Source organism: Haloarcula vallismortis ATCC 29715 (genome assembly GCF_000337775.1).
Taxonomy (GTDB): Archaea; Halobacteriota; Halobacteria; order Halobacteriales; family Haloarculaceae; genus Haloarcula; species Haloarcula vallismortis.
Genome location: NZ_AOLQ01000002.1, coordinates 1 through 49,842, shown reverse-complemented (window position 1 = coordinate 49,842; position 49,842 = coordinate 1). Strand labels below are relative to the sequence as shown.

Sequence of the window (49,842 nt, the reverse complement as noted above, 5' to 3'; positions counted from 1 at the left end):
GGATATCAACCTCAACCTCCGCCGAGTCCGGGAGGCCAGCTACGTCTACTATTACAATAACCGGATGGACTCGTTCCACTTCCTTGCTTACAGTCGCCAAACTCTCCTGCTGATTTTCTGTCAGCCTAACCCGATTCCCACTCGATACCGCTTTCACCTCCACCGCATAGTACGCCAACAGATCCGTCGTCGGGTCTACCACCTCACGCGAATGCGACGGGGCGGGCGTGCCCTCCACTGGGGTCAGTGCCTGCACCATGAGAATATCGTCAGGTATCCAGCCTTGCGAATACCCCCAGTCACCATCTTCCGGCAACGTAACACCCTCCAATATCCCGAGATGGACTTCCTCCGTTAGATTCCGACTTTTCGAATGAATCCGGATGTCGTCTCTGCTATACTCCTTCCCCTCAGTCTGGCCCATCACGTGTGTAGTAATCGCCTCCTCAAGCGGCTCTGGGAAACCCCCGTATCGCCCTGCAATCATCTCTGCAATCAAACCCACATCCATCCTCGACAAATCGTACGTAACCATCGGTCTCTACTTTCTCCGTCCTTCTACCAGCCGCTTTGTATTAGGTGATTCCGTGCCCAAACAGCTCCCAATTCTGAACTGCTAAGGTTCGACTCGTGTCTAAAAGGCCGATACACTCGTAAGAGCCCCTCTCAACGGAGTCTATGAATTCTGTAGGTTTGTCGTACCCACGAGGAGTGGAGTGAGAAACAAATGAAAGCGGTTCCATCATATACTGTCGATAGAGAGACTGCAGCGACGCTCCGCGAATGGCTGTTCGAAAATGCAGTTGAGAAACATGGGGAGTCCGAGATCTCCGAGCCACTCGCCGAACTGGCGGCCGCTATCGACGGTGCGCTCTACGAAGAGGCGGGGGCCGTCGAACTCGGAGCGTGGGCACAGATGAGTCCACCGGGTCACCGAGACACGTCCCACGTCGACGGGAGCCTAGTCGATGAATCCCGATCAGATGACGCACGCGACCCAGGCGAGCCTGCTCCCCTCGATACAGGCGTCAACGAGCCAGATCGCAGCTACGACACGTATCCCGATTCAGCTTGGCAGCCCGATCACGAGCAGTCCATGACGAACCAGGAGCGATCCCCGACAGCAGCGTCTCACGGCAGGGCGACACCGACAGCGACCTCTCGCACACGACGGCAACAGCACCGTCCATCAGTCCGGTATCGCACCGCGTACGAGTGTTCCGTGTGCGGGAGCGTTCGTGAGTTAGAAACCTCGCTTCAAGTCTGTGCGTTCGTCGATGAGTGTCCCAGCTGCGGAGCAGTCGCTCGCTTTACTGCGGGCGGGATTCCCACACCGTTCAGGAAGAGCTGAAGACGCCTATTACAGTCTCTTTCAGCCAGTTCCCTTGACTGTCGGAGATAGCTACGGGAACACCTGATAGAAGCCGGTCAAGCCGGTTTGACGGATTCGATCACAGGTATCGATGAACGTCGCTCCTTCATCGTCCTCTCTGCGTTGCTCGATGAAGTCCGGATAGCCGAGCAACTGGAGGTACGCATTAGCAAACTGGATTAGCGTCTTCACTGCGGCCTTCATGAAGTGGTATGGTTCGATGTAGCCCGCATCAGCCCAGTCTGCCTGATACAATCCCCACTCAGTGAGCGGATCATAGGGTAAGGGATCGTCATCTATCTCGCGGTAGTACCGCTCGAAGGCATCTCGATCTGCCTCATTGAACCGGTCAAGCGGGATGACTCCCGCTGTCCAACCCTGATCAGCATCCTCGAGGAGACTGTCCTGATATCCTCCGCGATGGACTACAAGCGGTCGGAGAACATAGATCAGATTGATGTACGCCATGTGGGCCGCGATGTGATCACGAAGATCGGTGTTTACCTCCCGTACTTCATTCAGAAAGTCCCGTCCCCGGTTGTTCGAGAGCGAGATGAACTCTTTTCGAATGTCGTCGATAGCATACTTCTCCGCGGTCTTGAGGGCAAGTGTATCGAAAACGCCGGTGATCAGGGAGATCGCATTGTCGAAATGGTACTGGACGTTGAGCTGCGTCCGGTTATCTGGTTCCTGGAAATACTGATAGCCGATCTCATCGACGGCGATAAGCAAGTTCTGAAATCGGATGCTAAATCCCCGTAGATAGTCGTCAACCGCGTCGGCCTCCACGTGATACCGCGGAACCAACGCCCGGAAGAGATGCCAGTACCAGCCGAACATTCCGACGGTGAGGTTCGGACTAGCGTAGAACTGCTCCCGATACCGGATATAGAGCCCGAGATACTCGACTGCCTCGCCGAGGCTCATGATATTCAACTGCCCACCGGGGAAGTGCGCCTCGAACCACCGTCGGTTGGTGAGGAGGACCGTTCGGTTCGTGATGAACAGGTGTCCCTCATCACGATGGTTGAGCGCGGCGTGGACGAACACCTGCCGGACTGTCGCCAGCTCTCGTTCGGTGACGTCCTCTACTTCGGTCGCATACGCGTCGACGTCATCGGAGAAGACTCGTGCTGTAGTCCGCCGAATCGCCCGTTCCTGATATCCGAACAGATACGAGAATGACGTGGTTCTTTGCTGCCCATCATCATCGCTCCGGACAACTCGAGCCCCGTTCTCTGCCGTCTCAAATGTATACGGTGGGATACACTCAAGCTCCTCATGCCGTGGCGTGTCTGGCGACCGAATGAATTCGAACTCGCGGTTCGCTGCATAGTCGAGTACCCGCTGGGCGGCATCGTTACCATCGGCGAGCTGCTCGTTCAGTGACGCGGTATCCACCAGTACGCGCAGCGGGTCCTCACCGTCACGTGAATCATGGTCTCGACGGATGATATCGCGTGGGTTCATACCTGTGTCTCGTCGTGCCAGCAAGTCAACGCTGTGGGCACGTCAACAAGCCCCTCTACCTTGTTTTTGAATACGATCGGGATTTGTATCGAACGACTAATTCGAACTCGAACCAAGGTCTATTCAATAGTTGGACCAGCCAGAAGACGGGGTTGGAAGATACTGCCGACAGAATCAGCCACATCCGATTTGTTTATCCACAGTCTCCACGGTTCTTAACCAACACATACCTATTGGATGATTTTGTGTTGGTTAAGGGAGCTAAGAAGAATGAGGCAAGGCTAAAGCAGGTCTGAGACTATATTCTATGTAAGAAACGCAGGTATGAGTATCATAGAACAATCGCAAAATATACGCCAGGGTCTCTCGACTCGAGAAAGTCGACTCCTTGCACAACTCGCTGGCGCGGGGCACCAGATCATCTCCGTTGACGATATCGAGACGACGCTGGAGGTTCCCCCAAACACCGCCCGCGAGATCGCCTCCCGGCTCACCGAGAAGGGCTGGCTCGACCGGCTCTTCCCGGGCACGTATCTCATCATTCCCCTCTCTGCCGGCGAGGACGCCGTATACACAACCCACGAGTACCTCATCGCTGCCCACGTCGCCGAGCCGATGTACATCGGCTACTACAGCGCCCTCAGTCACTACGGGCTGACCGAACAGGTCCCCCGGACGGTGTACGTCGTTACGCCGACCCGAGCGCAAAGCCGGGAGATCCACGGCGTCCCGTACCGCGTCACGACAATCACCGAGCGGAAATTCTTCGGCTTTGAGCCGACATCGATCGAGGGCACGACCGTGCAGGTCAGCGACATAGAGAAGACGCTGGTCGACTGTGCGGACCACCCCGAGTTCTGTGGTGGCCTTCGGGAACTCGCGACCGCGATGCGTACTGCCGACGAACGGGGTTGCGACTGGGACACTGTCGGCGAGTACCTCGAACGCCTCGACAACGGCGCTGCGACCAAGCGGATTGTCTACCTCGCCGACCAGCTCGGCATCGACCTCCCCGCCCGCGAAGAACTCGTTGCGTCGTTCACGAGTGGCTACTCGCTGCTGGATCCGACGCGGCCCGACACCGGGTCGACCGACAGTACGTATCGCCTCCGGATCAACGTCGAGCCAGCCATGCTGGAGCCCAAGGAGTCCTGACCTAGGTACGAAGGCGGTGTACCCTCTCTGCAGCGTCGAGAACGGTGCTGTTCGACGACGAACTATGGGTTTGTGCCACCATCGACGGCGTCGAGATCGGGCTCGTCGAACTCGAGGGCTTCCGCGACGGCATCCGGAAGCTCCGGGCGAGGGGCCGATTCGTGGCGCTCGATTTTCTCGGTCTTCCGCGTGTTTTCGTAGAGGGCACGTGCGACCGGAAGCCCACGGAGATACTTGTAGTCGTGGAGGACCTCGACCCCCCGCTCTGTGAATCCGTAGAACTGGGAGGGGAGATCACGTTTCCCCTCGCTTGGATCGTACGTGTAGCGTGCGAGGAGCCCGGCGTCGATCAACGTCTCCAACTGGTCTTTGATGGCCGCCTGGCTCTTCCCGGTCATATACTCGAGTTCGGCGAGCGACATTAGATGGGCGGGATGGCCCAGCAGCTCCTGGATGATGAGATGGCGCGTATCCTGGGACAGCAGCTTGAACAGCCGCTGCTGTTCCGCGAACGGACCTGCATCGGCCGCACCAGTGTCGGTTTCGCTCATACGTGCTGGTACGAGGTAGGACGCCATAACAGTTAGGGTCACCCAAGTTGGTTAATCCAGAAAAAACCAAAGTGATTCAGAAGGGATAAGATGGTGTGGTTTGAATCGGCAGCTAATGACCGACCCAAGCCCGCCGCCGGACGCTGGGGAGATTATGACCGTTGTTCACGAGGCCGTCGGGGACATCGAACTTGAGCCTGCAGAGAAACGGGAAATATGGCGGTTCACCCAGCGTGAATTGCCGTATCTCTGGAGTCAGCGGACATCGTATTTTATCTTGGGGAGCTATCGCGACCCCTATATCCGCCGGCTTCGCGCCGTCCAGAACGAACTCACGAAGCAGCTCGGTGCCTATCCGTTCATCATGGGAGATCTCCTCGAACTTCCGACTGACCGGCTCAATACGTTCGATATCATGTTTTCGTTGCTCGCGACATACAGCGACTACATTGTTGGGGTCTTCGAGAAGGAGAGTGGTGGGGAGGCGCCTGAATTGGGTGAGATCGATGACCCCCCGTATTTCGACAAGTCGTACGTGTTCCCACGTGATTACGCGTGGGTGACTGACGAGAACCTTGACTCGAAACAGCACGTCATTCAGGCCGCCCTTGAGATAGCGTTCACAGACGATTTGTCGGTGGATGAAGTCCAAGCAAACGTCGAGTCGCTCGTTGATCGCGCCCAAGAGAGCGGTCTCGACATCGACGAACAGGAGGTGTGGGATGTGATCGACGACCGGGCAGATGAGGGCGAAGATCCAGTAACGTACAGCTGGGTCCATCTCAACAAGTTCCGCAAATTCGAACTCCACGATCGGTGCTTCCCGTGGACGACAGAGGACGAACTTCGAACTGTGGTTGACGAACTCCCGTCACCGACACCCCGTCCGGAGTGGGAAGCGAGGGGGGAACAGTGAATTCTCCTGTCATACTCGCTTGGCGGTACAATCATCATAGTGAGTCGGCTCGGCAGTTTACTCTCAGGTAAACTACTTTACTACGCCAGGTCGAATACATCGTTATGGAGGCTGGTTCGGGTGTCGGTGACGACACGACACCACGGGAAGTCATCCACTTCATTACACAGCATACACGGTTTTCGCTTATCAGCGATATTCTCGCTCACCCCCAACAGCTCCCATCGATGTACGAACTCGAGGAGCTCAATCCCAGTGTGAGCGATGCGACCGTCTACAAGCACATCCAGAAGCTGATCGACGCCGGCATCGTCGAGGAGGTCGCCCTAGACGACAACCAGCGCCGGCAGGGCTACCCTTGGAAGTTCTATGGACTCACGGAGGAGGGGTGGGAGTTCCTCGAGGAGCACAACCTGCTCGCTGCAGAGGAGACCCTCCAGCAGATCTACGAGACCATCTCCGACAAGCCCGAGAAGATGGTCAAGTACGAGAACGCCCCCCGCCCGGATGACGTCTAACGGCTCGGTCTATTCCTGAATAGTTTGCTATTCGTACTCTTCAGCCCGTGACGAGACGGTATCTGATTAACCAACAAATCTATGCCGATACGCGCTCTGTTGGTTAACACGAAGTGACCGCTGATGTCCTACGAGCCACCGACGCCGCCGGCGGAACTCCCGACAGATATCGTCAACACCCTCAACGGCTACTCGCCGGACCAGCTCCAGCACGTCGCACGCTACGCTGAGGAACTGGCAGAACACAAAGCTCGCGAGGCCCGGCTCGAGGAGGAGTCGGAGGACGACGAAATCGACGAGCGGCCAGACGATCTTCCAGACGACGTCCCGTCGAAGGCCACGATCACGATCAAGGAGATCAACGACAACCGCTACTACTACTGGCAGTGGAGAGATGGTGAAAAGATCCGTTCTCAATATAAGGGTCCAGTCAACCCGGACGAGTAGCTCCGGACATTCATCAGTGATGACGGTTGCTAATGGTCGGCGAAAGGCCGAACCATGCCCGTCGAGATCGAGTGCGACTTCTGTGGGAAGTCAATTACAAAGCCCCCATCAGAGGTGGAAAGTGCAGAACACCATTTCTGTGATCGGGAGTGCTATGGGAACTGGCGTAGCGAAGGAGAAGATAGCAGACTCGTTCTCGAATGTGACTACTGCGGGACTGAATACAGACGGTATGAAGCATCACTCAGAGAGGACCAGACAAACACCTTCTGTAGCAAAGAGTGCAAGGGACGGTGGCAGATAGAAAATCGGCCGCAAACTGAGTGTACGTACTGTGGGGAGAGCATCAAACGAATCCAGTACGATATCGAATCAGCGGACCGGCATTTCTGTAGTCGTAAATGCAAGTGGGACTGGCAGCGGGAGACAGCTACCTACGACTGGAAATCAACCCCGAACTACGGACCGCTTTGGAAAGAACGGCGTGAGCAGGTCTTAGAGCGAGATAATCGAACCTGCCAGGGGTGTGGCCGTAGCGAAGACGATCTCGGATATACCCCACGAGTGCATCATATCCGGCCGTTCTCTGAGTTCGACGAGGATGAGGTCGAAGCAGCTCACGATTCATCGAATTTAGTCTCGCTCTGCGAGCCTTGTCACACCCGGTGGGAAGGTATCCCGCTCCGTCCGAAGCTAATCTGATGGACCCCCCATGTTCGAAGTGAAAATCCGCGTGCCATACGGCATGAGCCAGATACTGAACCGATTTTCACATCGATGACGGGGGGGAATGTTCGACCTTGTGTTTACACATCGATGACGGGGGGTGTCAGACGGGCGGCTTGCACTTCGATGACGGGGAGGGGGAACAGCTAGTTCCGAACACAGATACGCAAATTCACCTGATGGCCGCCGATTCTGCGTTACACATCGATGACGGGGGGTCCTCCATCGGATGTACTTCGGTGTCGGTTCCTACTAACGTGCCGTGAAACCCTCGAATTCAGGAGTGAAATTGGATACAGCGGGCGAATAAACATCGACGGGGGTTAATCTTTTTAATGCTCCGGTGTACAGCAGTCATATGGCCGGTAGTGATCAAGAAGGGGCGGACCAATCCACCCTTGATGAAGGAACTAGTTCTACATCGGATGGTCAGCAGCTAGAATCCGCCCGTGAGGATGCTGCCGGAGACTCAAGCCAACATCAGGAATCGACCGAAGAGAGCGCTCAACGGTCGATCCGTGATATGCTCGATGATGAGGGGGAAGCATCGGTTTTCGTCAACCGTGACCTCGTCGAGCCGGACACGATTATCGATGAGGAGCGAATCGTCGGCCGTGACGACCAGCTCGAGTCCGTCGTCTCATTTCTGAAGCCGACGCTCCAAGGAAATCGACCGCCGAATATGCTGTTGTACGGTCCCGCAGGGACCGGAAAGTCACTCATCATCGGAGCCGTCACGCAACAGATAATCGAGCTCTGTCAATCCAAAGGCGAACGGTTCGGCGTTGTCGATATCAATTGCCAACCAATCAATACGCTCGATCAGGCCGTCTACGAACTCGTCCAAACTGTCGCCCAGGACGTTGGTACGGAAGTCGGTGTTCCAGAGACCGGCGTATCAACGAAGCGCAAGTACCGACGTCTGTACGAACTTATCAACGAGCACTACGATTCGGTTATCTTCATTCTCGACGAGATCGACCTCTTGGTCGGCCGGCGCGAAAACGACGAACCCGCATACTCGAAGCTTCTCTATCAGCTATCGCGAGCAAGTAACACGAACGAGATCGAAGGTCGCGTGTCCGTCGCAGCGCTGACGAACGATCCAAAATTTATGGAAGACATCGACGGGCGTGCCGAGAGCTCATTCAATCCACGTGACGTCTACTTCCCTGACTACGACGCGACCCAGCTGCGCGAAATTCTCGAAAATCGACGCGATGCGTTCCGTCAAGATGCTCTCGAGGACGACGTGATTCCGCTCGTGGCGGCGTTCGCTGCACAGAGTCACGGTGACGCACGGAAGGCGATCGACCTGTTCCGCGGTGCCGGTGACCTCGCAGACGAGCGGGGAGATGAAGTGGTCACGGAGGACCACGTCCGGGAATCTCAGGAGGAGATCGACAAAGACCGTTCGCTGAAGCTCGTTGAGGGACTTACGACACAAAAGAAGATTTCACTATACGCAACTGCAGCTGTTGCGCATCACTCGAACCGGACGGGGAGCTCCGTCCCGAGCCCGGTTGGGTTCAAAGTCTATCAGTGGGTGACGAACGAACTCGATGCGGACCAGATGACCCGTGAGACGTACGTCAAATATGTCAAAGAACTTTCCACGTACGGGTTGATTTCGACATCCCGGAAAAGCCGCGGACGAGGCGGCGGGATGTATATGGAATTCACATTCACGGGCGATCCTGAAGCGATGATGACTCGGATTGTCGATGATACACGCCTAGAAGGAATAGCCCAGCAGGAAGAACTCCTCAGTTCAGTCGTGAATGCTCAACTGAAAGAATTCCACGAGGGGTGAGAATCCGATCGAGCATCCGATGTAGAACACACCCCCCGTGTTCGATGTGTAAAGTCAAGATAGGAGCGGGACACAGGTCGAGAGAAGCCTGAACTGGTGCCGGTGGGTCAGAGAACACGGAGTAGCCTCCCACCAACCTTCTAACGGACTGGAGATGAGATGGCGACACAGAGTCTCGTGACCCTCACCCCCCGTCATCGATGTGTAAACAGCAGAGCGTGGAAGGGGAAAACTCACGAGGACGAATCACGAAAGTCGGGTTTGACGCCACGAGACGGTCGATTTCAGGAGAGATCACGGATGTAGACGACGAATATAGTGAAGACATCCTTGCTCGGTTAGTCGAAGCTTCGCTTCTCCTAACCTTCGCATTTTAACCTAGTGCGGTTTCAGTTACAGCGCACTGTATATAAAACTTCGTCAGACAATATGCAGTGGTTACGAGAATATAATCTCGGAGGCTGAGTCACTCTTCTTCGTGTCTGTGGTATCATCGCCGGTTTTCGCCGTTCTCCTCTCGTCACCCCCCTCCCTCCTCTCATGGTTTTACACATCGATGACGGGGGGAGGGAGTGTAACCGCGGTTCTCTATTGAAACCATCCACTACTCGGTTACTGGAAATCGGTTAGCTCTGGTTCACGTGCCCCTGAGAGTTCTTGTTGAATGTCCGTGCGATCCCACCCAAGCGGAGAGAGGACACTCTCTGTCGCCCGGATGAGCTGAGTCTCATAGTACGACGCATCGTACGAGTCGATCTCCTCGTGAGCCAACGCGACCCGTTCCCGCGAGGTCTTCCCGTCGTCGACAACTACGTACTCGATGTCTTGTCCTGGGTGGACGGCGAGGTCCTGGTCGCGAGCCCGCTTCAGCGCCGCCACGTTCTGTGTGTTCTGCGTGTAGCCCTCCAGCGGCTTGGAGACACGATTCCGTTCGACGAGCTGCTCGACAGGAATCCTTCCAGCGTGGAGGCGCTTGATGGCGTCCTGGAGACAGTCGAGGACCGCGTCCCGAGATCGAGTCGCATCGAGCCGTTCGAGACAGCTTCGTTGGACGTCCTCGATGAACGGTGGGGTTGAGCGTTGCCGAGCTTCGATACCGCGTATCTTGAAGTCGTCGTCGCCGGCGACCTTCCCGAAGTACTTCGTCAACGCGCCGGCGTCGCTCTCGCGCTGCGGGACAAACGCGACCCAGTCGTAGTGGGCTTCGTGTTCGAGCCGAATCTCGACAGTCTCCGTGATCTCTGTCGCAAGCTCCTCGAGGTCCTCGCGGTCATCGTCGTTGACGTCGGGATCGGGCGTCACCCAGATGGAGTCGACGATACCGTGGACGACGCGCCAGCCACCGGCCTCCAAGCGTTGTTTTGCCGTCAGCAGAATCTCGCGAGCAAACGCGTTGATCGCCTCGTGGCACTCGATCCGCCCGAACTTCGCGTTGCTGAAACCCTGATACCCGAAGCAGGCGACGAGAATCCACTTTAGCGCTCCCGACCGCCCCTCGAGCTCTGCCAGTCGGTCCTCGTCGGGGTCGTCCTGTTCCTTCTCGCGACGGATGGCCGCCTTGATCTCGTCGCGCGCGTCGATGATCGGCTGCAGTACGTCGACGAGGTAGCCCCGGTCGTCACAGATCGAGTACCCGAGGCCGGGGACGTCGTCGCGGTCGCTGTGGCAGTCACACCGGATGACGTCCGGCGAGACGTTCCGGGTGCAGATGATGTTCGGATACAACGAGGAGAAGTCGAGTTCGTGGACGTTCTCGTGGACGCCGACCTCGGGCGCGAAGATGAAGCCGCCACGGTCGGCGTCGTGGAGCGTCCCCATCGGCTTGTAGAACTCGTGGCGCCAGGAGTTCCACGGGACGAGGACGCCGCGGTCGTGGGCCTCGCAGATCTGGATCGCCGTGAGGACGTTCCCGATCGACGCCCACGCGAGCTCCTGGACGGGCTTTTTCGAGCGCGACACGAGGTCGAGGACGCCGTCGAGGTTCGTCTCCCCGTAGAAGAACGTGTTCGACTCGTCGATGATCGCCCGGCCGGGCACGTTGTACCGCGCCGGGGAGTGACCGACGCGGCCGTAGCTCGAGTACGTCGACTGGTTCGCGAGCTGCTGGTAGTCGACGTCCGGCCACCGACTCAGCGAGAAGTCGTCGACGCCGGCGTCCGTCGCCATCTCGTACAGGGTCGGGACGATCTCGCTGGTTGAGCAGACTAGGACGTCCGGATCGTGGGCTTCGAGTGCCCCTTGGACGGCGGTCAGGATATCCGTCGGCGAGCCGGTGACGGTGTCGCCGGTGACGGACAGCTCCCCATAGACGTCGTTGCTCGTTTCGGTCACCGGGACGCTGAGCCGGAGCGTCGATAGCTCGCTTGCCGGCGTCGGATCGACGCCGGTCTCCAGACAGTACCGGAACTCTCGCGACAAGTCGATGTTGAAGCAGGCGATATCCCCGACTGGATAGGCCGACAGCTGGCGTGCCTGCCGGGCGAGTGGGGTGACGCGATTGATGTGGGCGACGTCGACGGCGAGAACGGCCTCCTCGTCTCGTCGAAAGCCGGGGCGTCGCGTAACCATCTCGGTCGCGACGACGTCCGGGTGCTGGTCGTACACTGACTGGAGTATCGTGAGGTCGAGGTCGGCATCAGGGTCGCGAGCGGCGACGTAGAAGCGTGGGGTGTAGTCATCGCGCTCGGTCGCGACGGCGCCGTCGGCGGTTGCCTCCCACTCCAGGACGCGGCCGTCGTCCAGAAAGTCGATACTGAACGGCATCGTCACGGGTTCGCGTCCGTTGGGGCGCTCTCTTGGTCATCGCGTGCTGCGACCGCGGCTTCGAGCTCCTCGAGGCGCTCTTCGTGGTCGTCGAGGCGGGACTCCTGTTCGAGATCGATGCTGAGCAGCGCCGGCAGCAGCGGATTCTGGTGGTTCAACAGCCCGCTCGCGTCGGCGTGCTCGCGGGCGTACTCGAACAGCCGGTCGAAGTGCGGCTGGTCGCGACGCCGCAGTGCCCGGCGGAACTCAGCCCAGCGCTCTTCGATTGCCCGCAGCGCATCTCGGTAGGTTGGGTTCGTACGCCCCATCGCTATCGTCCTCCTGCCCCGGTTGCGGTCCACGCATCGAGCAAGGGATCTGCGGTGGCCGCCACCGTCTCACCGTCAGCGGTGACGCCCGTCCCGACACCTTCCGGGGTCGGCGTCGACGGCGCCGGCGTCGTCGGCTCCACGCCGACCTGCGTGGCGCGTGCCGCGAGCAGCTGTCGCCAGTACGCGAACGTCGTTTGGTAGTACGCGCCGTCGTCGACGGGATAGACGAGCGTCTCGAAGCCCTCGCCGACGACCCGTGGGCCCATCCGCGTCTGCTCGCACTCTAGGTGGTGGTCGGCGACCCTCGCGACTGACTCGGTGAATTCGTTTCGTTCGTTTCGCGTAACGAGCACCGGGATGTCGTACCCATCGGCGTAGGTCGCCAACCGGGCGAGAGTTCGAGCCTGGAGGGTTTTCGCGTGGGTCTCGCTGAGGGTATCGTCGGCGCGGTACTGGGCGTCGACGGCCGGCGCGACGATGAGGGCGGGGGTGTGGGGCGACGTGTCCTCGTCACGACTTGGTTCCCCTCGACCGGCCGCCCCGGCGTCAGTGGTAGACATCTGGATCGACTTGTTCACTGCCGTCGGAAGATCATAGACGGCGCCGTAGTGCTGGTAGGCGGTAAATCCGCGAGCGACGTGAATTCGGTTGAGCAACCGTTGACTAGGGGCGATCTGCGTCAGCGTGGTCGTCGTCGCATGGCCGTTTGCGTCAATCCAGAAAGCGGGCCCGTCGTGCAAGAGGAGATGATCGAGTACCAATGACTGAAGGATCGGAACACCCCGATCACCGTCGACATCGAGGAGTGTGATACCGTCCTCAAGGGAGGGTAGCAGCATTCCGTCCGTCGCGGGATCGGCTTGATTAGCCAGATTCTGGTTGCGGTCAGCGCTCCGTGTTGGCTGGTCTACCGCCAATCGGTTCGACGTCGATGTGGAGCGGTCGGGCATACTCCAGTAGATGGCCACGTACCAGATAAGCCGCGGCGTGTCGCTTCCGCATTTTCAAGGAATGACTGAGTAATGCGGTAAATCGGAGTCAAGCGCTGGATTTTGGCGATCGTCCGAAGGTTTCCGAGAAGACTTCCAGAATGACCTTGGTTCGGATGGTTCGTAGCGAGAGGCCCCATCCTTTCAGGCTGGGTCTGAGCGACAGCACGGACCGACAATCCAGGTGCTACGGCTTGTCTGGATGTTCCACCGCCTCTAGACCGGCTTCGATAATCTCTTGATAGGCTTCTTCGAGGTCCTTGTCCTCTTGTTCGGCGTAGTCTTTCACCCGCCCATTCAGTGTGTGCGAGATGTCGATGTTCGGTCGCATCGTTTGTGTCCAAAAGACATTTAGACAATCAGGCACAAATGTCTGTTGTCGTGAGGCGAACCAATACGTTCGCGGTGCGACCGCTCTCCGAGCAGGATGAGCAGCTGCTCCGCGAGCTGTTGGACGCCTCCGCCAGCCTGTGGAACGAACTGAACTACGAGCGCCGCCAGAACTTCTTCGACGGCGACTCCGTATGGGATACTGCCGACTACCGCAAACAATACGTCGGTGTCCTCGGGTCCGCTACTGCCCAACAAGTCATTCGTAAGAACAGCGAGGCGTGGCGGTCGTTCTTCGCCGCCTGCGAAGATGGTGAGGACACAGCCCCTCCCGGTTACTGGGGCAACGAGGAGGCCGGTAGAGAGTTGCGGACGTACATCCGTAATGACTCCTACACCATCGAAACTGGTGAACGGAGTCGCCTGGAAATCCCGGTCGGCCAAGACCTGAAAGATGAGTACGGACTTGGCTACTACGACCGCCTGCGGCTCGAAATCTGCGGCGCTCCCAAGTGGGACGGCGAACAGGGGCGATTGGAACTGTACTTCGACGAGATCGACGACACGTTCAGAGCCATTCAGCCTGTCACTGTCCCGGATTCTCGACAGGATTCACCACTAGCCGACGAATCGGCTGCTCTGGATGTAGGCGCGAACAACCTCGTCGCTTGTACCACCACCACCGGCCAGCAGTATCTCTACGAGGGACGCGACCTGTTCGCCCGCTTCGGTGAAACCACCGAAGAAATCGCGAGGCTCCAATCGAAACTCCAAGAGGGCCGAAACAGCAGTCAGCGGATTCGATCCCTGTACCGCAAGCGAACGCGCCGCCGCGACCACGCCCAAGACGCTCTCGTGCGGAATTTGATCGAGCGACTATACGACGAAGGTGTCGATACGGTGTACGTCGGCGACCTTACGGACGTGCTGGTGGACTACTGGAGCGCGAAAGTGAACGAGAAAACCCACCAGTTCTGGGCGTATCGCTCGTTCATCGATCGTCTCGCCACGACCGCCGAGGAGTACGGTATCACGGTCGAAGTCCGCTCAGAAGCATACACGACGGCGGAGTGTCCAGTGTGTGGCGAACGAGAGAAGACGGAGCGGGACGGCGACGTGTTCCGCTGTTCGTGTGGCTACGAGGGGCACGCCGACCTCGACGCGTCACGGACATTCCTCGAACGACAGGCTGGCGTAAATCTGGACGTCGGGTCGATGGCACGGCCTGTGCGCCTCAAGTGGGACGACCATATCTGGTCGGAGTTATCACGCTCTCCCGAGAGGGCCAGTCCCAACGAGGAGCGCACAAACCGGAGTACCCGCACGGGGAAACTTGCCTCCGTGGGTGCGGCATAGCCAATATCCCCACCGGAGGAATCCCATTCCACTAAGGATGGGAGGATGTCAATGGGCGCGATCTGGGCGAGTGTACTAGTTGTCTACGTTCCCGATAAGCCGCGGCGTGGCGCTTCCGCGTTCCAGGAAAGCCACGAGATAGATGGTAGCCCGCCCTCGGTCGTCGTGTTTCTGCGGACGATTGACTATTTCCGAGAACGATTCCAGAATTAGGCGCTGCTGCTCAGTTAACCAACACACCGGATTTTCTGGGCCGTTTGTTGGTTAAGAACATCGGCGCTGACAAGGCTCCACGCGACCACGTTGAAGATGCTTCCCTCCGAACTCCTCGGTATGTGTGGCCGAAACTCGCTCTTCATCAATCAGACCGACCTTGAGGCCCGCTTTGATGCGGTAGTCGTCGCTGACGGCGGGTATACACCACGATACAATATCGCGCCTGGTGAGGACCTCTACATCATCACGAACGAGGCTTCCGACGAGATCGACGCCTACCACTGGGGGCTGATTCCGTTCTGGACGGATGAGCCCGAGGAGGGCATCATCAACGCTCGTTCCGAGACGGCCGACGAGAAACGCGTCTTCGAGCGGGCGTGGGAATCACGTCCCTGCCTTGTCCCCTCGTCAGGGTTCTACGAGTGGAAATCGCCGAACGGCGGGTCGAAACACCCCTACCGGATTCACCGGGAGGACGACCCCGCATTCGCGATGGCTGGGCTCTGGGATGTCTGGGAGGGCGACGACGAGACGATCTCGTGCGTCACGATTCTCACGACGGAGCCGAACGACTTGATGAACTCAATCCACGACCGGATGCCGGTCGTCCTCCCGCAGGACGCGGAATCTGACTGGCTCGCCGCAGATCCGGCCACCCGCAAGGAACTGTGCCAGCCGTATCCGAAGGACGATCTGGACGTCTACGAAATCTCGACGCGGGTCAACAACCCCGGCAACGACGATCCCCAGGTCATCGAGCCGCTGGACCACGAGCAATCGGGCCTCGGCGAGTTCAGTTCGGGATAGTTGACGGCGTAACGGTTACTGCATCGGCGACGCAGCTGCTGAATCGACGAGCGAGTACTCTCGATCCCGACTCGTCCCTTCCGCCTCGAGGAGGTTGTACTGCTCCATCTTCGAGAGGTACGTCCGAACAGTCCGTTTGGTCCGTGGATCATCGACGTCCTCGGAATAGCGCTCGTGGATCTCGCTCGGTCCGAGTGGGCCGTGCTCACGAACGATGTCGTAGACGACGCGCTGGTGCGGCGTGAGCGAGTCGAGGCTCTTCTGCTTGATTTGGGCTCGAGCATCCTCGGCGGCGTCCAGGAGGATGTCGTCGGTGATGCGTTCGTGGTTCTCGCGATCTGCCTTGCCGGCGGCCGTTCGGAGGATGCCGATTGCGAGGCGTGCGTCGCCGGCGGCCGCGTCGGCGATGCGGTAGAGTTGGTTGTCGGTGATGACGTCTTCCTCGAGTCCCCACTTTGCCCGCGCACTCAGGATGTCGTACAGCTGCTCGTCGTGGTACTTGCCCATCCGGACATGTTCGCTCGAACGGAGCCGACTCACGAGTCGGTCGTCGACGCGGCTGAACAGCTCCTCTTCTTTGTTTGCGATGCAGATGATCGCGAACTGCGGGAGGCTGTGGAGGTCGTAGATGACGCTGGGGTCTTCGAGTTGGTCGACCTCGTCGAGGATGATGACCGTTCGCGGGCCGTCGTGTTGCTGGAGGCGGTCGACGAGTTCGTCGTGCGGTGTCGACTGCCGGTGGATGTCGATGGTGGCGCCGAGGTCGTCGAGGATCTGGTAGAGCGTCCGGAATCGGGTGTAGTTGCGCCAGCAGTTGACGTAGGTGGCCTCGACGTCGAGGACCTCTTCTCGAAGTCGTTCCGTGACGAATTTCGAAATACACGTCTTCCCTGTCCCGCTGGGTCCGGTGACGATGGCTGTATCGGCTGGTTCTCCGTTCGTGATGGGTTCGAGGACGCTGGAGAGGTGGTTGACCTCGGCGTCGCGATGCTCAACTTCCTGAGGGACGAACCCGGCCCGGAGTACGCGAGCATCGCGAATCATCTGTCTCTGACAGACTGATTTCGGGTCAGGTTACAAAAGCCTGACCGGGTTGTTTCCGGAAAGGCGCAATTATGGCTTTCAAGGCCCGGTTCAACCGAGCGGAGTCATTTGATTTCTGTTCTCAGAGTCCACTACTTCCGGGAACACACCAGCTTTGCACCGCCTGTTCGTCGAAGGTTAAAAACGGCACTCTGTCGTCCCCTGGTCAGGATGTCTAAGAGGAGCGTAGATCGGGTGTAGTGCTACCCCCGGTGTATATGATTATTAAATTCAACACCACTCAGAAAAATCCGTCCGCTATCTGTCTGTTCTACAGTCTTCGTTCGACCTTCTTTAGTTGTTTGGACGAATCCTTCCGATTCTAGACTGTCAACGTGGCGAGCAACAGTACTTTTGGACTTCTCGAGCTCGGTAGCAATTTCACTGATAGACAACGGTGTATCTAGGGCTGTTAGATCCGCGAGTAGCGTTGTCTCAGCATTGGAGATATTCCCCCGAAGGTTCAATTGAGGGATCCGACGCACACTACTGTCAATATCACCGACTTGGAGTATGGTATCAATATAGTTCTCGTTGGAGAACGTGGCAACCGTTAGTGGAAGTAGGATCTCTCGCGCACCACCACCGAGGACGACTATCGTTTCACCTTCCGCCGCTTGTATAAGGTCTGTACAGAGAAGCGTCGTTTCTACAAAATCTGTATATGGAAGTTGCTCCGACTCCAACTTGAGGTCTGAGACCACCTGTGTCAACACATCTGCCACTTCTTCGAATGCGTCCTCGCTTTGATCGGAACTTTTCGCGGGTTGGAGGAGTACAACCCGATCCGACTCGTCTAAACCTTCGCTTAATACCGGTCGAACGACACGTCGACTGTCGAATCCTAGCGGCGCGAGGTACGTTCTCATATATGTAATATTCTGCCGAGACCCTGTTACTGTTCTGAAATAGTGCAACAGTAGTCATCAGATTAGGTTGAAAACGGAGTCCAAAATGCGTCTCACTCAGCAGTTCCTCGGACGGACCTCTTCACTGTCCCAGATTAATGCAATCGATGGAGAACTGTTTCATCGACGATAATTATTTGATGTCGGGCTAGCAACTGGTGGTCGTTCGCACACTATGTGCCGGTTTATGGTTACCACCGGCACAAGGAGAGACATCTCTATAATTATAATCTATCCGACATATTTATGGTATCGGGGGCATGACTGGTTCACGGAAGCAAATATCACGAGCAGGCCGGACGGGCCTGTATCCCGTAGCTACGGCTATGGGTAATTGATGCGAAGGAAAGGCGTCACCCCATCCCACACAGACGCCGCAAAAAACCCAAGCACCCCAGGTGAATGATGGACCCACCCGACTCAGAGACGCCAGCACTAGCGGACTTCATCGGAACACGAGATTCATTTCTCGTCATCCGAGACCCACAACTCGCAAAGACTGGTTCCCAGGCCCGCGCACAACTCAGGTCACTGCCGTTCCTCGCGCAGTTTGGCCTCCGGAACATCGCCCATCCCGGCATCTACGACAACGGACTACGACTCGTTGAATATGACCTCGTAGCGAACGAAACGCTACGAGAGAACGGTGTCGATGATGTCGAATTCCCGCTGGTTCACTACGTCAGTCAGGAAATGCTGACTGGTGAACTCCAGGATGAGGACAGTACCTTCGATGAGCAGGATGTCGTTCGGCGGCTACTTCGAGCGCGGCCAACCGATACGACGTACGTACTGGTCACCGATACGAGCACCCCGAAGATGCCACGACTCACGAAGAAACCCGGTAAGTCGTTCATCGACGAATTCGAGTGCTCGGTCGCGGATTACAAGGGGCTGCTGAAACGGTACCTCCAATACAACCTTGACTCCGCTCTCCCCTTGTCAACGACACAGAACCTGTACTTCCACCAAGTGTCAGCGCACCACAAGCGCGCCGGTATTGAGGCTGGTTCCATCCCAGACCTGTTCGATTACACGCGCATTCCCGCAGACAGTCCTGCATGGGATCCCCTCTACTACCTCATCCGCGAGGACGTTGACCAAGTCCTTGAGGATTACTCGGAACGTATTCGCGAAGCACTTCGGTCTTGGACCGAGCGCGGGCCGACTCAGAAGGTCGCCAACAGCATGCTCGACATGATCGAGCGGGTGGATTTCGAGGAGGACCGGCTCGATAACTACCGCTACCGTCATCAAAAGGACACATGAGCACGACGTACACACCGGCGAGTCACAAGCCGAAAAAATTACTCACCGGGTTTATCTCGGTGCGAGCACCGGAACTCAAGCACATCTGGGCTTCACTTCAGGGAACGACGAGCGCCTCAGAAGTCGCGAGTAAGTTCAGTCGCCCGTCCGGCAGCGGGCTCAAAACGAACCACGTCGAAGACTCGCTGCGCTTCCTGAACGCTGTCGACCTCGTGGAGAGTCCGACAGGGGATGTGCTCGACACAGTTGAACGAATCAACGATCGCCACTTCGATGGATTGCCTTTCGAGCCGCGCTTGCTGTATCACTGCAACCAGCAGGGCAGTCGTCAGAGTCATTTCGCAGATATCCACCGAGCGCTCTTGAGTGAGGGAAGTAGGACAGTAGAAGCTGGCCGGGACAACATTCGGACGATCCTGAAGCGGGAGACTGACTACGACTTCTCTTGGACGGACGAAAAAATCGATATGTGGGTGACGCTGACTGAGCAGCTGGGCCTCATCACCGAGACCGAAGACGGCCTCGTTTTGAGCCCCTGCCGTGCGTTGATGTACGACGCCCTTGCGCTCGCTCCGACCACCTCGACTGAGGACCCTGACTACGACGACCTCACTGTCGACGACGGCGAGGCTCAGCAGATGCTCAACTGGATTAACGACAACCTGTTCACCATCTACGAAGCTAGGACGGGAACCCCTAAGATCCACCCCGCTATCGCCGACGTACTTCGGAACATGGCCGAAGATGGCGTCGTCGACCTCTCAGCACCGGGAGATTCACAGAACGAAGTGAAGCTTCCACCCGAAAACCTCAACGACGACAGCCGCGGCAATCGGCAGGACGTGACGTACGTATCGGTTCACTCCAAACCGAACGAGACGGCTTACCAGTACCCCCTCGACCAACTCCTCACCCACTAATGAGCCAACAGACTTCGAAGTCCACGACGGGCAACGAGATGCCCAGTTACTGGGATGACCAGCAAGTCGATCACTTCATCACGTCAGAGGCGCACACGAAAAAGAAGACGCCAGAACAGTTCAGAGAGACACACGTCGACATCGACAGAATCCAAGCGGATTTCTTGACGCCACTCGGAATTTCGGACGAATTTGTTACTCAGGAGGACGTGCTCAACGCTATTACAGCGTCCCATCTTGAGGACCCGAACCGCATCTTCATCCTACGAGGCGAACCGGGATCAGGCAAGTCACAGCTCTGTGAGTGGGTTAAGTACCAGATCAACGGCTACGGTGAGGGCGATGAGGGAATGGAAGACCGTGTGGCGCTTCATGTTTCCCGAAGCCAAACCCAGATGGACCAGATTCTCGATGTACTCACCGAACCACTTGATGTTGATCCTGATGTTAGGAACATAGAGGGAAGCGACCCCTACGACTTGGCGAACCCAATTGTCGGTCTTCTCCGTGGGTACTGGTCAACCGAACTCCTTTCAGATGAGGAATTGGAGGAGCTCACGGCAGAGCGCGATGACGGTACTGATCTCCGGGACATCTTCGCAGAGAACATCAGCGACTATCAAGAGGCCCTATCCTCCCGTGATGAGAATCCCGAGTTCAATCTTATCACTAGAAGTGACTATAGAGAACTTCATCTCTCTCTTAGCTCCGGAAAGAAGTTGCGAGATAATAAAGAGATTATCTTCCCCGCGTTGAAGAAGCAAGCCCATGAATACCTTTCTAAGAACTTAGTAGGCGATTTCAAGGAGCAACTTCAGGAATATTCTGAACTTTACCAAGACAAAGATGTCCGTCCAACCCTAATCTGCGAGGACCTAACAACATTTAGTGTCCTGAAAGAACAACTCTTGGACCATATCTTCGAACTCAGTAGCAGTAGCTACGATATTGTTCTCGGTTGGACGATTGGTTGGGAGCAGGATAACATCAATGATGCATTGGCCCGACAAAACGCCGCTGAGTACATGGAGGGGCGTTCAGAGGGGAAACTCACGTTGACCGATGAAAAGGGCGAGGCGTTCTTCCTTGACGATGACGCGTCGGTTGCCCTCGCCCGGTCGTATCTTGACGCAATCAAGCGAAATTCCGACATTGAAAGTGCACCCGAAGAGGTCGAAGAAGCGTTTGACAACCTCTATCCGTTCAACGAGCGGTTCATCCATGTCGCATTCAGACAACTGAACGACGAGGGGAGTAGCCGAAAGACACCGAGGTTGTTACTCTTGCGGGTAGTCAAACACTGCCTGAAGTCGAGTTGGCCGCCTTATGAGGCGATGAAATCGAACTCGTTCGTCGATACTCCGATGTTGGAGATTGACGCGACCTATGATCAAATATATCGTGATATTAGTCGTTGGTATGGAGTAGAACTAGACAACGGTATCGGTGTTAAAACAGAGGTTCTTGACACGTTCGGCATTCCCTTCTCAGAATCAGACAATATCTCTGTTAAGAATGAGTACGCAATATTTGAGAAGGGTCAATGGAGTGGTCTCAACCCACGGGAGAAACCTCCTGTACCAGATCACCAAGTCGATGAAAAACCGGAAGAAGATGATAAAAACGAGGATGAAGACGTATCTGAAGAAGGAAAATCAGACGATGATGAGCAGGACTCTGAAGAGGATAAAAAGCAGGATGAGTTGACCGATGAACAACGAGAGCGACAGCGAAAAATTCAAGAATTCCAAGATTGGGTAACCAGTGGCGAATCATACCCAAGCTCTGATACACTCCATGACGGAGCTGTTGCCACACTCGAACGTTGGCACGAACCCACACGTCTCAGCAATCCAAATGCTTCAACTCGTTCCGTAGGGGGTATCTACTTCGCTCGGGGGGACAGCATCCCAGTTTCAATTCAAGGAGATCAGCAGCGGCAGGCGAGTATTGACATCGAACTTGAGTGGGGCTCTGATAATGCTGACCTCTACACTACCATCCTTAAATTTGGTCTCTATGAGGTATATGATCCTCAGACGGCAAATTTCGACCAGCTTCGCGCGTGGGCTGATACGAACGTCGCTCAGTTCAAATACGAGATGCGCGAGGAGATCGAGAACTGTCTTCCGTCGGAACTCGACATCGAGAAGACGCTGGTGCTTGCCCAGTGCTTCCTGATCAACTCGGCACGTGGCGTCGAGTTCGAAGACGGGGGGATTCCACCTGAACTCGTTTTTGAGGAGTACAACAGTAATCAGCCGTACGGGAAACCAGTTTCCGAGCACTTTGATAGAGATAGTGCGTTTGGACAGGCGTTCAGCGACCTGACAATGTCGTCCAGCGACATCAGTGACCTGATCGAGGGGCTTTTCCTCCTCAAAAAGAACGTCGTGGACTACGAGCGTCTTTCTGAAGCACGGCGTGAAATTTCGAATGACCCGCAAGCGCATGTCGACGCAGCGCTCATGATCGACACTGCTGACCTCGCGGACGCGTACAAGGTCGGCACGACACGCAACAAGGCGAACACGAAGCTGTCGAGCCTGCTCGACCGGATTTCCGACTACGCTGCCGAACTCGATCGCCTCACCGTCGAGGAGGACGCATCCCACATTCAGGAGGCACTCGAACCGGTGGAGCGCTGGTACGATAGCAGCCATACCGTCGACGACCTGGCCGAGTGGTTCGAGACCCTGTATGAATGCGCTGGAGCGGTGGACGTACCGATTAAACCGAGTTACGAAAACGCCTACGAGACGCTAACAGAATCGCCTGAGGAAGTGAAGCTATCGGCGTTCATCGACGACGTCGAGCAATTCCAGAACATGGAGGACACAACGGGCATGACGCTCATTGCCCGACTCCATGACTTCGCCCGTAGTCAGCACGAACAGGACGCTTGGGACATTTACGAGGCGTTCGACTCGCTCATCGAGGACCTCCAGGAAAAAGACCATGCGACCGGTGCGGATCTTGAACACCGTATCAAACAGCTCAGCGAGTACAGCGACTACGAGCAGAAGCGCCAGAAAATTCTCTCCGTGACGGAGGACCTGTGAGATGTCCGGAACACAATCACTACCCACCGCTGTCGACGCACTCGAGGACAAGGCTCGAAAGCACAAGCAAGCACAGAACACCCAGTATCACGTGTCGATTGCTCGCCATAATATCAGCGAGATCAACAGTGAACTCGACAACCTCGAAGAAGCGCTTCGAGACCTACGGTACTACAAGACGGTTCTCGAGGATGCGTTCGATGGTTCAGCACCAACGATGCTCGGTAGTGCCGTTCAGACGGCCGAGAACGTGGCCGACGTTACTCAGGACGATCTGCTGGGCAACGTCAAGAGCAGTGAGATGTCGAACGACGAGATCTCTCTCGACGAGGATGAGACTGAACCGAAAGTCGAACTCACGTCCGAGGTCGAGACTCATCTCAGTCAGATTCGCTCCGCAAAGGAGCAGGTCGAAAACGTCAGTGAGACTATTCAGAGTAAACTGAAGAGTAAGCGAGACACTTGGAGTACGCGAGTCAGCGCCGCTGAAGAACTTCAAAAAATCCTCGGCGGCCAGAATTCGGACTTCTCGCGTACGCTCAATCACATGCACCGCCTCCTCACCCGGGATCTGATGGATTCCAGCGGGAGCGCCTCCAAGTTCGTATCCGAGTGGGAGAACGCTACGGATAGTTGGGAGAAACACCAATCGCTCCAGAGCTTCGACGACTTCAAAGAGAAACACGGCCTGTCGGATTCGACCATCGAGGACGTGAAGACACTCAGCAAGTCCCAGCAGCTCACGCTGGCCGATGTCTCCATAGAGACCCTTGAGGAGATGAAGCGCGTCGACGAACTTGAGTCGGCCGTAGAACTCAGTCTCTGACAATGAAGGACCCCGCTGCCCGCGCGGAACAGATGCAAGGGGCCTACCGCGACTACTTCATCGGTCGCGGGGGACGTGCCGCTCGCAGCGTAGCGCATCGATTAGCCCACGGTGAGAGCGACGTCACAGGGATGCGTGGGCCGTTCCTGCAAGCGCTCGACATCCCGAACTGGAGTGACCGCTCGTGGGATACCTTCGCCAGGTCGGCACGCCTCGAACCCCATATCAGACAGGCGTTCTCGGAGATCGGCTTTGAGAGGCTCTACGACTTTCAGGAGCGGAGTATCGAGTCGATACTCGACGGTGACGACACGGTGATTACCGCCGCGACGGGGCGGGGGAAGACTGAGGCCTGGCTGATTCCGATTCTCAACCGGATCCTGGAAGTAAAACGCCGCGAAGAGGATGAGGGAGACGACACGAGCGTCAAGGCAACGCTCATCTACCCGACTAAGGCGCTTGCCCAAGACCAGTTGAAACGTCTCCTCCAGTATCTCTACCGCATCAACAAGCAGCTGAAGTCGTCACAACGCATCTCAGTCGGTATCTACGACGGTGACACGCCCCGCGACGTGAGCGAGTCCGGTGCAGAGGGGTACCTCAACTCCACGTTCAAGCACTTCGAGTGTCCCGGGTACAACCCCGAACTCGACAAGTGTCAGGACTGCGGTGGTGGTGTCCGCGTCAGAAACACCGGTGCCCGGTTCAAGCTCATCCCGGAGAAAGCTCAGTGTGAAGACGACGAACCGAACGACGTACCGCTGGACTTCCTCCGACTGACTCGGTACGACATCCTGGAAAACGGCGTCGACATCCTCCTTACGAATCCCGACACTATCAACTACCGGCTCATCAATACCAACGCAGAGGACGAGCACCAGCGGTTCATTTACGAACCCGAGTTCCTCGTTTTCGATGAAGTTCATACGTACGACGGGCTGTTCGGAAGTTACACGTCGACGTTGATGAAGCGCGTACAGGCGCTGCGAGAGAACCGAGATGTCGACGACTTGCAACTCATCGCGAGCAGCGCGACCGTCGAGAATGACGTCGAACTCTTCCAGAAAGTCAGCGGCGCCGTGGACGTCACACAGGTGAGTGAGTCGCCGCGTGAGCTCGACGTGACGGTGCCATCGGCCGTCCCGGAAGAGCTTACGTCGCACAGTCTGTCCGTCGACCGCATTCTGCGTGCGACGGGAACACCGGACGACGCTGTTCCGGGGCTGGACACGTTCGATTACACGCTCGAGGAGGCATCGAGCTACGACCGGGACCGTCGGGAGACACTGGTCGCCGGTGCCTTATTCGACCATTTGACCGGCGCTCACGATAATCACGGCGTGCAAGTTGTACAGTATGTCCACCAACTGCTCTACGACGATCCGCTGACACGCTCGGAACTGCACGACCAGTTGGCCGAGACCTTCGACCTCGATGAGACAGGTGTCGATACGCTGGTGGAGAACGTCCGCACACTCGGGGAGTTCTCCGGAATCTTGGAAAACCGCAGTCACATGTTCTCCTGGCCGATCGACGGGTTCTACGCGTGTGCAGCGTGCGAAGCCGTCTATCGCTCGCCACAGGATACCTGTCGGGAATGCGGATTCGAGTTCGTCACTCGTTCCACATACTGTCGACACTGTAGCGACGAACATCTCGTTGCCTGGTACTGTCCCGAGTGCGATCAGTTGGAACCGTACACGCCCACCGAACACGGATCAGTCGGGCAGGACGAGGACCACGTCTGTACTCGATGTGAGGGCGCTCGAGACGACCCCGTGCAGATGGTTCGTGCCACGTTCCAGCCATTCTTGGAGTGCCAGGAGTGTACCCATCGGGCAGAACGGACCACCATCGACCAGTGCTCCGACTGCGGATCCCGTACTGTCCGGACGGACCCCGAGACGGCGACCTGCATCAATCCACAGTGTGGCAGCACCCAAAGAGTCGAACTCACCTGTGAGCAATGTGAAGGCTCTGTGTTCGAAGTCGCTAGCGTCGAAGGACGATTCGATTGCACTGAATGCGGCGCTACGTACGAACGTCCTGAAGATGCCCCAGAGCTTTGCCGAGAGTGTAATTCCCCACTCGAAACGACTCGGCACCTACCGTGGGTCTGTACGAACGACAACTGTGATCGGATTCACTTCCGAGATACCCCCGACCAGTGTCAGTGTGGGTCGTCGTCGTTCGTGAAGCGAGGGTTATTCGAGATCCAGTACGACCAGCACTGCCGGTCGTGTGACACCGCGTTCGTCGGGGAAGAAGGATGTGGTTGTGACGATCCCGACATCCACGAGAGAACGGGCTCTCATCAGGCCTACAAAACGCTCGACGAACACGGTAGAGTGCACTCGATGAGTTCCCAGGGCTCGGCTGTTCCGTGTCCACACTCATACGCTCGCTACGAAATCGGAAGTCGGTTCGACGAGCTGATGCGCAGCCCGAACAACCTGGCGGCGACGACATCACAATACCTGATGCGTGCGGTCGCTGACGACGAGGGACAACAAGCTGCCAAACTCCTCTCGTTCGCTGACTCCCACCGCGACATGAAGGAGCTCAGCAGGGACTTCTCCGAGCCCGAGACCGAGACGCTACTGGACCAACTGCTCGTCCGTGGCGCAGTGAACGACGATTCGTCCTCGTGGGTATCATTCGACGATGTCCTCGAGTACGCCGACGAGTCCATCGATAGCCTCAACGAGTCGCTGGAACCGCCACGAGTGGCAAGGAACGTCGAATTCGATCTGAAATCGCGTCTCAAGGACCAACCTCGTAAGCGGTGGGACGACGATGATGCACTGTACGACCGGCTCACGCGGCGTGCACTACCGTACACTTACAGTCAGCGTCTCGGGGAACGTGACGAGCCCCTCTCGGAAGTCGGTCTACTCGACGTACGGTTCGCCCCCGGGCTGGATGCCCTTTCTGGTGACGAACGGGCAATTGTCCGCGAACTCGTTAACGAGGGGAACGATTACCGTGTGGCGAACTTCGAAAGTCCCAGACCGAGTAGAGAAGCCACCGAGGTGGTTGCCGATCTCGTCGAACGGGGTATTCTCACGTACGGCCACTCCGACGAGTACGTCTCGTTCGACCCGTCTGCGCTCGAAGTCACCGTTGCTGGTGTTGGGGACAGCATCGCTTTCGATCCCGAAACAGAGCGGTACTACACGACACTCGAGCACCAATTCGGCCTCGACAGTCAATCGGCAGTTCAGTCTAACGCGACCTTGTCGGAACTCGCTTCCGTGTCGCATCCGCGCTTCACACAGCGTGCTCACCGGGTAGAATACTCACAGACCCGTATTTTGGTTTCAGAGGAGTATCTTGGAACGACAGAGAAGCGAAAGCGCCGTGAACTCGAGTTCCTCTTCCGCGAAGAGAACTATCCGCACCACCTCTCCTCTGGGCCGACGATGGAACTCGGCGTCGACATCGGCTCGCTCGACGCGTTGTTACTGTACGGGACGCCCCCTAACATGAACGCGTATCTCCAGCGTGTGGGGCGTGCCGGACGCAGCTCTCACTCGTCGCTGGTGCATTCCGTGAGCCAGCGCAATCCGATCGATTACTACTACTACGACCATCCAGAGGACCTTATTTCGGCTGAACCGACGCCGGTACCTCTCAACGAGCATAACGAAGAGGTACTGCGGGTTTCGCTTTCGTGGGCTGTCTTCGACTTCGTAGCGTCCAACTTCTCGATTCCGTGGAACGTCAGCCGCCACGGTCGTTCGCGCTCGATCGACGGTGGCGATACCTATCACCAGCGCAGTACACTCGAGGAGAGTGAACGAGAGGACGCGAGCAAGTTGACTCACGTTATGTCGCTCGCCGCCGATACGCTATCGCTGGGGAGCGACGATTCACAACTTGCGGTACTGAGCGAAGTGGTATCCGATCACGAGTCAGAGATCAGGGACTACCTCGAGTCGCTGCTTGAGTACCAGTATTGCGAGGACTGCGAACGCCGGTACGCGGCCGACGACGACCGAACTACCTGTGAGCGGGAGGACTGCGACGGCCGAATCCGACACGCCGGAGAGCAGTTCGGAGACCTCGTCGAGGACGCGATCTCGAACTTCGACGACCGGTACATCACGCACTATCAGGAGTATCAGGAGTCGTTGGAGAGCGAACGCATGTCGCTCTCCGAACGAGACCGCGAGCTACGGCGCGACCAGCAACGTGCGAGTGCGGACGAGCGCGGTCGCATCATGCGTGAGCGCCGCGGGCTCCAGGAACGCATAGAAGTACTCAAAGAGCACCTTTCCGACTTGGGCCAGGAGAGTTACTTCGATTTCCTCCGGGAGTCCCGCGAGAGCAAGTACGATTTCTCGATGCGAAGTGTCGCAACCACGGCTGGTCTAACGCTGGTCGATGAAGGGTATGACCGACGCAACGTCGGTGACCAATCAAGTGGTAGGGCGATGCGGATGGCGCTGTCCGAGCTCCACCCGGGTGCGGCGTACCTCGACAATGGTGAGACCTACACTGTCGCCCGGATTCGTTTCGACGAAAAGGCGGGTTCTGACCTACGAGAATCCGTCACCGATGCGGACATCGACGACCACCTCGCGGATGAACTTGTCTGCCCGGCGTGCCATTCGACTCACGAGTTTGATGCGACCGACTGTGACTGTGAGAACGATGTACCGTTGAAACGACGCCAACTCGCAGTTCTCGATTCTGTCGACGCATATCACGACAACCTCCAACTGACTTCTGAGGGCGACGAGGCGCGTTACCTGCACAACGAACCCAATCAGGCAGTGCAGAACACCTACGCCGAACGCGAGACCTCGATCCTCTCGTTCGATACCAGACAGACGTACGAGCTACGAACAGACGAAGGAGACGTACTTGGAACGCTCGAATACGGTGATTACTCAGTCCTCTTGTACACAGATGGATATCGCACGAAGTACAAATCGGGCGAGGTCGACGCACAAGAGTCACATTTCGAAGTCTGCGGCGAGGAGAACTGCCACGGTGTAATCTATGAGGACGACGATGAGACACGTCGGTGTAGTGCAGACCCCGATCATTTCCCCGGAGGGAGAGGAGCGGACTCTGAATTCGTCAGACTCGGGTACCAATACGAGACGCAGGGTGTGCGCATCGAACTGGAGGACCGCGAACTGTCCCACACGCTCGCGCACGGTCTCCGGGTCGCTCTCCAGTACCTCGGCGGCGTCAACATCCGTGAGCTCTCCGAGTACGTTGGGGAAGATCACGTCGACATCTTCGAGTCACAAGAGGGTGGATCAGATGTCGCACGACTCCTCTTCGAGCAATCCGACGGCAACTTCCGCGCCTTCGCGCGAGCAGTCGGTCTTATGGATGACCAGTTCGATTGCGACTGTGAGAATGGCTGTCCGTCCTGTCTGTACCAGTACGGGTGCGACGTCCGGAACGACCAGCGGTCCTTCGACCGCGACCGTCTCCAGGTCAACTTGGACGGACAGGATTTGTCGATTCATCCACTCGACAATCGGGACGCGAACGAACAGTTGACTGACTAACTACATCCCACAGAAATCCCCACCGATGGAATTCGACCCACTAGAACTCGCCGACACGATGCGTGAATCGTACGCCGAACACTATGCCGGCTCGCAACCCTCGCCGGCGGTCAAGAGTCTTGTTTCCCGCTACCACGAGGGGGCTGGAGAGTCCCTAGAGGATGACCTTCCCGAATTCATCCGAACGAAGGGGCCCTACCTCCAGGTGCTTGACCTTCCCCGAATGAGTGACACGCCGTGGGAGACCTTCGCGGACAACCACGACCTGTATTCGGATGTCACGGAAACGTTCAGTGAGGCTGGATTCCGAAATCTCTTCGAATTCCAGGAGGACTCGATTGAGGCAGTCCGCGAAGACCACCATACGTTGTTGACCGCGGCGACCGGGAGGGGGAAGACAGAGGGTTGGCTGATTCCGATTCTCCAGTTCATCTGTGAGGCGAAAGCAGGCCAGCACGACGCGCATCCGCCGGACAGCGTCAAATGCGTTCTCACGTACCCGACAAAAGCTCTGGCACAAGACCAGCTGAAGCGCCTCATCGACTACCTGTTCACGCTCAATCGAGACCGATCGGCGGACGACCAGATTACTGTGGGGATCTACGACGGGGACACGAAACGCCGCGATCCCGACGAACTAGCGTACCTCCAGACGACGTTCCAGTATTTCGACTGTCCGTGTGGAGAGTGTGACTCTTCGTTGACTGTTCGGCGTCGCTCGGACGACTCGTTCGTCGTCGAACCGATGGCAGAACACGATGAGGATCTCACATTCGACTTCATCAAAGTCACTAGGGATGCCATCGTCGAGAGTCCAGCTGACATCCTGCTGACGAACCCGGATACGATCAACTACCGGCTGTTCAACGTTAATGCGGACGAAGCGCAGCAACGGTTCGTCGCCGAGCCGAAATACTTCGTCTTCGACGAGATTCACGAGTATTCCGAGCTTTTCGGTTCGTTCACTTCGACGCTGATGCGGCGGTACATCCGGGAGCGACAGGAACTCAACGACTACGACAGCGAGGGTGACGACGATCTCACCATCATTGGTGCGAGTGCCACCGTCGAGAACAAGCTCTCCGTCTTCCAGCGCATCAACCCGTTTGTCGACCCCGACATCGAGGTGGTTGAGGAAGAAGGACGCACAATCGACGCTCCCTTCCCCAGCTACGTCCCTGACGAATTCACTACCACCGAACTGGCAAGCGACGAGTTGCGTGCCGGAGAGACTGAGACTGCGAAACTCGTTCTAAAAGCAGCAGGTATCCACGATTCCAGCGAGGGGGTGGACGTAGAGAGCGACCTCTACGAACACCTCGTAGAAGGCGACAGCGAAGTGCTGGAGTTCGTTCGCGGCATCTACTCAGCTCTTCGGGAGAAACCGCTTCGACCTGACGGCCTACGCGATCGGCTCGTCGAATCAGCCGATCTAACCGAGGAACAGGCGGACACGGTGGTGTCGAATTTCATGACGATCGGTGACGTGTCCGGAATTCTGGAGCGCCGTGCCCATCTGTTCAGTTGGCCCCTCGACGGCTACTACTCCTGTATCAACTGTGGGACGGTCTACGATACCCCGCAGTCGTCTTGTGCCGAATGCGGGCACCACTACGTGACGAAACTCTCACTGTGTAACCAGTGCGGTGAGGAGTCACTCGAGTCGTGGTTCTGTCCGAACTGCGAACGGCTCGAGCCACATACTGTGACCTCAGAAGAGGGACGGTTCGATTACTTCTCGCGACGCGAGTGCCAGTGCGAAACGCCCGACGGCGAAACGCCCGAGATGGTCCGCGTCTACTGGCGGCCGTTCTACGAATGTTCCGAATGTGGTGAGCGCCAGAAGATCGACCACCAGCAGGACTGTTCGACGTGTGGTTCCTCGATGGTACTCGACGACTCGATGGAAACCCACATCTGCTCGAACCCAGACTGTGGCGAGGAAGTCACAGTCGAGGAGGCACGGGAGCCGACCTGCCATTCCTGTGACACTGAGGCGTTGGAACCCCTGACAGACGACAGCGTCCAGTACTGTACTGAGTGTGGGGAGATATACGAAGACCCCGACGTACAGGAGTGCACGGCCGAAGACTGTGATGGCAATCTCACACCGAAGCGTTTGCTTGGATGGACCTGCGGCGACCCGGATTGTGACGAAGTGTACTTTGGCCGATCCCCGAACACCTGCACCTGCGGAAATCGGCGGTTCGTCCGGACCGCGTTGTTCGACATCCAGATGGTCGACGAGTGCACGTCCTGCGAGCACGAGTTCCTCCCTGGTGGTCGACAGGACTGCAGTTGTGACGATCCAGAAATCGTGACGCGGGCAAAAGGATACAGCAACTTCCGGATGGTCGATGACGACGGCCGGATTCGGGAGTCGAGCCAGTTCCCCGGTGGTCTCCCCTGTTATCATCAGGACCAACGGGAAACCTACTCTAAGAGCGGCAGATACGACGCGATGCTGCGGGGCCCGGCTAACGCAGCGGTGACGACAGGACGGTACCTGCTGCGGTCGCTCGCTGACCGAGACAACCCGGAATCCTTCACCGAATCCAAGATGCTCTCGTTCGCGGATAGCCAGTCCGACATGAAAGAACTGGAGCGCAACTTCCGTGAACCCGAAGAGGCGTTCTTCTTCGACCAGTTATTCGTCAGGAGCGTTAGGAATGAGGCCGACGCTTCCGGATGGGGGACCCTCGCGGACATCGTCGACTGTGGCGTAGCTGAGGCAAAGCAGTACGAGGAGGACCTCGAAGGGGAAACCAACAACCCACCGAATGCGTTCGAATTCCTCACTAACTACGACCAGTCAGTCGACGAGTATCTGACGGAAGAACTGTTGTCCAGAATCTTCGCTGGACAGTACAGCGAACGCTACCGGAGTAAGCAACTCACTGACGAGGGGATCGTCGACGTCCGTCTAAATGCCGACACCGCCGATCTCGAACCAGGAGAACTGGAACTCCTCGCTGAGTGTATTGGACAGAACCACCGGTACGAACCTCACCTCATCGACGAAGTCGAGGACGGTCACAGCCACCTCGATTCACTGATCAACCGGGGTCTGGTACGTCGGGTCGAAGAAGACGGTAGCCGGTACGTGATGGTCGAGGAGGACACAATTGAATGTGCAGTCGTCGATGAAGCGACGCCAACGTACTATAGTCCAAGTCAAGAGGACTTCGTCACGAGCCTCGAGTCAACGCTGGCCGACGTTCCTGACGACATCGTCAAATTCGATTCGAAGCCAGAGGACCGTTCGACGTTCTCGCATCCTCACTTCTCTCTGACGGCCCAGCAGATTACCACGTCCGATCCTATGATGCTCCTCGCGAGGGCGTACTATGGTGAGACGGACCGAGACGAACGGCGAGAGTTGGAATACCAGTTCAGGCAGGGGCGATTCCCTCACTTCCTGTCCTCGGGACCGGCGATGGAACTCGGCGTCGACATCGGTGACCTCAACACGTTGCTCCTCTACGGTACGCCCCCGAATGCGAACTCCTACCTCCAACGCATCGGACGTGCCGGGCGGGAGTCTGGGAGTTCACTCGTGCACTCCGTCAGTCAGCGAAACCCGATCGATTACTACTATCACGAGCATCCCGAGGAACTCATCGCGTCTGACCCACAGCAAGTCCCACTCAATGAAGTGAACCGTGAGGTTCTCCACCAGTCCCTCACGTGGGGGATTCTCGACTGGGTAGCGACGACACAGTGGGTCCCTTGGCGACGAGACCAGAGTGGGCTCGACGAATTTGTTGTCTGTAAAGACGCTCCGTCTCCACGGTCCGAATCCAAGCCCAACGATCTACTGCGGTTTACTAGCGTTCTGTCGTCGTCGAACTTCCAAGTACAGAATCAGAGCGACGACGCCCCACTGGAAGTGCTGCGTTCGGTCATCAACGAGAATCAAGACGAGATTGAACAGTGGCTGGAGGATCTGGTTTCCTTCGGTGTTTGCTCGAGCTGTGGCCGTAAACACGAAGACGGATACAAAGGTGAATGTCAGAGGGACAGATGTAGCGGTTCAGTTGAATCGATCTTAGACGAGTACGACGACGCCGTCGAAGGAGCACTACGGGGAACTGACGACCATCGTGGCATCGAAGCGTCGATTATCGACCTCTACAACGCTCAACGAGACGCGATTGACGCTGATTTGGAGGAACTCGACGAAGAGGTCGCTGATGTCCGGAGTAAAGAACGACGCACTCGAGACCGGGAAGAAAAACGCACACTCCGCGAACAGAAGCAGCAACTTCGTCGGCGCGCTGATCAACTAGACGACTATCTGCGAAGACTTGAGGACATGGACTTCGGCCAGTACCTCAACCGCGAGAGTCCGACGGCGTTCGGTTTGCGGTCTGTGGGTGATTCGGTCGATTATCAACTCGTCGGCGAGGAGTTCGAAAACGTCAGTGACGGTTCTCGGGACCGTCGTATCGCACTCTCCGAGCTTCACCCGGGTGCAGCGTACCTCCACAGCGGAGAGACGTACGTCGTGACGCGCACGGAGTGGGAGCCACTAGAAACCGCTCGTATCAGCGAACAATTCCAGGACGCGGCTATCTGCCCGACATGTGCTGCGGAGTACGACACTGATACGTCTCACTGCGAGTCGTGCGGTTCCCGGCTAAAGCGACTAGTGACGAAAGTGCCTGAACGCGTGACTGCGTTCCAGCATGATTTGCCGTTGGGAATAACGCCCAACGCTCGTGAGCTTGAGCCGTCGAGTGTGTACCAAGCTGACGAGGAAGTCCAGAGCACTTATGCGCCGGTCGAAACCGATGCAGGTGACTCGTTCGAACCTACGATATCATACGACATCGTCGACGAAAGCGGGAACGTACACGGACAGTTCGAGTACGGTGACGCGACGATCGCCGCCTCGACGAGCAAATACTGGGCGACGTACAAGAACGGTGGTTCAGATCCTTTACCGAACGTATTCGAGGTCTGTGGTATTGAAGGATGCAACGGCATGATTGCCAACGTGGGGGAGTCCGCAGTCTGTACGAACAACGTGGAACATCCCGTGGACGAAAGTATCGCAGTGCGTCCCGCCACCAAGTTTGACACCAAGGCCGCTCGTGTTCGGTTCGACAGCGAGGAACTTGAGCACGGGTTTGCTCACGGACTCCGAGTGGCACTCCAATACATCGGCGGGGTAAGCGTTCGCCAAGTTCCTGAATCGATCGAAGAGGAAGGCACCTTAGTGTACGACTCGGACGAGGGGGGAAGTGGAATCACCGTACTCCTCACACAGGATGACGGTCAGAAGTTCGAGAGAGCGGTCGAGATAATGCACGATGCGTTCTCTCCCAAGGAGTCGGAGTGTAACTGTGAGGACGGGTGCCCGTTCTGTCTCTATCAGTACGGCTGTTCTGAGCAGAACGATCCCGACTCGTTCGACAAGGACGAACTGCTCGAACTGCTTTCGCACGATCTCTATCTGGAAGCGAGGAACGATGACTGAAAATAACGTAATCGATACGGCACGAGCTCTTCGAACTCGCTCCCCGGAACGACTCTGGGGAGTCTCTCCGGAGAGTATCTACGCGGCACTATCGGCGAGTGTAACCAAGGACGGTCTCGAAGAACGTCTGTCGCCACATATTCGCGCGGAAATGCTGCGGACGAATGATGAACGAGAACCGAAGCAGGTCACAGAGATACACAACTGGATACTCGACGAACTGGGCCTTATTGAGGGAGACCGTCCGACTCTGGCTGGTGCCTTAGTCCTTTCAGTAGACGAACCACGCCCGCTCATTCAGGCAATTATCGTTGCAAGCTCTCGAACAGCCGAGAGAGTCCTACGATCGAGTCTCGGGATTGAAGAGGAAGTTCTACCTCGCCGAGAGTTCGACAGTCTGCTAGCGGGTGACTGGGAGGAAACAATCCTCGGGCCGCTTCTCGGGTCTGCCGGCTTCGTGACGACCTACCCAGATAGTGTAGAACCGAACTTCGAGCGCATCGAACCAGTGCTTGAAGCACAGAGAGAAGTACCGACCGAAGCTGCCATCGCTGAGGGCTATCTACACGTTCTCCCACAGCTTTCAGGTATCGAAGATGGTGACTGTCTTAAGGCCATCACGGAGCGATTGGTTGGAGAACTATCGAACGATTCATTCTCATTGGAATCAGTCGCTGCCTCGCTCGCAGATAACGCTGTACTCCTTCACGACACCAGTGAGGTTGAAGACGCAATCGAGGCGCAACACGACGAGTACGAACGTCAATTTGAGACAGTGCGTTCCCTACTGGCCGCACCAGTAGAAACCGAACTGTCACAGGTCGACGTTGGAAGGCAGGTCAGTGTTTCCGATGTTCGTGGTGACACTGAAATCAGCGAGGCTGGTCGAGACGTTCTCATCAACATCATCGCCACTGTCTCTGCCCACTCGAGGTTCTCGACCTTCGATTTGGGCTTCGTGACCGATCGGCTCGATGCGACGCCTTATGAACTCTATCAGGTCCTGTCCGAAGTTCCCGGCGTCGATTGCGAAATCAGTGGCAACGAGGTCATCGAATTTGCCACTGTTCCGGCCCAGGTTGACGGCAGCAGTCTCCAAGAGGAGTACACCACACATCTCATCGATCGGTGCGCAGCAGTCCAGCGGCGAATCAAGGTTCTGTCCCGAGCGTCAGTGACGACATTGTCACCAATTGCTACTGACGCCATTATTGCTCAAGATTACGACTCTCTTTCCGACGGTGACGTTGCGCCAGCGTACTTCACATTTACCCTCGTTGATCCTGACGCTCTCGGCGAGAAGAAGATGGACGACTACGTGGGGGATTCTCGTGGTCTTGGACGGGAACGAGCGAGGTTACGGCGCTGGCACGAAAATCGACCTGCTGGGATGCGGTCGTACACGGCGATGACCGACCGCCTGTTCAGCCTCGGGCTCGAACGCGATCTCGACGACAAGGTCCTCCGGATTATGACTCCGTTTGACGACGACACGTTCAACGAATACGTCTCCCAGATACGGCGCCTCCTGCAACAGGGATTCGAATTACGATTGCTGACCCGCCACACGAAAGAACCCTGGGAGTGGCGGCGTCTACAGCAGAACCTGCTCAGCGAAATTAAGCAACATCGCGAGCAGGTCACGATACGTAGCTATTCGCGCTTCAAACAGCACCAGCGGGTAACTCCAGACATGGATTTCCGTGACCTTGGTGAATTCGGCATCCACGGGAAGGTTCAGACCATCGGGAGACCAGAAGAAGGCGCAGCATTACTCGGTTCGGCGAACTTCATGGAGAACAGCTACGATTGGAACCCCGAGTGCGGAGTGTATACAGAACGAATACAGTTCGTTGATGCTGCCGTCGAGTTCTTCGATATTGTGTGGGATCTCGCTGAATCCGATGAACTATCCACTGAACGCCTACAAGAGGTGCCGAATCATCAACTTGTACCAACCTACTACAGTTGAGGATTCACCGTCTACTCACACCAACAGTGAACTGGCCCGGTGTTCTTCTCTTCGCCCTGTGATTCGATTTCGCAAACGAAGAATTCCCCTTCTGGATACATAATGTACCGATCTTCGTCGATATTCTGAATGGAAGCCACATCCTCAACCTCCCAATCAGCGTCTTCATTGCCGTCCCACGTGTAGTAGTCGTCCTCCCCATCTACTGCGAAGTCGAGCACCCCCGTTCCGCTACCGACGATGTGCTGAACCCGGCTTAGTCGGGTCGATTGCGTGATTCTGGCCATGGGTCTCCTTCATTCGGCTACGGTAATCAATGTGCGCCCCTTCAGAAAAGGGAGTAGTGCCACCGATGGAACTGGCAACTCCCAAGCATTCCAGGTGGGACGACGGGCACTTCCACCGCCGCGCATCCCACTACGCGGCGCTTCGTCGTCCAACTAGACGAATGGGGGAAACCACTATAGATATTTACTAACTAGAACAGTTGTATAATCGACAAATAGCTTTCTGTATCAGGTATCTTGGAATCGGTGTCTCCAGCACCGGTCCTACTCTTCGTGAGCCACCCTCCGTCGAGAAGAATTAGAGCCAGATCCGTCTTAATCGTGGGTAAATCGGTTCAGCGGCGTCTATGATTCGGTATAATCGGGGCGATCGGCGTATTTGATTGGATCGCGCTCGCCGAGATTTTGGAACGCCTGGAGACGGAACGCACACGCGTCACACGTGCCACACGCTGGTGCTTCTTCCCGGTAGCAGCTCCAGGTGTGTTCATAGGGGACGTCGAGTTCGAGACCGCGTTCGGCGATGTCTGTTTTCGACAACTCGACGAACGGCGCTTCGACGCTGATCTCCGTCTCCGGTTTCGTACCGACGTCGACGACCTGCTGGAACGCCTCGAAGAACTCCGGTCGGCAGTCCGGATACCCCGAGAAGTCCTCGCTGTGCGCACCGATAAACACGGCCTCACAATCGTTGGCTTCTGCATACGACGTCGCCATCGACAGCAGGTTCGCGTTCCGGAACGGTACGTAGGAGCTCGGAATCTCGTCACTCTCCAAGTCTGCCTCCTCGACGTCCATCTCGTCGTCAGTGAGACTCGACGCACCGATCTTCGAGAGGTGGTCCGTCGTCAAGTGGAGGAAGTCTGCGGCGTCGAAGGCCTCGGCCTGGGCCTGCGCACATTCGTACTCCTTACTCTCGGTCTGCTGGCCGTAGGACGTGTGCAGCATGTACAACTCGTAGCCAGCATCCTGCGCGACAGCCGCCGCGGTCGCACTATCCATTCCCCCAGACGCCAGGATTACCGCCCGTTGCTCGCTCATACCTGACCCTCCGTACGGTTGACCGCTGCTTGGAACCGCTCACGTTCTGCCTCAGTCGGTTCTCCGGCAGTTGCCCTGGTGGTGGTCGTGCTTCTCGTCTCGACGCCGCGCATCGCCTCACAGAGGTGCGTTGCGTTCATTTCGACAAAGACGGTAGCTGCGTCTAGTTCTTCTTTGAGTCCCGACGCGATGTCGTTCGTCAGTTGTTCCTGCATTGTGAGTTTTCGTGACTGCCAGCGGACGTACCGAGTCAGCTTCGAGAGCCCTACCACCTCGTCTGTCGGCCGATACGCCAAATGAACTGTTCCAAAGAACGGCAACAAGTGGTGCTCACACAGCGAATACACGGGAATTGCGGTTTTGACAACGAGATCTGTCGTCTCGGCGTCGAAGGTCCGCATCGTCGGCTTCGCGGCCTCCCGTTGGCCTTCGGTGAGTGTCGCGAAGGCGTCCGGTACGCGGCGCTGCCAGGTCTCAGTCAGTGCGTTACTGTCCGGGTCCTCGCCGACGGCCTCTAACAGGAGGCGAACGCCCCGCTGTGCCTTCTCGTAGTCGATGTCTGATTCTACCTCGCCAGTCGCGAATTGAGAGTGCGTACTCGTCATGTTACGTTTCGGGGGCGTCGTTCCAGAGGTCTACGTGCAAGCGGGGCGTGTACCGGTAGCCGTACTCCATCGCGAGTTCAGCGACCTCATTCCGTCGGGCATCAAGTTCGTCTCGAGTCGTCCCCTCGGGCATCAGCAGCACGTCGGAATCCGGGATGCGACTCGCCGCCGTCGATCGGACGTCAGCGAGGAGGGATTCGATCTCGGGCAGGTCATCGGGGCCAGTGACGACAAACTTGAGTTGTGCGTTGTAGTCGTCGACGAGTGCGCCGAGTGCATCGAGGTCGATGCGCCGTTCTTCATGACGGTCTGCCCACTCGCCATCGCCCTTAGGGTCTTTCTCAGGGCTGGGTGTGCTGGAGGCGAGTTTCGGGCTGATGCTTGCCAGATCGATGGGGGCGTCACGGTGGATGGTACCGTTGGTTTCAACGGTAGTGTGGTAGCCGAGATCGTCGAGCTGCTCGAGGAGCGTGACCGCGTCATCGTGGATAAGCGGTTCACCACCAGTTAGGACGACGTGGTCGGCATCGTCGTGTGACTGGACTTCCTCGACGATGTCGTCGACGCTCATTGTGGCGTGGGTGGGCTCCCAAGAGGTGTGGTAAGAGTCACAGAACCAACACCGGAGATTACATCCGCTGGTGCGGACGAACACCGAAGGCGTCCCGGTGAGCTTCCCTTCGCCCTGGAGCGAGTAGAAAAGCTCGTTGACCGGCAGTGCTGCGCCATCGACATCGTCCGCTGGCTGCTCATCAGCTGTCGAACTGACTGGCATCAGTGTGTCGCCCCCGCACAGAGCTCCGATGTCTCCCGCACCGCTACTGAGATGTCTGAGACTGACTCTGGAAGTGTCTCGAGGAGTTTTCGTTCCAAGACGACCCCCATCACTTCCGCGGTCGGTGGGTGTTCGAGAACGACGAGTGAATCACCGTCGCCGCTCTGCTCGAAGGCGTCGATGAGGGGGTCGTCCTTCTCGAGGAGGAAGCGGTGGTCCCAGTCATCTATTACTGAGGTAATATCTCCTTTGTCTACGACCCAGCCATCTTGGGTGAGAGAACCAGTGACCTCCACCGAGATTTCGTAGTTGTGTCCATGTGGACGACTACATTTCCCATCGTGGTGGAGGAGGCGGTGCCCGGTGCTGATTCGGATCGGGTTGTCCTTTCCTACGAATAGTGTCCTCTCACCAGACTCAGTAAGATCGGAGACCGATTCTTGTTCAAGATGCACACCAAGAGGTTCTCCTAGTATTCACTAAGTATTATCGGTAGCATACTCACTATGTCCCTAATCACGTGAGGAAATTATATTGCGATTGGCAAATTAGAGCCAATAGTTGTGGAAACGTCGTCAGCCAGGCACCTAGAGACGGTTCAGCCGGATTGGGACGACCTTCCGCTAGCTTGCGAGTTGCTTGAGTTGCGACGGCGTGAGCCGAATGCCGATCTGCGGACATTAGCTTTTAACAGAGGTGTCGTGGGGTCAAGAAAAGTTCAGCACGTGACTCGACTCTTGGAACTGCTTGACCTTCTGGATGAGGGCGAACTAACTGAAAGAGGGCGATGGCTTACCGAAGCGTATGAACCTGCACTGCAACAGAGTCATTCTGGAGCAAAGTTAGGCATCGGAGTGAAAGATTCGCTATCGTGTACCGAACAGGCCCTTCTCTGGATGGTTATTTTTTATGAGCACCGTTTGCCAATGCTGGCAGTTCTCCATCAGCTCACAGTTGAAACCGTTCCGACAACTCAAGACACACCAGCGGCACAGAGGTTCGGTGAGCGAATCGACCATCTCTACCCCGATGTCGATAGTGACAGTTCGTGGGTACCACGTGCTAAAGTACACTACAAGTGGTTAGTCCACCTGGAACTCGCGAAGATTCGGTCAAGTAGTTACGTTCTGACCGAGATCGGCGACGGTGTTTTTGAGCAAGTTGAGGCAGAGTATCCTGACCAATGGGATTCGATACAGATCCATACTGGCCCTACACTATCTGACTTCGGTTAGTTAGTGCCAGTTACAGAGTGAGGGACTTCAAACGGATTTATAGGATGCCCTCCCATCGCTACTACTGGTGACTATCTAACGTGCGGTTCTACGTACCTGAGTGGGACGACGCAGTCGACTCCCACTACGATTTCGAACACGACGAACTCTCTACCTTGAATCGCCAAGAGCGCGATCTGGACTATATCTGGGACATTTTCGAGCCCGAAACCACACCAGTAGACGGGGTTCTCATATCTCGCGAACAGGTCGAAGAGACAAACCGCAAAGCCGAGCGACTAGCCCAGTACGGTGTCTACGATGACCCCGTACTTTCTATCCCGAATTGGTTACCGACGATTAGTGACTGCGGGGCTTGGGGGTACAAGTCGCTCCCTTTCCCACCGTACGGGAACGAGGATATGCTCGACTTCTACGAGACGCTGGACGTTACTGTCGGTGTCACTATCGACCACCTCGTTCTAGGGTCAGGAAAGGACAAGGGACGGCTTTATCTTGACGAACGTGCATTCGACGGAGAACTCAACAAAGGCGACATCCCCGATCCCATCACCGATGTCGTTGACGTTATGATCGAGGAATGGCCAGAGGAATGGCCCTCATATGTCGACGAGTACGAGCCGACGATTCGTACTGATCCCGATATAGAAGTTGAGCCGTTCATCGCTGAGGACTTTCGGGGAGACATTGATACCGTTCTGTCCCGTCTCGAACAGGATTCACGTGCGGTCTATCGCGAACACGACGCCGAGTTCCGCTACGACCTGACGCTGCGGAACGCCCGAGAGATGTATGACCTCTACCAGCGTCGTGACTATCCGTTCCGACTGATGGTCGCTATCCAGGGATGGAACCCTGATTCATACAGTAAAGCCACCGAGGAAGTGCTTGGTATGGGTTATGACTACCTCGGAATCGGGGGAGTCGCAGGTAGCCCAGTTCACGACGTTCGTGGAATCGTCAAGAGCGTCGGGAAGACGATCAAGCAGTTCGAACGAGAACATAACACCCGCATCGACTCTCACGTCTTCGGCTTCGCGAAGACTGAGGCGTTCGAGACGATTGGTCGGTCGGGGATGACTAGTTTCGACAGCGCGAGTATGCTTCGTTCGGCGTGGACCGGTGGACAGAATTATCGTCTTGATAACGACGAACGCTACGATGCCATTCGAGTTCGCTATCCATCGAGCCGGGACGATCTCGACGAAGCTGTTGAAACGTCCCTACGCGGTCGTGAAACATTGGTGGCACTCCGGGCATACGATACAGGAGATTCGATTCGTAATGCTCTCGAGAGTTGGTACGAACAGGCTGAGAAGGTGCTTCCAGCGACGAGAGAATATCTCCTGGAACACCGCCACGATGATCAGTATGATGAGTCGCTCCTACAGGACATAGAAAGAGCGTTCCGAGAGGATTTCGAGTATGGCCGCGAGCTTCAGGCGAGCTTCAGTGATAATCTCCGTAGTAAGTTAGTCAAACTCCTGCGGGAAGATACCCTGACTGCTCCAGTTCCGTTCGAGGAGTACGACGAACTACTGAGCACAGCGGTAGACGTATTTGAGGAGTTCCCACACGCGAAGACCGTTTTGAACGAGCCGTACGTTGTCAGTGACTATGATCGAGTCTGGGCGATTGTCCGGGATTACGCTACTTGGATCGGTGACGACGACCTGCTCCAAGAGTATCAAGACACCCTTCGAAGTCGTCCGTGGGAGAAATGTGACTGTCCAATCTGTAGAGAGTACGGTGTCGAGGTTTGCATCTTCCGGGGGAACGATCGGAATCGGAGACGAGGGTTCCACAACACACGACGCTTCTACGATGAATTCGAGGAAGACCTTCCGAAGATCCTCGTCGCGACCCAGGGGGATGCAGCCTACAGTGGCTACGAAACTGTTGAAGACTATCTGCGCGACAAACACTCCTCGTTCTGGACTCAGACACATGACCTTCCGGTCGCAGAGATTGGTGTACTAGATGCGAACGGCGTGAGTGAGTGGTGGGAAGAAACCCCGTCGCTCGTCTCGTTCGCCCCAGATCGTATGGCAGCAAACGTCGGCGAACAAGCAGCGAGGTACCAGCACCTCTTCGTACACACATTGGATGGTGAACTTGACGAAGAAGCCGTAGCGGCTGCTCGAGAAAACGGTTGCGAGGTACACACCAATAGCAACCCTCGAGACTTGCGAGATGAAATACTCGAGGTCTGCGGGCAAAACTATGCAGCCAGTGACGACTTCGTGCCTCATCCACCTGAGATTGATACCGAAAACGGATTGGACATCCTTGTCATCGACCAATGTTCAGGATCGAAGGAGATACCAGACGACGCGCCGATTTTCGGTGAAGAGGAAACTCTCCAATTCTCTCGTGAAGACCTCCTCGCTCGGGATAATGTGCCAGGTATTGCAGCACGCGACCTGTACACGGGACGCCAGCAAAACCACGTCAAGAGTGCAGTTAGATGGCTTCTGCGACAAGGTCACGACGTCGACCGTTACTTCGTAAGTGCAGGATTTGGCCTTGTCGCAGAAGACGAGTATCTCCCACCCTACGAGGTAACATTCAGCTCAATGAATGTTAGCGACATAAGAGAGCGATCTGCGAAACTCGACATTCAAAAAGACCTACGACACCTCCTTCAAGAGGCCGATTATGATGTTGTCTTCTTTACCCTTGGGAAGGATTATTATACCAGTATCAACATCGACGAGATGGTTCAGGAGGTACGTTCCGACCGGATTGGTGTGGTCTTCAACCGCGAACTTGTCGAAGACCAATTTGACAATATCGAATCCATCCCCGCGCGGACAGAGGACGCAAAAGAACATAGCACGATCGTTGTTGGACTCAAGGGTCACTATATGAAGAATTTCGCTCGATACATCGATACTGTCGATACTCTTCGCCCGGAAACTATCGAAGAACTATGTCGGCGATTAGAGGAAGTACCACCACAAGCGGAATTCGAGTCAGAGTGATCCTCCACTACCAAGTGGCATCGTACGTGTTCTTCCGCTCCTAAGAACCATCCCCCACTCTAGGATAAATGATATATTATTGAACGGTCCATATTGCCCCATTCACTAAATAAGAGGACAGCCTACCCGAGCGGGAGGCATGTTGTATCGACGCAGGAAACTCGACCTCCCCCGAGGGGAATTAGATACCCCTGTTCTCTTCCCCGTCAGAAACATCGGGAAGCGGTCGAGTGACAATACACCGACGTACGTCGGCACGATCCCAGAGTTCTCGGCAGCGATGATCAACGCGAGATCAATTCGCAACCGAGACCCAATGTGGCAGAGAATATCGAATGGTGTAACATTACGAGAGGAAATGGACGTCCCCGAGGACACCATCGTTTTCGCTGATAGTGGTGGGTTCGATTTCGCCAACGAAGAAGTGGACACTACCCCAGCAAAAACGCTTGATACCCAGAGACAATTGGACGCGGACATCCTCGGTACAGTCGACATTCCTCTCTCAAGGGAGAATCGGGCAGCAGAAAACCAACGGCGAATCGACCAAAGCATCGAGTACGCACTCAAAGCGAGCGACCATCACGATGGGGAGGGCCTTCTCTTCGCGAGTGTCCATGGTTACGATCCAGAGACAATCCGGAATAACATACAATACTTAGAGAAGAATGGTGAATTCGATGGCTATGCCCTCGGAAGTATGGTTCCAATACGAACCGACTATAAAAAAGTAACAAAACTGATACTATCTGCACGAAACGCGACAGACAAGCACCTCCACGTGTATGGTCTCGGAGGTCTCGTCTATCAACCACTGCTGCTCTACTTGGGGGTCGATAGTTTCGACTCTTCGGCCTTCATTCGTAGTGCAGGCAACCGGAACTACCTAATTCCGGGATTCGGGGGAGAAGAACTACGGAATATCGAGGAACTAGACAGGCTCCCCTGTCCCTGCCCAGTGTGTGGACAAAAAGCACTCGACGAGATTCGCGAAGACCGAACTGCCCTGACCCAGCATAATCTCTGGGCACTTGCGACCGAGCTGCGACGCTTCCGGTATGTCGCCGAATCTAGTCGAGATATTGAGGAGTACCTCGACTTGCGCTTCAGCGGCAACGAGGTCACTAAGCGGGCATACGAAACCGCGAAGCAACAGATGAGGAGGCTCACATGAGCGATGAGAGACCAACTGTAAGGCCAGTCACTCTCAGCCGGATGGCTGAACTGACTCATGCCTGTGAAGCAGTTAGCAAGTTAACTGTAGATCTTGAGGACGAATTGGAGGTAAGTCACCGCCGTGCACGTGAAACAATCCTTGAAGCAAAGCGTATCTCCTTGCTCGACGAAGATGATTCTGGCGAGGAACCAGTCTATACGACGACTGATGTCGGTTTGTCATTCCTTAGTGCAATTCGCGACGAGGACTGGAGCCAAGTAAGTACGATCTTGGAGACACGTAGTCCCCACTACGGCACATTCATCGAGGTTCTCGAAAACGTCGAAAACGCTGGTTTAGACACACTCTTAACTCAATTGGAAGAGGCACAAGAGTTCAGCTCATATTCATATAACCAAACGAGTGTGGAGGTCCTTGGGGATTGGGCTGAGCGGTTGGGCCGAGTCCAACGGAACGCGTTCACAGGTAACTACTACTTGGTAGACCAGGCGGCGATATCTGCCAACTTCCACTACCTGCTTTTGGACGTGTACGACGATCTTGAAGAGAGAGCAGGTGTTGACCTTCGACAGCGCTACCTGTCGATTCCACGTCTCCGTGAGGAGACCTGTGAACGACTCGGCTGCACTCGCGATGATTTCGACGCAGCGCTGCTCGAGCTCTGCCGACAGAACGTCGGTAAGCTCGAGCTGTCGGGAGCACCAATGGATACGGCTGCGAAGGATTCCGCACTCGGCATCAAGCGTATTGCGCTCTCTGAAGAGGACGGTTTAGTTAGCACATCCCAGTCCACTCAGCAGGTTATGGCCGGCGTTGAACAGTTCGGTAAGAAATACTACTACCTCGCGGTGCATGACCGCGACATCGAATACTCGCAGGAGGCTACATAATGTCCGACGCATTCACGATCACCGACGAACAGCAAGACTACTCACAGTACGACCTAAACGCGAACCCCTTCCCATACAGTCCAGTTCCAGCTGAAGACCCCGAGATTTACTGTGGGCAGCAGCACGTTTCGGACAAGATCAGCTCGACGGTTTCGTCGATGTTGTCTACCGGGAAGTCGAAACATCTGGTAGTCACTGGAAAGTATGGGAATGGGAAGTCTCACACGCTCAAATACACGCGCTCGCTACTCCGTGGTCGCGACGACGTCGTCGTGGGATATGTCGCCCAGCCTGGTGAAGGATTCCTCGACATCTACCACGAGTTTGTCTACGACCTGGGTTTCAACCGACTCCAAGAGCTCGCGTACGAGTTTCTTGCATCTGTGGCGAGAGATGTCACCGACACAAACCCGATCGGTGCCAGTGGGATGGAATCGCTGATTGACGAAGGCGATGTGCTGCTCTCGGAAATTGTCCCCGAGGCGATTCGCCGCCTCAGCGATGTGACGAAATTCGCCGACTTTGCGCGTGCCATTATCCACATGGTGTACGAGGACACGAATCTCTACGCGTGGCAGTGGCTTACCGCAGAGGGGATTCGTTACGAGCAGCGCAAGGAGATGGAAATTCACAGCGCACTCGACGACGACACGATGGGTGTTCGGGCCTTCACTGCACTCAAAAATATGCTCCTCGAACTCGGCTATACGGGTATTTTCGTCTTCGTCGACGAGTTCGAGAGCATCGCGCGACTCTCACCAAAGGATGAACAGGCAACACTCAACAGCATTCGGCACCTGATGGATCAGAACAGTTCGGGACTATGCATGCTGTTTGGTTGTGCTCCCGAGGTATGGCAAGACGTGATGAGTGAGTACCACGCGTTCAGTGAGCGAATTGGGGAAGAAGTTGCTCTGAAACCCCTCACAAGTGAGAACCTCTATGAGTTGGTGCGTGATTATCTAGATCAAGAGAGAGTGTCTTCTGCTGATAATGAAGGGATAGAGCCATTCTCTGAGGAGGCGTTGGATTTGATTCTCCAAACATCACAGGGTAATATCCGACAGGTCCTATCTATGTGTAGTCGTATCCTCGATGATGCTGCAGAATCAAAGGAAAATAAAATCACAGCTGCTTGGGTGGAAGAGACGGTCTGATAATCAATAATTCAGGTGTTACCATTTCGGGGATCGTCAACGAATTCATAAAGCCCCTCCGTGACCTTAGTTACCCATCCAGCAGCGATGAGTTGCCTAAGTGCATAATTCACCTGCTGCTTGTTTAGGCCGGTCTGTTCCCGTAGGAATAATGGGTTTGCTCGTCCCCAGGGTTGAGATGAACCCTGCCCTTCCTTCAAAACATTCAGGATTTCTTCCTCGTTTTCACTCGGAGCGTATTCCTCATTAGTCATGTGTGGCGAATACGCATCTGTTCGTATAGTCGTATCCTTCCCCAATAGTCTAACAGAGTATATTACTACGTTAGAATTAAGGGTCTGGGAGAGTGTTGAAGGTATGAAGCGCGGCCCCTCAGAAACGAGGGCGGTGCTGTAGACACCGCGCCCGCGCTGCCTGAGACAGACAGCATGTACATTCAAACCGACAACCTGCAAAAATCCGATGGTCAGAATCGGTATATACCGCCGAGAGGAATTCGAGGAGATCTTGTATGACGTCTACTGCTCATTACCCCAGTAGCGTTGCGAATGTCCTTGGAATACTCGGAAATGAACGGCGAGTCCTTTTATTAAATTACTTATTCCTATTCGGGTACGAACAGGATATTGATGTCCGACATCTGGCTAGGGTGATTGGAAGCGTCGAAAATGGCACTTCACCACGAGAAGTCACTTCCCAAGATTATGAGTCAGTATATAATGGGTTGATTCAGAACCACCTGCCAAAGCTCGCCAAATACGATATTATTGATTACGACGATCGCGCTAAAGTCGTAACAGTCACTCCTCGTATTGAGGAGTATTTGATCCTGATTGTGGTTGCTCGAATGATCGACTGATACGGCCATTTTATTTCGCCTCACTATGGGCGGAGGCGAGATCCAATGAGACTCTCGATACGAGTTATTGATCAAGAAGAGAACGAACAGACAATTTCCGGCGTTAAGCGGGATGACTGGGAAAGTATGAATGATCCCTGTCCGGAGTGTGGAGGGCTTGAGTTCAATCATTTTTCAGTATCTGGCGGGCATTACGGACCACGTGATTCTGCTGTCGTAATGCGTTCTGATTTTTGGGATGCTGAGCAATCCCTATTCACACGATGTCGTGAGTGCCGCGAGATTCTCTACAAGCATCCTGCATTTGATCTCCTCTTCCCCTCCGATGATAGTGAGGAATTCTCTTTAGACTTCTAATCATCCCCTCACTAAAGCTAAAGTCGTCGTATATCCGTTTAAGCCTCGCTAGCGGCGACTGGAACTGGGCGTAGTTATTGCTCATGTACTCGATGGTGCTGGAATGACCGGGTACACCTAGACATAATCGATGTCGAGGGAAGGATAGAGGCCGGTCTTTGGCACCCCGTCCTGATTTCCTTGCGGCTGTCGGTCGAATCCTGTGGGGAGGCCGAACGATTCGAAAAATCCCTGTTACTCAACGAATAAAATGAGCAGAACGAGTAAAACGAACGTAACGAATAGAACGAATTAGTTGATGGCAACGAGTGTGTTTATCTCAATGAGCGGAACGAACAGTTGGTTTTAACATCGTAGTAATCCTCTCACCGAGTGAAACACCCTCACTGAACGCACCGAACTAAACGACCAAAACGAACGAAACGAACACAACGAGAGAAACGAAGATAATGACCGACACCAATACCGCACGAATCACGGTGGCGAATCAGAAGGGCGGCGCAGGGAAGACTACCGACGTCATTCATACTGGCGGCGCACTCTCTGCCCGAGGCCACGACGTCCTCCTGGTCGATATCGACTACCACGGCGGGCTCACCTGCTCGCTTGGCTACAACGATCTGTACTACGACACCGACCGTACAACGCTGTTCGACGTCCTCGACTTCGATCAGATGGAGTCGGTGAACGACATCATCGTCGAGCACGAGGAGTTCGACATCCTTCCCGCCAGCGAGAAGCTCGCGAACAACAAGAACATCCAGACGCTGCTTGAGGCGCCGAAGAGTCGCGAGCGGTTGGAGATGACGCTCGACGAACTCGAGAAGGACTACGACTACATCATCGTCGACACGCCGCCATCCCTGAACGTCCTCACCGACAACGCCCTCGTCGCGACCGGCAACGTCGTCATCCCCGTCATTCCCGAGAAGCTCAACGCCAACAGCCTCCAGATTTTCGCAAAGCAGCTGAGCTCCCTCGAACAGGCGTACGGAGACATCAATCGGCTTGCGATTGTCTGTAACCGTGTCGAGCAGAACGCCGAGCACCGCGACACCATCGAGGAGATCAAGTCGGCGTACTCCCTCCCGGTGTTCGAGATCCCGAAGCGGACCGACCTCTCTCAGTCGATTGGCGAGGGGGTGTCCGTCTTCGGCTTCGGCAAGGAGAACCAGCGCGTCGAGGATGCACGCGATTTGTTCAACGAGATCGCCGACCTGTTCGACGAGACGTTTGAGAAGGTCACACCTGAGGAGGTGGAAGCATGAGCGACGGCTGGGGCGATGCTTCCGGTATCGAGGGCAACTACGAAGAGGAGGACGACGAGGCTGATTCCAGCGAAACGAGCGAGATGAGTGAAACGGTGGAAACCAGTTCATCGACCGAAACGACCGAATCGACTTCAACGAGTGAAACGAACGAAACGAGCAAAACGAAGACGAACATCAAGGACGAGTGGAATGGGCGGACGATCTACATTCCCGACGATGTACTCGACGAGATGGAGGATACCTACCTCGAGTCCCAGCTGAAACTCCGCAAGGCGGGCCAGGACGAGTTCAAGAAGAACCGCCACTTCTACCCGCTACTCGTCCAGTTCGGTGTTGAGGCGCTCTCTGAAGCAAATGCTGAGGAAATTCAGGCTCGGCTTTCGGAACTCGGAAACGAATGACCTCGCGCAG

40 protein-coding genes are annotated in these 49,842 nt (G+C 56.1%); 24 read left to right on the top strand and 16 right to left on the bottom strand.

From position 1 onward, the window contains the following. A partial coding sequence (locus tag C437_RS00185) for a hypothetical protein (RefSeq protein WP_004514855.1) occupies nucleotides 1–535 on the bottom strand: 535 nt, incomplete at its 3' end. Between the two features lie 192 nt (nucleotides 536–727). On the opposite strand from C437_RS00185, the gene C437_RS00180 reads away from it, so the two are divergent. Beyond that, on the top strand, nucleotides 728–1,351 hold the full coding sequence (locus C437_RS00180; RefSeq protein WP_004514854.1) for a hypothetical protein: 624 nt from the start codon (nucleotides 728–730) through the stop codon (nucleotides 1,349–1,351). A gap of 51 nt (nucleotides 1,352–1,402) precedes the next feature. On the opposite strand, the gene C437_RS00175 is transcribed toward C437_RS00180, so the two are convergent. After that, entirely contained in the window at nucleotides 1,403–2,842 is a 1,440-nt protein-coding gene (locus C437_RS00175; protein ID WP_004514853.1) for a hypothetical protein, read from the bottom strand. 324 nt (nucleotides 2,843–3,166) lie between these two features. Between C437_RS00175 and C437_RS00170 the strand changes: the two genes are divergently transcribed. Next, nucleotides 3,167–3,997 carry a type IV toxin-antitoxin system AbiEi family antitoxin domain-containing protein gene (locus tag C437_RS00170; protein ID WP_004514852.1) on the top strand — a complete coding sequence of 277 codons (831 nt, stop codon included), beginning with the start codon at nucleotides 3,167–3,169 and terminating at the stop codon, nucleotides 3,995–3,997. A gap of 62 nt (nucleotides 3,998–4,059) precedes the next feature. Here the strand turns inward: C437_RS00170 and C437_RS00165 are convergent, their stop codons facing one another. Beyond that, a complete protein-coding gene (locus C437_RS00165; RefSeq protein ID WP_049919535.1) occupies nucleotides 4,060–4,548 on the bottom strand; it encodes a winged helix-turn-helix domain-containing protein in 489 nt (162 codons plus the stop codon). A gap of 115 nt (nucleotides 4,549–4,663) precedes the next feature. Here C437_RS00165 and C437_RS00160 point away from each other — a divergent pair, with 115 nt between their 5' ends. The 5 genes from C437_RS00160 to C437_RS00145 all read left to right on the top strand — a co-directional run bounded on the left by C437_RS00160 (nucleotide 4,664) and on the right by C437_RS00145 (nucleotide 8,968). Next, entirely contained in the window at nucleotides 4,664–5,464 is an 801-nt protein-coding gene (locus C437_RS00160; RefSeq protein ID WP_004514850.1) for a hypothetical protein, read from the top strand. Between the two features lie 104 nt (nucleotides 5,465–5,568). Beyond that, on the top strand, nucleotides 5,569–5,982 hold the full coding sequence (locus tag C437_RS00155; protein WP_004514849.1) for a MarR family transcriptional regulator: 414 nt from the start codon (nucleotides 5,569–5,571) through the stop codon (nucleotides 5,980–5,982). Nucleotides 5,983–6,105: 123 nt separating this feature from the next. Beyond that, nucleotides 6,106–6,429, top strand: coding sequence for a hypothetical protein (locus tag C437_RS00150; RefSeq protein ID WP_004514848.1), 324 nt, complete (start codon nucleotides 6,106–6,108; stop codon nucleotides 6,427–6,429). Nucleotides 6,430–6,483: 54 nt separating this feature from the next. Continuing rightward, on the top strand, nucleotides 6,484–7,131 hold the full coding sequence (locus tag C437_RS19700) for an HNH endonuclease (protein ID WP_004514847.1): 648 nt from the start codon (nucleotides 6,484–6,486) through the stop codon (nucleotides 7,129–7,131). Between the two features lie 547 nt (nucleotides 7,132–7,678). Beyond that, nucleotides 7,679–8,968: an orc1/cdc6 family replication initiation protein gene (locus C437_RS00145; RefSeq protein WP_004514846.1), complete on the top strand. Its 1,290-nt coding sequence runs from the start codon at nucleotides 7,679–7,681 to the stop codon at nucleotides 8,966–8,968. Nucleotides 8,969–9,580: 612 nt separating this feature from the next. Here C437_RS00145 and C437_RS00140 read toward each other — a convergent pair. From C437_RS00140 to C437_RS20280, 4 genes are all read right to left on the bottom strand, one after another. Continuing rightward, on the bottom strand, nucleotides 9,581–11,731 hold the full coding sequence (locus C437_RS00140) for a type B DNA-directed DNA polymerase (RefSeq protein ID WP_004514845.1): 2,151 nt from the start codon (nucleotides 11,729–11,731) through the stop codon (nucleotides 9,581–9,583). Between the two features lie 2 nt (nucleotides 11,732–11,733). Continuing rightward, on the bottom strand, nucleotides 11,734–12,039 hold the full coding sequence (locus C437_RS00135) for a hypothetical protein (RefSeq protein ID WP_004514844.1): 306 nt from the start codon (nucleotides 12,037–12,039) through the stop codon (nucleotides 11,734–11,736). Nucleotides 12,040–12,041: 2 nt separating this feature from the next. Beyond that, nucleotides 12,042–12,881 carry a hypothetical protein gene (locus C437_RS00130; RefSeq protein ID WP_049919537.1) on the bottom strand — a complete coding sequence of 280 codons (840 nt, stop codon included), beginning with the start codon at nucleotides 12,879–12,881 and terminating at the stop codon, nucleotides 12,042–12,044. 337 nt (nucleotides 12,882–13,218) lie between these two features. Continuing rightward, nucleotides 13,219–13,362, bottom strand: coding sequence for a hypothetical protein (locus tag C437_RS20280; protein ID WP_004514842.1), 144 nt, complete (start codon nucleotides 13,360–13,362; stop codon nucleotides 13,219–13,221). Between the two features lie 38 nt (nucleotides 13,363–13,400). Between C437_RS20280 and C437_RS00125 the strand changes: the two genes are divergently transcribed. Both C437_RS00125 and C437_RS00120 read left to right on the top strand, forming a co-directional pair. Further along, a complete protein-coding gene (locus C437_RS00125; RefSeq protein ID WP_170832147.1) occupies nucleotides 13,401–14,717 on the top strand; it encodes an RNA-guided endonuclease InsQ/TnpB family protein in 1,317 nt (438 codons plus the stop codon). A gap of 333 nt (nucleotides 14,718–15,050) precedes the next feature. Then, nucleotides 15,051–15,740, top strand: coding sequence for an SOS response-associated peptidase (locus C437_RS00120; RefSeq protein ID WP_004514840.1), 690 nt, complete (start codon nucleotides 15,051–15,053; stop codon nucleotides 15,738–15,740). Between the two features lie 15 nt (nucleotides 15,741–15,755). On the opposite strand, the gene C437_RS00115 is transcribed toward C437_RS00120, so the two are convergent. Beyond that, a complete protein-coding gene (locus C437_RS00115) occupies nucleotides 15,756–16,784 on the bottom strand; it encodes a Cdc6/Cdc18 family protein (protein ID WP_004514839.1) in 1,029 nt (342 codons plus the stop codon). Nucleotides 16,785–17,026: 242 nt separating this feature from the next. Then, nucleotides 17,027–17,692 (bottom strand): CRISPR-associated CARF protein Csa3, encoded by a 666-nt coding sequence (csa3, locus tag C437_RS00110; RefSeq protein ID WP_004514838.1) that lies wholly within the window; start codon nucleotides 17,690–17,692, stop codon nucleotides 17,027–17,029. Nucleotides 17,693–18,133: 441 nt separating this feature from the next. On the opposite strand from csa3, the gene C437_RS00105 reads away from it, so the two are divergent. Further along, a complete protein-coding gene (locus C437_RS00105; RefSeq protein WP_004514837.1) occupies nucleotides 18,134–19,000 on the top strand; it encodes a hypothetical protein in 867 nt (288 codons plus the stop codon). Between the two features lie 116 nt (nucleotides 19,001–19,116). Here C437_RS00105 and C437_RS20865 read toward each other — a convergent pair whose 3' ends face one another. Continuing rightward, complete coding sequence (locus C437_RS20865) at nucleotides 19,117–19,338, bottom strand: hypothetical protein (protein ID WP_241431616.1); 222 nt, start codon at nucleotides 19,336–19,338, stop codon at nucleotides 19,117–19,119. A 24-nt stretch (nucleotides 19,339–19,362) separates the two neighbouring features. Between C437_RS20865 and C437_RS20860 the strand changes: the two genes are divergently transcribed. From C437_RS20860 to C437_RS00075, 6 genes are read left to right on the top strand one after another with little or no spacing between them, the layout of a single operon-like run. Further along, the gene (locus tag C437_RS20860) at nucleotides 19,363–19,920 is read left to right on the top strand and encodes a hypothetical protein (RefSeq protein ID WP_241431615.1); all 558 of its coding nucleotides are present in this window, start codon (nucleotides 19,363–19,365) and stop codon (nucleotides 19,918–19,920) included. Further along, entirely contained in the window at nucleotides 19,920–22,982 is a 3,063-nt protein-coding gene (locus tag C437_RS00095; protein ID WP_004514835.1) for a hypothetical protein, read from the top strand. Before C437_RS20860 ends, C437_RS00095 begins: the two co-directional genes overlap by 1 nt. A 1-nt stretch (nucleotide 22,983) precedes the next feature. Continuing rightward, nucleotides 22,984–23,808, top strand: coding sequence for a hypothetical protein (locus C437_RS00090; RefSeq protein WP_004514834.1), 825 nt, complete (start codon nucleotides 22,984–22,986; stop codon nucleotides 23,806–23,808). A gap of 2 nt (nucleotides 23,809–23,810) precedes the next feature. Beyond that, nucleotides 23,811–29,339 carry a DEAD/DEAH box helicase gene (locus tag C437_RS00085; RefSeq protein WP_049919532.1) on the top strand — a complete coding sequence of 1,843 codons (5,529 nt, stop codon included), beginning with the start codon at nucleotides 23,811–23,813 and terminating at the stop codon, nucleotides 29,337–29,339. 25 nt (nucleotides 29,340–29,364) lie between these two features. Further along, a complete protein-coding gene (locus C437_RS00080; protein ID WP_004514832.1) occupies nucleotides 29,365–34,821 on the top strand; it encodes a DEAD/DEAH box helicase in 5,457 nt (1,818 codons plus the stop codon). Further along, nucleotides 34,814–36,793: a phospholipase D-like domain-containing protein gene (locus C437_RS00075; RefSeq protein ID WP_049919531.1), complete on the top strand. Its 1,980-nt coding sequence runs from the start codon at nucleotides 34,814–34,816 to the stop codon at nucleotides 36,791–36,793. The genes C437_RS00080 and C437_RS00075 overlap by 8 nt, the downstream gene beginning before the upstream one ends. 11 nt (nucleotides 36,794–36,804) lie before the next feature. Here C437_RS00075 and C437_RS00070 read toward each other — a convergent pair whose 3' ends face one another. The 5 genes from C437_RS00070 to C437_RS00050 all read right to left on the bottom strand — a co-directional run bounded on the left by C437_RS00070 (nucleotide 36,805) and on the right by C437_RS00050 (nucleotide 39,956). Next, a complete protein-coding gene (locus C437_RS00070) occupies nucleotides 36,805–37,080 on the bottom strand; it encodes a hypothetical protein (protein ID WP_004514830.1) in 276 nt (91 codons plus the stop codon). A gap of 345 nt (nucleotides 37,081–37,425) precedes the next feature. After that, the gene (queC, locus tag C437_RS00065) at nucleotides 37,426–38,121 is read right to left on the bottom strand and encodes a 7-cyano-7-deazaguanine synthase QueC (protein WP_004514829.1); all 696 of its coding nucleotides are present in this window, start codon (nucleotides 38,119–38,121) and stop codon (nucleotides 37,426–37,428) included. Then, nucleotides 38,118–38,726 (bottom strand): GTP cyclohydrolase I, encoded by a 609-nt coding sequence (gene folE / locus C437_RS00060; protein WP_004514828.1) that lies wholly within the window; start codon nucleotides 38,724–38,726, stop codon nucleotides 38,118–38,120. The genes queC and folE overlap by 4 nt, the downstream gene beginning before the upstream one ends. A gap of 1 nt (nucleotide 38,727) precedes the next feature. Further along, on the bottom strand, nucleotides 38,728–39,501 hold the full coding sequence (locus C437_RS00055) for a 7-carboxy-7-deazaguanine synthase QueE (RefSeq protein WP_004514827.1): 774 nt from the start codon (nucleotides 39,499–39,501) through the stop codon (nucleotides 38,728–38,730). Next, nucleotides 39,501–39,956 (bottom strand): 6-pyruvoyl trahydropterin synthase family protein, encoded by a 456-nt coding sequence (locus tag C437_RS00050; RefSeq protein WP_049919530.1) that lies wholly within the window; start codon nucleotides 39,954–39,956, stop codon nucleotides 39,501–39,503. The genes C437_RS00055 and C437_RS00050 overlap by 1 nt, the downstream gene beginning before the upstream one ends. An 860-nt stretch (nucleotides 39,957–40,816) precedes the next feature. Between C437_RS00050 and C437_RS00040 the strand changes: the two genes are divergently transcribed. The 4 genes from C437_RS00040 (at nucleotide 40,817) to C437_RS00025 (ending at nucleotide 46,944) form a co-directional block, all read left to right on the top strand. Continuing rightward, nucleotides 40,817–43,720, top strand: coding sequence for a DUF6884 domain-containing protein (locus tag C437_RS00040; protein ID WP_004514824.1), 2,904 nt, complete (start codon nucleotides 40,817–40,819; stop codon nucleotides 43,718–43,720). 139 nt (nucleotides 43,721–43,859) lie between these two features. Then, nucleotides 43,860–44,894: a tRNA-guanine transglycosylase gene (locus C437_RS00035; protein WP_074654965.1), complete on the top strand. Its 1,035-nt coding sequence runs from the start codon at nucleotides 43,860–43,862 to the stop codon at nucleotides 44,892–44,894. After that, nucleotides 44,891–45,787 (top strand): hypothetical protein, encoded by an 897-nt coding sequence (locus C437_RS00030; protein WP_004514822.1) that lies wholly within the window; start codon nucleotides 44,891–44,893, stop codon nucleotides 45,785–45,787. Before C437_RS00035 ends, C437_RS00030 begins: the two co-directional genes overlap by 4 nt. Then, nucleotides 45,787–46,944 carry a BREX system ATP-binding domain-containing protein gene (locus tag C437_RS00025; protein WP_004514821.1) on the top strand — a complete coding sequence of 386 codons (1,158 nt, stop codon included), beginning with the start codon at nucleotides 45,787–45,789 and terminating at the stop codon, nucleotides 46,942–46,944. Before C437_RS00030 ends, C437_RS00025 begins: the two co-directional genes overlap by 1 nt. 11 nt (nucleotides 46,945–46,955) lie before the next feature. Here the strand turns inward: C437_RS00025 and C437_RS19695 are convergent, their stop codons facing one another. Beyond that, the gene (locus C437_RS19695) at nucleotides 46,956–47,198 is read right to left on the bottom strand and encodes a helix-turn-helix domain-containing protein (RefSeq protein ID WP_004514820.1); all 243 of its coding nucleotides are present in this window, start codon (nucleotides 47,196–47,198) and stop codon (nucleotides 46,956–46,958) included. 257 nt (nucleotides 47,199–47,455) lie between these two features. On the opposite strand from C437_RS19695, the gene C437_RS21265 reads away from it, so the two are divergent. The 4 genes from C437_RS21265 (at nucleotide 47,456) to C437_RS00010 (ending at nucleotide 49,832) form a co-directional block, all read left to right on the top strand. Beyond that, a complete protein-coding gene (locus C437_RS21265; RefSeq protein ID WP_049919527.1) occupies nucleotides 47,456–47,803 on the top strand; it encodes a DUF7344 domain-containing protein in 348 nt (115 codons plus the stop codon). Nucleotides 47,804–47,848: 45 nt separating this feature from the next. Beyond that, nucleotides 47,849–48,160, top strand: a complete 312-nt coding sequence (locus C437_RS20000; protein WP_139175323.1) for a hypothetical protein — start codon at nucleotides 47,849–47,851, stop codon at nucleotides 48,158–48,160. A gap of 449 nt (nucleotides 48,161–48,609) precedes the next feature. After that, on the top strand, nucleotides 48,610–49,428 hold the full coding sequence (locus tag C437_RS00015) for a ParA family protein (RefSeq protein ID WP_004514818.1): 819 nt from the start codon (nucleotides 48,610–48,612) through the stop codon (nucleotides 49,426–49,428). After that, nucleotides 49,425–49,832, top strand: coding sequence for a hypothetical protein (locus tag C437_RS00010; protein ID WP_004514817.1), 408 nt, complete (start codon nucleotides 49,425–49,427; stop codon nucleotides 49,830–49,832). Before C437_RS00015 ends, C437_RS00010 begins: the two co-directional genes overlap by 4 nt. Nucleotides 49,833–49,842 lie beyond the last annotated feature (10 nt).

Excerpts from the sequence above, each read along its gene's own strand:
- C437_RS00085 (WP_049919532.1), top strand. The coding sequence starts at position 23,811 with ATGAAGGACCCCGCTGCCCGCGCGGAACAGATGCAAGGGGCCTACCGC.
- C437_RS00090 (WP_004514834.1), top strand. The coding sequence starts at position 22,984 with ATGTCCGGAACACAATCACTACCCACCGCTGTCGACGCACTCGAGGAC.
- C437_RS00125 (WP_170832147.1), top strand. The coding sequence starts at position 13,401 with ATGTCTGTTGTCGTGAGGCGAACCAATACGTTCGCGGTGCGACCGCTC.
- folE (WP_004514828.1), bottom strand. The coding sequence starts at position 38,726 with ATGACGAGTACGCACTCTCAATTCGCGACTGGCGAGGTAGAATCAGAC.
- C437_RS00180 (WP_004514854.1), top strand. The coding sequence starts at position 728 with ATGAAAGCGGTTCCATCATATACTGTCGATAGAGAGACTGCAGCGACG.
- C437_RS00115 (WP_004514839.1), bottom strand. The coding sequence starts at position 16,784 with ATGATTCGCGATGCTCGCGTACTCCGGGCCGGGTTCGTCCCTCAGGAA.
- C437_RS00035 (WP_074654965.1), top strand. The coding sequence starts at position 43,860 with ATGTTGTATCGACGCAGGAAACTCGACCTCCCCCGAGGGGAATTAGAT.
- C437_RS00170 (WP_004514852.1), top strand. The coding sequence starts at position 3,167 with ATGAGTATCATAGAACAATCGCAAAATATACGCCAGGGTCTCTCGACT.
- csa3 (WP_004514838.1), bottom strand. The coding sequence starts at position 17,692 with ATGAGAACGTACCTCGCGCCGCTAGGATTCGACAGTCGACGTGTCGTT.
- C437_RS00070 (WP_004514830.1), bottom strand. The coding sequence starts at position 37,080 with ATGGCCAGAATCACGCAATCGACCCGACTAAGCCGGGTTCAGCACATC.
- C437_RS00145 (WP_004514846.1), top strand. The coding sequence starts at position 7,679 with ATGCTCGATGATGAGGGGGAAGCATCGGTTTTCGTCAACCGTGACCTC.
- C437_RS00105 (WP_004514837.1), top strand. The coding sequence starts at position 18,134 with ATGATGGACCCACCCGACTCAGAGACGCCAGCACTAGCGGACTTCATC.
- C437_RS00135 (WP_004514844.1), bottom strand. The coding sequence starts at position 12,039 with ATGGGGCGTACGAACCCAACCTACCGAGATGCGCTGCGGGCAATCGAA.
- C437_RS00095 (WP_004514835.1), top strand. The coding sequence starts at position 19,920 with ATGAGCCAACAGACTTCGAAGTCCACGACGGGCAACGAGATGCCCAGT.
- C437_RS19695 (WP_004514820.1), bottom strand. The coding sequence starts at position 47,198 with ATGACTAATGAGGAATACGCTCCGAGTGAAAACGAGGAAGAAATCCTG.
- C437_RS20000 (WP_139175323.1), top strand. The coding sequence starts at position 47,849 with ATGAGACTCTCGATACGAGTTATTGATCAAGAAGAGAACGAACAGACA.
- C437_RS00140 (WP_004514845.1), bottom strand. The coding sequence starts at position 11,731 with ATGCCGTTCAGTATCGACTTTCTGGACGACGGCCGCGTCCTGGAGTGG.
- C437_RS00165 (WP_049919535.1), bottom strand. The coding sequence starts at position 4,548 with ATGAGCGAAACCGACACTGGTGCGGCCGATGCAGGTCCGTTCGCGGAA.
- C437_RS21265 (WP_049919527.1), top strand. The coding sequence starts at position 47,456 with ATGACGTCTACTGCTCATTACCCCAGTAGCGTTGCGAATGTCCTTGGA.
- C437_RS00130 (WP_049919537.1), bottom strand. The coding sequence starts at position 12,881 with ATGCTGCTACCCTCCCTTGAGGACGGTATCACACTCCTCGATGTCGAC.
- C437_RS00120 (WP_004514840.1), top strand. The coding sequence starts at position 15,051 with ATGTGTGGCCGAAACTCGCTCTTCATCAATCAGACCGACCTTGAGGCC.
- C437_RS20280 (WP_004514842.1), bottom strand. The coding sequence starts at position 13,362 with ATGCGACCGAACATCGACATCTCGCACACACTGAATGGGCGGGTGAAA.
- C437_RS00015 (WP_004514818.1), top strand. The coding sequence starts at position 48,610 with ATGACCGACACCAATACCGCACGAATCACGGTGGCGAATCAGAAGGGC.
- C437_RS00055 (WP_004514827.1), bottom strand. The coding sequence starts at position 39,501 with ATGCCAGTCAGTTCGACAGCTGATGAGCAGCCAGCGGACGATGTCGAT.
- C437_RS00150 (WP_004514848.1), top strand. The coding sequence starts at position 6,106 with ATGTCCTACGAGCCACCGACGCCGCCGGCGGAACTCCCGACAGATATC.
- C437_RS00155 (WP_004514849.1), top strand. The coding sequence starts at position 5,569 with ATGGAGGCTGGTTCGGGTGTCGGTGACGACACGACACCACGGGAAGTC.
- C437_RS00010 (WP_004514817.1), top strand. The coding sequence starts at position 49,425 with ATGAGCGACGGCTGGGGCGATGCTTCCGGTATCGAGGGCAACTACGAA.
- C437_RS00175 (WP_004514853.1), bottom strand. The coding sequence starts at position 2,842 with ATGAACCCACGCGATATCATCCGTCGAGACCATGATTCACGTGACGGT.
- C437_RS19700 (WP_004514847.1), top strand. The coding sequence starts at position 6,484 with ATGCCCGTCGAGATCGAGTGCGACTTCTGTGGGAAGTCAATTACAAAG.
- C437_RS00030 (WP_004514822.1), top strand. The coding sequence starts at position 44,891 with ATGAGCGATGAGAGACCAACTGTAAGGCCAGTCACTCTCAGCCGGATG.
- C437_RS00160 (WP_004514850.1), top strand. The coding sequence starts at position 4,664 with ATGACCGACCCAAGCCCGCCGCCGGACGCTGGGGAGATTATGACCGTT.
- C437_RS00080 (WP_004514832.1), top strand. The coding sequence starts at position 29,365 with ATGGAATTCGACCCACTAGAACTCGCCGACACGATGCGTGAATCGTAC.
- queC (WP_004514829.1), bottom strand. The coding sequence starts at position 38,121 with ATGAGCGAGCAACGGGCGGTAATCCTGGCGTCTGGGGGAATGGATAGT.
- C437_RS00025 (WP_004514821.1), top strand. The coding sequence starts at position 45,787 with ATGTCCGACGCATTCACGATCACCGACGAACAGCAAGACTACTCACAG.
- C437_RS00075 (WP_049919531.1), top strand. The coding sequence starts at position 34,814 with ATGACTGAAAATAACGTAATCGATACGGCACGAGCTCTTCGAACTCGC.
- C437_RS20865 (WP_241431616.1), bottom strand. The coding sequence starts at position 19,338 with ATGACTCTGACGACTGCCCTGCTGGTTGCAGTGATACAGCAAGCGCGG.